The sequence below is a fragment of the Prevotella sp. P6B1 genome (assembly GCF_000702825.1).
GTDB lineage: Bacteria > Bacteroidota > Bacteroidia > Bacteroidales > Bacteroidaceae > Prevotella.
The window spans coordinates 1-57671 of record NZ_JNKF01000002.1; the positions used below are offsets into that span (position 1 = coordinate 1).

At 49.7% G+C, this 57671-nt stretch carries 53 protein-coding genes, 1 tRNA gene and 1 rRNA gene (1 of these 55 running past the window's edge); 41 read left to right on the top strand and 14 right to left on the bottom strand.

Annotation, left to right across the window (positions count from 1 at the left end; translation table 11 throughout):
* Window positions 1-37: 37 nt before the first annotated feature.
* Window positions 38-150 (top strand): 5S ribosomal RNA (rrf, locus tag T495_RS0100335).
* 201 nt (window positions 151-351) lie between these two features.
* Here rrf and T495_RS14880 read toward each other — a convergent pair.
* Window positions 352-807, bottom strand: coding sequence for a hypothetical protein (locus tag T495_RS14880; RefSeq protein ID WP_051523171.1), 456 nt, complete (start codon window positions 805-807; stop codon window positions 352-354).
* Between the two features lie 145 nt (window positions 808-952).
* Here T495_RS14880 and hemN point away from each other — a divergent pair, with 145 nt between their 5' ends.
* Window positions 953-2317: an oxygen-independent coproporphyrinogen III oxidase gene (hemN, locus tag T495_RS0100345; protein ID WP_028904380.1), complete on the top strand. Its 1365-nt coding sequence runs from the start codon at window positions 953-955 to the stop codon at window positions 2315-2317.
* A 1-nt stretch (window position 2318) separates the two neighbouring features.
* Window positions 2319-3662, top strand: a complete 1344-nt coding sequence (gene hemG / locus T495_RS0100350) for a protoporphyrinogen oxidase (RefSeq protein WP_033147225.1) — start codon at window positions 2319-2321, stop codon at window positions 3660-3662.
* Between the two features lie 75 nt (window positions 3663-3737).
* On the opposite strand, the gene T495_RS0100355 is transcribed toward hemG, so the two are convergent.
* Window positions 3738-3811: transfer RNA gene (locus tag T495_RS0100355), tRNA-Thr, on the bottom strand.
* Window positions 3812-4063: 252 nt separating this feature from the next.
* Here T495_RS0100355 and T495_RS0100360 point away from each other — a divergent pair.
* The 10 genes from T495_RS0100360 to T495_RS0100405 all read left to right on the top strand — a co-directional run bounded on the left by T495_RS0100360 (window position 4064) and on the right by T495_RS0100405 (window position 13273).
* Window positions 4064-4606: a DUF4199 domain-containing protein gene (locus T495_RS0100360; protein ID WP_033147226.1), complete on the top strand. Its 543-nt coding sequence runs from the start codon at window positions 4064-4066 to the stop codon at window positions 4604-4606.
* Between the two features lie 8 nt (window positions 4607-4614).
* On the top strand, window positions 4615-5571 hold the full coding sequence (locus tag T495_RS0100365; RefSeq protein WP_033147227.1) for a glycosyltransferase family 2 protein: 957 nt from the start codon (window positions 4615-4617) through the stop codon (window positions 5569-5571).
* Entirely contained in the window at window positions 5568-6080 is a 513-nt protein-coding gene (locus tag T495_RS0100370; protein WP_051651783.1) for a DUF6452 family protein, read from the top strand. The genes T495_RS0100365 and T495_RS0100370 overlap by 4 nt, the downstream gene beginning before the upstream one ends.
* Complete coding sequence (locus tag T495_RS0100375; RefSeq protein ID WP_033147228.1) at window positions 6031-6717, top strand: DUF6048 family protein; 687 nt, start codon at window positions 6031-6033, stop codon at window positions 6715-6717. The genes T495_RS0100370 and T495_RS0100375 overlap by 50 nt, the downstream gene beginning before the upstream one ends.
* Before the next feature lie 4 nt (window positions 6718-6721).
* Complete coding sequence (locus tag T495_RS0100380) at window positions 6722-7747, top strand: FAD:protein FMN transferase (RefSeq protein WP_033147229.1); 1026 nt, start codon at window positions 6722-6724, stop codon at window positions 7745-7747.
* A gap of 4 nt (window positions 7748-7751) precedes the next feature.
* The gene (locus T495_RS0100385; protein ID WP_033147230.1) at window positions 7752-8429 is read left to right on the top strand and encodes a Crp/Fnr family transcriptional regulator; all 678 of its coding nucleotides are present in this window, start codon (window positions 7752-7754) and stop codon (window positions 8427-8429) included.
* A gap of 94 nt (window positions 8430-8523) precedes the next feature.
* The gene (locus T495_RS0100390) at window positions 8524-10638 is read left to right on the top strand and encodes a M3 family metallopeptidase (protein ID WP_028904388.1); all 2115 of its coding nucleotides are present in this window, start codon (window positions 8524-8526) and stop codon (window positions 10636-10638) included.
* On the top strand, window positions 10613-11050 hold the full coding sequence (locus T495_RS0100395) for a dCMP deaminase family protein (protein WP_033147231.1): 438 nt from the start codon (window positions 10613-10615) through the stop codon (window positions 11048-11050). The genes T495_RS0100390 and T495_RS0100395 overlap by 26 nt, the downstream gene beginning before the upstream one ends.
* On the top strand, window positions 11050-12750 hold the full coding sequence (locus tag T495_RS0100400) for a S41 family peptidase (protein ID WP_028904390.1): 1701 nt from the start codon (window positions 11050-11052) through the stop codon (window positions 12748-12750). Before T495_RS0100395 ends, T495_RS0100400 begins: the two co-directional genes overlap by 1 nt.
* Entirely contained in the window at window positions 12743-13273 is a 531-nt protein-coding gene (locus T495_RS0100405) for a 5-formyltetrahydrofolate cyclo-ligase (RefSeq protein ID WP_033147232.1), read from the top strand. Before T495_RS0100400 ends, T495_RS0100405 begins: the two co-directional genes overlap by 8 nt.
* Here T495_RS0100405 and T495_RS0100410 read toward each other — a convergent pair.
* Together T495_RS0100410 and T495_RS0100415 are read right to left on the bottom strand one after the other, a co-directional pair.
* The gene (locus T495_RS0100410; RefSeq protein ID WP_028904392.1) at window positions 13270-13560 is read right to left on the bottom strand and encodes a DUF721 domain-containing protein; all 291 of its coding nucleotides are present in this window, start codon (window positions 13558-13560) and stop codon (window positions 13270-13272) included. The genes T495_RS0100405 and T495_RS0100410 overlap by 4 nt on opposite strands.
* Window positions 13553-14653: a DNA replication/repair protein RecF gene (locus tag T495_RS0100415; RefSeq protein WP_028904393.1), complete on the bottom strand. Its 1101-nt coding sequence runs from the start codon at window positions 14651-14653 to the stop codon at window positions 13553-13555. The genes T495_RS0100410 and T495_RS0100415 overlap by 8 nt, the downstream gene beginning before the upstream one ends.
* Window positions 14654-14794: 141 nt before the next feature.
* On the opposite strand from T495_RS0100415, the gene T495_RS0100420 reads away from it, so the two are divergent.
* From T495_RS0100420 to T495_RS0100430, 3 genes are read left to right on the top strand one after another with little or no spacing between them, the layout of a single operon-like run.
* On the top strand, window positions 14795-15478 hold the full coding sequence (locus T495_RS0100420; RefSeq protein WP_028904394.1) for a tetratricopeptide repeat protein: 684 nt from the start codon (window positions 14795-14797) through the stop codon (window positions 15476-15478).
* Between the two features lie 5 nt (window positions 15479-15483).
* Window positions 15484-15954 (top strand): 6,7-dimethyl-8-ribityllumazine synthase, encoded by a 471-nt coding sequence (ribH, locus tag T495_RS0100425; RefSeq protein ID WP_033147233.1) that lies wholly within the window; start codon window positions 15484-15486, stop codon window positions 15952-15954.
* Between the two features lie 38 nt (window positions 15955-15992).
* On the top strand, window positions 15993-17495 hold the full coding sequence (locus tag T495_RS0100430) for a HAMP domain-containing sensor histidine kinase (RefSeq protein WP_033147234.1): 1503 nt from the start codon (window positions 15993-15995) through the stop codon (window positions 17493-17495).
* 17 nt (window positions 17496-17512) lie between these two features.
* On the opposite strand, the gene T495_RS0100435 is transcribed toward T495_RS0100430, so the two are convergent.
* Window positions 17513-18475: a LuxR C-terminal-related transcriptional regulator gene (locus tag T495_RS0100435; RefSeq protein WP_033147235.1), complete on the bottom strand. Its 963-nt coding sequence runs from the start codon at window positions 18473-18475 to the stop codon at window positions 17513-17515.
* A gap of 200 nt (window positions 18476-18675) precedes the next feature.
* On the opposite strand from T495_RS0100435, the gene T495_RS0100440 reads away from it, so the two are divergent.
* The 5 genes from T495_RS0100440 to T495_RS0100460 are packed head-to-tail and all read left to right on the top strand — an operon-like array spanning window position 18676 to window position 24861.
* Window positions 18676-19977 (top strand): hypothetical protein, encoded by a 1302-nt coding sequence (locus tag T495_RS0100440; protein ID WP_028904398.1) that lies wholly within the window; start codon window positions 18676-18678, stop codon window positions 19975-19977.
* A gap of 55 nt (window positions 19978-20032) precedes the next feature.
* Window positions 20033-21352, top strand: a complete 1320-nt coding sequence (locus T495_RS0100445; protein WP_051523173.1) for an imelysin family protein — start codon at window positions 20033-20035, stop codon at window positions 21350-21352.
* A 25-nt stretch (window positions 21353-21377) separates the two neighbouring features.
* Window positions 21378-23132, top strand: a complete 1755-nt coding sequence (locus tag T495_RS0100450) for a di-heme oxidoredictase family protein (RefSeq protein WP_051651788.1) — start codon at window positions 21378-21380, stop codon at window positions 23130-23132.
* A gap of 2 nt (window positions 23133-23134) precedes the next feature.
* A complete protein-coding gene (locus T495_RS0100455) occupies window positions 23135-23719 on the top strand; it encodes a hypothetical protein (protein ID WP_155950147.1) in 585 nt (194 codons plus the stop codon).
* Window positions 23716-24861 (top strand): Rid family hydrolase, encoded by a 1146-nt coding sequence (locus tag T495_RS0100460; protein WP_028904401.1) that lies wholly within the window; start codon window positions 23716-23718, stop codon window positions 24859-24861. Before T495_RS0100455 ends, T495_RS0100460 begins: the two co-directional genes overlap by 4 nt.
* A 47-nt stretch (window positions 24862-24908) precedes the next feature.
* On the opposite strand, the gene T495_RS0100465 is transcribed toward T495_RS0100460, so the two are convergent.
* Window positions 24909-26147, bottom strand: coding sequence for an AGE family epimerase/isomerase (locus T495_RS0100465; RefSeq protein WP_028904402.1), 1239 nt, complete (start codon window positions 26145-26147; stop codon window positions 24909-24911).
* A gap of 157 nt (window positions 26148-26304) precedes the next feature.
* Between T495_RS0100465 and T495_RS0100470 the strand changes: the two genes are divergently transcribed.
* Entirely contained in the window at window positions 26305-26886 is a 582-nt protein-coding gene (locus T495_RS0100470; protein ID WP_033147236.1) for a DNA-directed RNA polymerase subunit alpha C-terminal domain-containing protein, read from the top strand.
* Between the two features lie 253 nt (window positions 26887-27139).
* Here the strand turns inward: T495_RS0100470 and T495_RS15670 are convergent, their stop codons facing one another.
* A complete protein-coding gene (locus T495_RS15670) occupies window positions 27140-27274 on the bottom strand; it encodes a smalltalk protein (protein ID WP_231495024.1) in 135 nt (44 codons plus the stop codon).
* A 384-nt stretch (window positions 27275-27658) separates the two neighbouring features.
* Between T495_RS15670 and T495_RS0100475 the strand changes: the two genes are divergently transcribed.
* From T495_RS0100475 to T495_RS0100495, 5 genes are all read left to right on the top strand, one after another.
* Window positions 27659-28930: a putative DNA modification/repair radical SAM protein gene (locus T495_RS0100475; protein WP_369793215.1), complete on the top strand. Its 1272-nt coding sequence runs from the start codon at window positions 27659-27661 to the stop codon at window positions 28928-28930.
* Window positions 28927-29703: a TIGR03915 family putative DNA repair protein gene (locus T495_RS0100480; protein ID WP_028904500.1), complete on the top strand. Its 777-nt coding sequence runs from the start codon at window positions 28927-28929 to the stop codon at window positions 29701-29703. The genes T495_RS0100475 and T495_RS0100480 overlap by 4 nt, the downstream gene beginning before the upstream one ends.
* 76 nt (window positions 29704-29779) lie before the next feature.
* Window positions 29780-30946 carry an FprA family A-type flavoprotein gene (locus tag T495_RS0100485; protein ID WP_155993350.1) on the top strand — a complete coding sequence of 389 codons (1167 nt, stop codon included), beginning with the start codon at window positions 29780-29782 and terminating at the stop codon, window positions 30944-30946.
* A gap of 167 nt (window positions 30947-31113) precedes the next feature.
* A complete protein-coding gene (locus T495_RS0100490; RefSeq protein ID WP_081831948.1) occupies window positions 31114-31986 on the top strand; it encodes a FimB/Mfa2 family fimbrial subunit in 873 nt (290 codons plus the stop codon).
* 3 nt (window positions 31987-31989) lie between these two features.
* Window positions 31990-32898, top strand: a complete 909-nt coding sequence (locus T495_RS0100495; RefSeq protein ID WP_028904503.1) for a FimB/Mfa2 family fimbrial subunit — start codon at window positions 31990-31992, stop codon at window positions 32896-32898.
* A 4-nt stretch (window positions 32899-32902) separates the two neighbouring features.
* On the opposite strand, the gene T495_RS0100500 is transcribed toward T495_RS0100495, so the two are convergent.
* From T495_RS0100500 to T495_RS0100510, 3 genes are read right to left on the bottom strand one after another with little or no spacing between them, the layout of a single operon-like run.
* Window positions 32903-33967: an NAD-dependent epimerase/dehydratase family protein gene (locus tag T495_RS0100500; protein WP_028904504.1), complete on the bottom strand. Its 1065-nt coding sequence runs from the start codon at window positions 33965-33967 to the stop codon at window positions 32903-32905.
* A 12-nt stretch (window positions 33968-33979) separates the two neighbouring features.
* Window positions 33980-35128, bottom strand: coding sequence for a galactokinase family protein (locus T495_RS0100505; protein ID WP_033147238.1), 1149 nt, complete (start codon window positions 35126-35128; stop codon window positions 33980-33982).
* Window positions 35118-35852, bottom strand: a complete 735-nt coding sequence (locus T495_RS0100510) for a sugar phosphate nucleotidyltransferase (protein WP_028904505.1) — start codon at window positions 35850-35852, stop codon at window positions 35118-35120. Before T495_RS0100510 ends, T495_RS0100505 begins: the two co-directional genes overlap by 11 nt.
* 141 nt (window positions 35853-35993) lie before the next feature.
* On the opposite strand from T495_RS0100510, the gene T495_RS0100515 reads away from it, so the two are divergent.
* A complete protein-coding gene (locus T495_RS0100515; RefSeq protein ID WP_033147256.1) occupies window positions 35994-37997 on the top strand; it encodes a nucleoside-diphosphate sugar epimerase/dehydratase in 2004 nt (667 codons plus the stop codon).
* A gap of 40 nt (window positions 37998-38037) precedes the next feature.
* On the opposite strand, the gene T495_RS0100520 is transcribed toward T495_RS0100515, so the two are convergent.
* Both T495_RS0100520 and lysS read right to left on the bottom strand, forming a co-directional pair.
* A complete protein-coding gene (locus T495_RS0100520) occupies window positions 38038-39033 on the bottom strand; it encodes an NAD(P)H-dependent glycerol-3-phosphate dehydrogenase (RefSeq protein WP_028904507.1) in 996 nt (331 codons plus the stop codon).
* A gap of 83 nt (window positions 39034-39116) precedes the next feature.
* The gene (lysS, locus tag T495_RS0100525) at window positions 39117-40844 is read right to left on the bottom strand and encodes a lysine--tRNA ligase (protein ID WP_033147239.1); all 1728 of its coding nucleotides are present in this window, start codon (window positions 40842-40844) and stop codon (window positions 39117-39119) included.
* A 156-nt stretch (window positions 40845-41000) separates the two neighbouring features.
* Here lysS and T495_RS0100530 point away from each other — a divergent pair, with 156 nt between their 5' ends.
* Genes T495_RS0100530 through T495_RS0100570 form a run of 9 tightly spaced genes read left to right on the top strand, consistent with a single transcriptional unit; the run spans window position 41001 to window position 50014 of the window.
* Window positions 41001-41981 carry an ROK family protein gene (locus tag T495_RS0100530; RefSeq protein ID WP_028904509.1) on the top strand — a complete coding sequence of 327 codons (981 nt, stop codon included), beginning with the start codon at window positions 41001-41003 and terminating at the stop codon, window positions 41979-41981.
* A 1-nt stretch (window position 41982) separates the two neighbouring features.
* Window positions 41983-42972 carry an ROK family protein gene (locus T495_RS0100535; protein ID WP_051523183.1) on the top strand — a complete coding sequence of 330 codons (990 nt, stop codon included), beginning with the start codon at window positions 41983-41985 and terminating at the stop codon, window positions 42970-42972.
* A 24-nt stretch (window positions 42973-42996) separates the two neighbouring features.
* On the top strand, window positions 42997-43980 hold the full coding sequence (locus tag T495_RS0100540) for an ROK family protein (RefSeq protein WP_033147258.1): 984 nt from the start codon (window positions 42997-42999) through the stop codon (window positions 43978-43980).
* 34 nt (window positions 43981-44014) lie between these two features.
* Window positions 44015-44428: a PaaI family thioesterase gene (locus T495_RS0100545; protein WP_028904512.1), complete on the top strand. Its 414-nt coding sequence runs from the start codon at window positions 44015-44017 to the stop codon at window positions 44426-44428.
* The gene (locus tag T495_RS0100550; RefSeq protein WP_033147240.1) at window positions 44428-45450 is read left to right on the top strand and encodes an isochorismate synthase; all 1023 of its coding nucleotides are present in this window, start codon (window positions 44428-44430) and stop codon (window positions 45448-45450) included. Before T495_RS0100545 ends, T495_RS0100550 begins: the two co-directional genes overlap by 1 nt.
* A gap of 28 nt (window positions 45451-45478) precedes the next feature.
* Window positions 45479-47170, top strand: coding sequence for a 2-succinyl-5-enolpyruvyl-6-hydroxy-3-cyclohexene-1-carboxylic-acid synthase (gene menD, locus T495_RS0100555; protein WP_033147241.1), 1692 nt, complete (start codon window positions 45479-45481; stop codon window positions 47168-47170).
* The gene (gene menB, locus T495_RS0100560) at window positions 47139-47990 is read left to right on the top strand and encodes a 1,4-dihydroxy-2-naphthoyl-CoA synthase (RefSeq protein WP_028904515.1); all 852 of its coding nucleotides are present in this window, start codon (window positions 47139-47141) and stop codon (window positions 47988-47990) included. The genes menD and menB overlap by 32 nt, the downstream gene beginning before the upstream one ends.
* A gap of 45 nt (window positions 47991-48035) precedes the next feature.
* On the top strand, window positions 48036-49070 hold the full coding sequence (menC, locus tag T495_RS0100565; protein WP_033147242.1) for an o-succinylbenzoate synthase: 1035 nt from the start codon (window positions 48036-48038) through the stop codon (window positions 49068-49070).
* On the top strand, window positions 49058-50014 hold the full coding sequence (locus T495_RS0100570) for an AMP-binding protein (RefSeq protein WP_033147243.1): 957 nt from the start codon (window positions 49058-49060) through the stop codon (window positions 50012-50014). Before menC ends, T495_RS0100570 begins: the two co-directional genes overlap by 13 nt.
* Window positions 50015-50150: 136 nt before the next feature.
* On the opposite strand, the gene aroB is transcribed toward T495_RS0100570, so the two are convergent.
* Window positions 50151-51200 carry a 3-dehydroquinate synthase gene (gene aroB / locus T495_RS0100575; RefSeq protein ID WP_028904518.1) on the bottom strand — a complete coding sequence of 350 codons (1050 nt, stop codon included), beginning with the start codon at window positions 51198-51200 and terminating at the stop codon, window positions 50151-50153.
* A gap of 155 nt (window positions 51201-51355) precedes the next feature.
* On the opposite strand from aroB, the gene T495_RS0100580 reads away from it, so the two are divergent.
* The 3 genes from T495_RS0100580 (at window position 51356) to guaA (ending at window position 56780) form a co-directional block, all read left to right on the top strand.
* Window positions 51356-54298 carry a TonB-dependent receptor gene (locus T495_RS0100580; protein ID WP_033147259.1) on the top strand — a complete coding sequence of 981 codons (2943 nt, stop codon included), beginning with the start codon at window positions 51356-51358 and terminating at the stop codon, window positions 54296-54298.
* A 103-nt stretch (window positions 54299-54401) separates the two neighbouring features.
* Window positions 54402-55133 (top strand): nucleotidyltransferase family protein, encoded by a 732-nt coding sequence (locus T495_RS0100585; protein ID WP_028904520.1) that lies wholly within the window; start codon window positions 54402-54404, stop codon window positions 55131-55133.
* 6 nt (window positions 55134-55139) lie between these two features.
* Window positions 55140-56780 carry a glutamine-hydrolyzing GMP synthase gene (guaA, locus tag T495_RS0100590; protein WP_369699762.1) on the top strand — a complete coding sequence of 547 codons (1641 nt, stop codon included), beginning with the start codon at window positions 55140-55142 and terminating at the stop codon, window positions 56778-56780.
* A gap of 50 nt (window positions 56781-56830) precedes the next feature.
* On the opposite strand, the gene mscL is transcribed toward guaA, so the two are convergent.
* Complete coding sequence (gene mscL, locus T495_RS0100595) at window positions 56831-57217, bottom strand: large conductance mechanosensitive channel protein MscL (RefSeq protein ID WP_028904615.1); 387 nt, start codon at window positions 57215-57217, stop codon at window positions 56831-56833.
* A 289-nt stretch (window positions 57218-57506) separates the two neighbouring features.
* Here mscL and gap point away from each other — a divergent pair, with 289 nt between their 5' ends.
* On the top strand, window positions 57507-57671 hold the 5' end (the start) of the coding sequence (gene gap, locus T495_RS0100600; RefSeq protein WP_027451058.1) for a type I glyceraldehyde-3-phosphate dehydrogenase. Its footprint extends 861 nt past the window's final position; the window shows 165 of its 1026 coding nt (coding positions 1-165); it begins with the start codon at window positions 57507-57509; the stop codon falls past the right edge of the window.

The following is a 57671-nucleotide window of genomic DNA, read 5'->3' on the forward strand; positions in this document are numbered from 1 at the left end:
CGGAGGTTTCTTGTGTCGACAATGTCAATAACCTATATCAGGTGGTTATTGCAGTGGGGTCCCACCTCTTCCCATTCCGAACAGAGAAGTTAAGCCCACCTGCGCCGATGGTACTGCAATGCAATGCGGGAGAGTAGGAAGCCGCCGTCTTTTTTCAAAGAGAAGCCTCGGGAATACAATATTCTCGGGGCTTTTTCGTTTTATCTATGTATGCAGTGGACTGATAGAATCCGACAAACGCTAATTTGATTATTATAACTGTTCATTGCGCTTGTTTATGTAGATGGCTATACCGATAACGATAAGAATTATGACTATTATGATGTGTAATGTGTCCATAATGTAGTGACGTTAATTCGTCCCAATAGGTTCTTCTTGATTGCGTAATTTGGCCATTTCTAGGTTGATGAATTGATGGGTACGGAAAAATTCATTTAGTTCCAATTTTATATAGTCCTCAATGACAGGAATCTCTGGAATGAAGAGAATGGTTGATTTACAATGTATATTAACTGTTTTTGCATTCTCGTCTATGGTATATACTGTTATCACACTATTATTGAGATTAGCAGCGTTAATCACTTTCTTTAAACGTGCGAACTCGTCGATATCGTAGAGTTCAATTTGTGCCCAATGGGTATCCCATATCTGAATGAATCGCAAATCGTTTTTGGCGTTTGCGATAAAATGTTCGCCTTGATATGCAAAGAGAATGCGATCGTCTTCCTCGTTCTGTGCAAGTTCGTATTGACAGCCAATCTTGTTAAGAGTCTCTAAAAGTAGATCGCGCGTACCTTTTTGTTCCATATTATTATTTTTTTCTGTTATTGTTTGCAAAGATACTTTTTTTTCTCAATAATCCGAGTTTTCTATTATTATTTGTTTATCTGTGTGAGAAAATCCATATAAATGTGGATTGCATGTATTCAAAGAATGCATTACCTTTGCACCCATGCAAAACAAACTGATTAATAAGTATAATAGCCCAGTGCCTCGTTACACCAGTTACCCGCCTGCAAACTACTTTACTAAGTTTGCGGAAGAAGAGTTTCTGTCGATGGTAGTTAAGTCGAATCTGGCACATCAGAATCAGATATCATTTTATCTGCATATCCCGTTTTGTCGTCATTTGTGTCACTATTGTGGCTGTAATTCTTATCCTCAGGCTAAACCAGAAGTAGTGAAGGCGTATGTAGACGCTCTTCATCATGAGATAGATATGGTAGCTTGCCATATTGACCATAATCGACAGATTTCACAGATTCACTATGGTGGTGGTAGTCCTACAACCCTTCCTATTCAGTTAATTCGTGAGTTGAACGAGCATCTGCTATCTATTGCACCAACCATAGAGAAACCTGAAATTGCCATTGAGTGTCATCCTGGCTATATGTCAGAAGGAGATTGGGTACAGTTGACGGAATGTGGTTTCACTCGCTATAGTTTAGGTGTTCAAGATTTGCATCCTGAGGTGCTTAATGTTGTAAACCGCCGTCCGTCATTACTGCCCGTTTCCCAGATACTTGATATTCTGCGCGCATCTGGTGCTACTGTAAATCTTGATTTTCTCTATGGTTTACCTTTGCAAACTGTTGAATCGTTCAGATCAACCATTGAGCAGGCTGCAGAGTGGCTACCAGATCGTCTTGTCACCTTCTCTTATGCACATCTGCCTCATTTGTTTCCCCGTCAGCAAGTATTGGATAAGGTTGGATTGCCTCTTTCTAGTGAAAAGGGACGTATGTACGAGGTGGCTTCCGAAGTATTGTTAGAGGCAGGCTATCAGCCAATTGGTCTTGATCATTTTGTGTTACCTGGGGATGAACTTGCTGTGGCCTTGAATCAGGGTCAGTTACATCGTAACTTTCAAGGGTACTGTACACGTCGCACTACTGCGCAGGTTTATGCCTTTGGTGTAACGGCCATAAGTCAGCTTGATGATGCCTATGCCCAGAATGGACGTAATATCAGTGAATATATTGAAAGTATTAAGGCTGGGCGGCTTTATGTTCAGAGAGGTTATCACCTTTCGGCTCAGGAAAAAATGGTGCGCGAAGTTATTGAGACTTTAATGTGTAACTATACGCTCAGTTGGAGCGATGTGGCTTTACGTCTGGGTGTTGGTGTGGGCGAATTGCGCGAGGCATGTGGTTACAAAGAACAGCAGCTCTTGGAAATGCAGACCGATGGATTGCTACGTTTCGATGCTGACCGTATCGAGGTAAACACTTATGGTAGGCCTTTTGTACGTTGCGTAGCTGCTGCCCTCGATCCCTTGATGGCACATACGGATAAGAAATACTCTAAACCAATTTAATATGCAAGAAACAGATATTGTCATTATAGGTGCTGGATTGACTGGACTTAGTACAGCCTTTAATTTGAAAAAAGCAGGTCGCGATGTGCTGGTACTCGAAAAACAGCAACGTATAGGTGGACAGATATGTACTTACATCGATGAAGGATTTACTTTCGAGAGCGGTCCCAATACAGGTGTGGTGTCATTTCCTGAAGTGACAGAATTATTCCAGGCATTGGCTAATGAGTGCCAGATGGAAACGGCACGTGAGTCTTCAAAGCGTCGATTGATTTGGAAAGGCAAACATTTTCATGCTTTGCCTTCAGGTCTGATTAGTGCGGTAACCACTCCGCTTTTCTCGTTGAAAGATAAGTTTCGTATTCTCGGTGAACCTTGGCGCAAGCAAGGGACTGATCCTGACGAGTCTATCGGTTCGTTGGCTCAGCGTCGTTTGGGACGTTCGTTCTTCGAATATGCTGTCGATCCCTTTATCTCAGGTGTCTATGCTGGTGATCCGATGAAGCTATGTACACGCTATGCCTTGCCTAAACTGTATAATCTTGAGGCCAATTATGGCAGTTTCGTACGTGGAGCAATGGCTAAGGTTAAGGAGCCAAAGACCGATCGCGATCGCATGGCTACTAAGAAGGTTTTTTCGGCTGTTGGTGGCCTGCAACATTTGGTGCAGGCGTTAGCGAAGAATGTGGAAATTGTAACTGGTGCTCAGGATATTCGTGTAAGGCCTGACGGCGAGGGAATGTGGAAGGTTAGCTATGCTGATACAGTTATCAGTTGTCATCATGTGGTGACTACTGTTGGCGCTTATGCTTTGCCTGATTTGTTGCCTTTTATTCCCCAAGAGCAACTTGAGCCTATCACTCGATTGTTCTATGCTCCCATCATTCAGGTTTGTGTGGGGGTTCGTGATGCTGGTGCCTTACGTCTGCCAGCTTTTGGTGGCTTGGTGCCCAGTAAGGAGGGAAAGCAGGTTCTTGGTATCCTGTTCCCGTCAGAGTGTTTCGAGGGGCGTGCACCAGAGGGGGGCGCACTCTATTCCTATTTTATGGGTGGTGCTCGGCATGCTGATTATCTACAGAAAAGCGACGATGAGATCCGTCAAATGGTGATTGATGCCTTCCACGAGATGTTGAAATATCCTTCAGACATAGAGCCGGATATGATTCGTATTTTCCGTCACGAGCATGCCATTCCCCAGTATTATGCTGATAGTGGTGAGCGTCTTCGAGCGGTTGCTGATCTTCAGCAGTGTTATCCAGGTTTGGTGCTGGCTGGAAATCTTCGTGATGGCATCGGTATGGGTAATCGCATTCATCAAGCAGCAGAGATAGCAGCAACGATATAAATAGGAAGGGCGGACATCTGTCTTTTGGAAAAAATAAGAGAGAGGACTGGTAAAAGCCAATCCTCTCTCTTTCTGAGCCTCTTGTCGGATTCGAACCAACGACCCCGAGATTACAAATCACGTGCTCTGGCCAACTGAGCTAAAGAGGCGGGTGGGTAAGCGATCTGTATCGCGCCGCTACGACCTAATACCCTTGCTGCGTTCCCACCCTGGGGGATTCAAAGGGAGCTGGCCGTACAGGACTTACCCATTTTAGCGGGTGCAAAGGTACATAAATTAATTAAGAATTAAGAATTAGGAATTAAGAAAAATGGGATTTTTAACTATTTTTTCAGAGAAAGGACCTGTTATATGCAGGAAAATGCGTAATTTTGCACCCTGAAAGTGGTAAATGTTAAAAGATGACTGCACCAGAATACATACAATTGAAGGCTTACGCCCGTCAGGATGGTTTCTTCCTGGCAATTCTTTGGATTGTTAGCTTTGCCAGCTATATCATTGGATTATCTAATCAGTTGTTGGCTATGGCTTCTTTGCTGATGGTAGTTTCGACTCCCTTTTTTGTTGCCAATCGTTTACGTAAGTTTCGTGATGAGGGTCGGGAAGGTGTTATCTCCTTTGGACGCAGCTATGCGTATACCATTTTTGTGTTTTTCTATGGTGCTGTTTTGTTGGCTGTGGCTCAGTACCTCTATTTTGCTTATTTGGATGATGGCTATCTGGTTAACTCTTTTTCTAAGATGATGACCAGTGAAGAAGGTCGCACCATGCTTGAACAATATGGTATGACCAAAGTGATAGACGAAAGTCTGACAGAAATGGCAACCACTCGTCCTATCGATTATGCACTGAATGTTTTGACAATCAATATTTTGTTGGGTTTCATTTTTGGTGTACCCATTGGTTTGATCATGCAGAAAAAAAGATTGAAGATTGACGAATAGAAATACTTATGGATATATCAGTAGTTATACCTCTTTATAATGAGGATGAGTCTATTCCAGAACTTTATGCCTGGATAGAGCGTGTGATGAAAGCTAATAAATTCAGCTATGAGGTGATTTTTATCAATGATGGTTCTACTGACCGTTCGTGGGAGATCATTTCGGAGTTGAACAAGCAGCAACCTGATGTGGTGAAGGGCATCAAGTTTCGTAGAAACTACGGAAAGAGTCCTGCACTGTTTTGTGGTTTTGAACAGGCTCAGGGCGATGTAGTGATTACCATGGATGCTGACCTTCAGGACTCGCCTGATGAAATCCCCGAGTTGTATCGAATGGTTAAGGAAGATGGTTACGACCTTGTTAGTGGCTACAAGCAGAAACGATATGATCCTATTTCGAAAACTATCCCCACCAAGTTGTTTAATGCAACAGCTCGCAAAATTAGTGGAATCAAGAATCTGCATGATTTTAACTGTGGTCTGAAGGCTTATCGTAAGGCTGTTGTGAAAAATATTGAGGTTTATGGCGAGATGCATCGTTATATCCCTTATCTGGCAAAGAATGCTGGATTCAACAAGATTGGTGAGAAAGTGGTGCAGCATCAGGCCCGTAAGTACGGCTCGTCAAAGTTCATGGGGTTAAACCGTTTTGTGAATGGCTATCTTGATTTGCTGACACTCTGGTTTCTGAGTACTTTTGGCAAGAAGCCGATGCATGTTTTCGGATTTTTGGGTACTGTGATGTTTTTTATCGGATTCGTAGCTGCTGTTTGGATAGGTGCAGATAAACTATTGTGCTTGGCTAATGGTGTCCCCCAGCGACTGGTAACTGATTCTCCCTTCTTCTACATTGCACTCACTATGATGCTAATGGGTACCCAGTTGTTCTTGACTGGATTCCTGGGCGATCTGATTAGCCGTTCGTCGAGTGGACGTAATGACTATCAAATAGAAGAGAAGATATGATGAAACGTCTTGTATATCTGTTCCTGATGGTGCTGATGACAGCTTGTTCATCCATCGATTGTCCCGTAAACAATACGGTTGCTACTTTGTATCAGATACGTAATAGCGACGGAACAGAGTTGAAACTTACAGACACAATGACCATTTCGACAGTTCGTGCTGACGAGAATAAAGTTGTACTTTATAATGGTCGCGACTCTATCATCCTTAATAAAGGTATTGGTATCAGCAAATTTACCTTGCCTATTAGCTACTCGCATCCTGAGGATGTGTTGCTGTTTCAGTTTGATAATAACGATACCGATTTGCATGTTACCGATACGGTATGGATTAAGAAGAATGATTATCCTCATTTCGAGTCTGTAGACTGCAATACCGCTTTTTTTCACACCTTGACAGATGTGAAATATACGTGTCATCATATCGACTCATTAGTGATTAATAACCCCTCAGTGACCTATGATTATCAGACGGCTCATTTCTACCTCTATCCTAAGAGCGGCAATTAGTTTTGTGGTGCTTTCGGCATCGGTGCCAGCTCAGGCTCAGAAGTTTTTCTCATTCCAGAAAGACTCTATTCCTATGTTTCGTGGATTTGCCGTTTCGTTTGATCTGGTGGGTGCTGGCATGATGGCATTCTCGGATTGCGGACAGTATGAGGGGGCTTTGCGTATCAATCTTCACGATGAGTGGTTCCCGATTATCGAGGCTGGTTTAGGCAGATCCAATCACGATGACGATGTAACTCATATCCACTATAGCACTTCAGCTCCCTATTTCAAAATAGGTGTAGATAAGAACTTGTTGAAGGATAAGCATGGAGTTAACCGATTATATGGTGGTTTGCGCTATGCTTTTACGTCATACAAAGTGGATATTTCGCGTGCAGATTTCCCTGATCCTGTATGGCTTTGGAATACTGGCTATGGGGTGAAGGATGCCCAGTGTAACCAGCATTGGCTGGAAGCTGTGATAGGAGTGGATGCAAAGATCTTTGGCCCTCTACATTTGGGGTGGAGTTTGCGATATAAGCGTCGTATAGCCCATAAGGAGGGCGATTTTGGCAATACGTGGTATGTGCCGGGATATGGTAATTTTGGTGATACCCGATTGGGAGGGACTTTCAATGTCATAATAGATATTTAGACTGATGCAGAAACAGGTAAACAAGAAACTGATGTGGCAGTTGCCTTTCTTGGTACTGCTTATTGTGGGTACGGTGCTGATTATCCGTCAGCAGCGCAATCTCCCTTATCAGAAAAGTGCTGACAAGGTGTTTGGTACTTTCTACCATGCTGTTTACCAGTGCGATTCTGACCTTACGTATAGTATTAATGCTGAACTGGCAAAGGTCGATCAGTCGTTATCGCCTTTCAATAAGCAGTCAATCATTACTGCTGTCAATCAGAATCAGGACGTGAAGCTTAACGATATGTTTCTGGATGTTTATCAGTTGGCGATGAAGATATCGAAGGAGACTGATGGCGCATTCGATATTACAGTTGCTCCTTTGGTTAATGCCTGGGGCTTTGGTTTCAAAAATGGTATTGAGCCTACTAAGGAGCAGGTGGATAGTTTGATGCAGATTATCGGCTATCAGAAAGTGTCGCTTGAAAAAGGACGGATTCATAAGACTGACCCTCGTATTATGCTCGATTGCTCAGCTATAGCAAAGGGATATGGCACCGATGTGGTGGCCAGGTTGTTGCGTAGTAAGGGAATCAATAATTTTATGATTGAGATTGGTGGCGAAATTGTGACCAGTGGTGTGAACCCTGAGCAGAAGCCTTGGCGTGTGGGTATCTCGAAACCTGTAGAAGACCCTCAGGGTGTTGGTCAAGGCGTTCAAAGTATTATTGCTATTACAGATAAAGCGATGGCTACCAGTGGAAACTATCGTAACTTCTATTATAAGGATGGTAAGAGATATGCTCATACCATCGAACCCAAGACGGGATACCCCGTTCAGCATAGCATCCTCTCTGCAACGGTTTTTGCCAATAGTTGTGCCATGGCCGATGCCTATGCCACCTCGTTTATGGTGATGGGTGTGGAAAAAGCGCAGATGATTCTTAATGAGCACCCGGAACTAATGGCTTATCTGATCTATAGTGATCAGAATGGCAAGAATGCCGTTTGGTATTCTCCTTCGCTTAAAAATAAAATCCAGCAATAGTGTTATGGCTGTACTCCAGTTGTTCGACAAGTTGTTGCAATTCCCCTTGTTTCAAGGGATGAGTCGCGACGATCTGGAGATAGTGGCTGGACATACCCGTTTCGGATTTGTGAAACTGGGGGCTGGCAAGACTGTCGTCAAGTCGGGCGATGCGTGTCATCAGCTTCATTTCTTGATTAATGGCAGTTTGAAAGTTCGGACCTATGCCGACGACTATGGCTATTCGGTTGAGGAACAGATGGTTGCACCTCATATTCTTCAGCTTGAAGCTGTGTTTGGCTACTATCAACGTTATACCCACGATTTCATTGCTCAAACGGATGTGAATTTCATTACTATCGATAAGGAGGAGCTCGTGCGGTTGACGGAGGATTTTCTAGTGTTCCGTCTGAATATGATGAACCATTTTGCTACGCAAACCCAAAAACAGATGCGATTGCTTTGGAATCGTCCAGCTCCGTCGCTCGAAAACCGTATTATTCGTTTCTTGACTCAGCACGTCACTTATCCAGCAGGTCATAAGGTGTTTAGTATTCTGATGACTCGATTGGCAGAGGAGGTGAACGATAGTCGCCTCAATGTGTCGCGTGTATTGAACGAGATGCAGCATCAGGGACTGATATCTCTGAGCAGGGGTAAGATCGAGATTCCACAGCTTGAAAGACTGCTCTATACCAAGTAGAGTCGGCTATTCTGGCTGTTTTAACTTTTTTAATGCATACTTTTAACAAAGTATCGGATTTTTGTCGTAACTTTGCAATCCAAAAGATGTTAGTATGAAGACGAACGAAAATATTGAGAGAACGAATCCGTTTTTCGAACCTTATAACACACCTCACAACACAGCTCCTTTCAATCGTATCCGCATGGAGGATTACGAAGAGGCTATGTTGGAGGGTATCCGCCGTGACGATGAGCAGATAGAGAAGATCATCAATAACCCTGCCAAACCTACTTTCGATAATACTATCATCAGTGTAGATGATGAGAAGGATAAGGATGGCTATTACGATTTGCTGGGGCGTGTGTCTACCGTGTTTTTTAATCTGCTCTCGGCTGAGACCAACGATGATATGGATGCGTTGGCTCAAAAGATGAGTCCTATTCTCACCAAGCATTCTAATGATATCCGACTGAATGAGCGCTTGTTCGAGCGTGTGAAATATGTGCATCAGCATCACCGCAAGCTGACGCCTGAGGAAAAGATGCTGCTTGACAACTGCTATGATGGTTTTGTACGTAGTGGAGCCCTGCTCGATGTTGCAGGTAAGGAGCGCTTGCGCCAACTTACCGAAGAGGCTTCTATGCTTAGTCTGCAGTTCTCACAGAATCTGTTGAAGGAGAACAAGGCTTTTACACTGCATATCACAGATGAGGCACAGCTTGACGGTCTGCCTGATACAGCCCGAGAGGCGGCTGCATTGGCGGCTAAGGAGCAGGATAAGAAAGGTTGGGTATTCACACTCGATTTCCCTTCGTATTCTCCTTTCATGACCTATTCAACTCAGCGCGAACTGCGCAAGCAGTTGTATATGGCTAAGAATACGGAGTGTATCCACGATAATACGGAGAATAACCTTGAGATTTGTAAGCGACTGGTCAATCTGCGTCGTGAGTTGGCTCAGTTATTAGGTCATAAGACCTATGCCGACTATGTGCTGAAGCACCGTATGGCCGGCAATGTGCGTAATGTGTATAAGTTGCTCAACGATCTGATAGCTGCCTATAAACCCACCGCTATCAAAGAGATTGAGGCCATCGAAAAAATGGCCCGAAAGCTGGAGGGTAAGGACTTTAAACTCGAGCCTTGGGATTTTTCATATTATTCGCATAAGTTGCAGCTCGAAAAGTATAACCTTGATGCAGAGATGCTGCGCCCTTATTTCGAATTGTCGAAGGTGATTGATGGCGTGTTCGGGCTGGCTAATCGTTTGTATGGCATCACCTTCAAGGAGAATAAGGAGATTCCTGTATATCATCCTGACGTGAAAGCCTATGAGGTGTTCGATGCCGATGGCTCGTTCCTTGCAGTCTTTTATGCCGACTTCCATCCCCGCAAGGGTAAGCAGGGTGGTGCCTGGATGACCGAATATCAAGGTCAGTGGAAAGAGCGCGTTGACTCGAAGAAACCCTTCGGTCCCGATAATATGAAGAATGTGCGTCCCCATGTCAGCGTGGTGATGAACCTTACTAAACCTACAGAGGACAAACCTGCACTGCTGACATTGGGTGAGGTGGAAACCTTCTTGCATGAGTTCGGCCATTCATTGCACGGCATGTTTGCCAACACACGCTTCGAGAGCCTGAGTGGCACCAATGTGTGGTGGGATTTCGTAGAACTGCCCTCTCAGTTTATGGAGAACTTTTCCATCGAGAAGGAGTTCCTCCGCACTTTTGCTTTCCATTATCAGACAGGCGAACCATTGCCCGATGAACTTATCGACCGTATCGTGAAGAGTCGTAACTTCAATGTGGCTTATGCTTGTATGCGTCAGGTTAGCTTTGGTCTGCTTGATATGGCCTACTATACTCAGAAGGATGAGTTTACTGCCGATATCATTCCTTTCGAAAAGAAGGCATGGGAGAAGGCTATGATACTGCCGCAATTGCCTGATACCTGTATGACAGTGCAGTTCTCGCACATCATGGCTGGTGGTTATGCTGCAGGCTATTATAGTTACAAATGGGCCGAGGTGCTCGATGCCGATGCCTTCAGCGTGTTCAAGAAGCATGGCATCTTCGATAAGAAGACTGCTGACAGCTTCCGTGAAAATATTCTTTCGAAAGGTGGCACGGAGAATCCGATGACATTATATAAACGGTTCAAGGGTGGCGAACCCACCATTGACGCATTACTGAAAAGAAATGGAATCAAACGACAAGCAAAGTAAACTGGACGTACGCTATCTGCGGATGGCGCGTATCTGGGCAGAGAATTCCTACTGCAAGCGTCGCCAGGTCGGCGCGTTGGTGGTTAAGGATAAGATGATCATCAGCGATGGTTATAATGGCACACCAAGTGGCTTCGAGAATGTTTGCGAGGACGACAGCAATGTGACCAAGCCTTATGTGCTCCATGCTGAGGCAAACGCCATCACCAAACTGGCCCGTAGCAACAACAATAGCGATGGTGCTACCATCTATATCACCGCTTCTCCTTGTATCGAGTGTGCTAAGTTGATTATCCAGGCAGGCATCAAACGTGTGGTCTATGGCGAGAAGTATCGTTTGACCGATGGTATCGAACTGTTGGAACGTGCTGGTATCGAGGTGATTTATATAGGATTAGATAACATTGAGTAATGAGTAAGAATAGAACCAATCGTTTCATGCCTTTGCTGATGGCCGTTTGCGTGGTTGTCGGCATAGTGATAGGCTCTTTTTATGCCAACCACTTTTCGGGCAATCGTTTGAATATCATCAATTCGAGTGGCAATAAGTTGAACAATCTGCTTCATCTTATCAACGATCAGTATGTTGATACCGTCAATATCAATGATCTGGTTGAAAAAGCCATGCCTCAGATTCTGGCGGAGTTGGACCCTCACTCAGTGTATATTTCTGCCCGCGATGGCGAAATAGCCAACGACGACTTACGTGGTTCGTTCTTCGGTATCGGTATCGAGTTCACCATTCGTCAGGATACTATCCGTGTACAGAATGTGATTGGCAATGGTCCTGCAGAGCGTGCCGGCGTGTTGGCTGGTGATAAGATTGTGGAGGTGGATGACTCTGCGTTTGTAGGAAAGAAAGTTACTAACGAGGAGGCGATGCACCGCTTGAAGGGACCTAAGGATACCAAGGTCAAGTTGGGTATTATCCGTTATGGCGAGAACAAGATTCATCATATCACCATCACTCGTGGTGAGATTCCTACCAAGAGCGTTACCGCTTGCTATATGCTCGACACGGAGTGCGGTTACATCAAGATCCGTAACTTTGGCGAGAATACTTACCCAGAGCTGTTGATTGCGCTTGCCAAACTGTCGCAGCAGAACTTTAGCAATCTGGTGATCGACTTGCGTGGCAATACAGGTGGCTATCTGGAGTCGGCCGTGCAGATTGCCAATGAATTCCTGTCTCGTGGTCAGTTGATTGTCTATACACAGGGTCGTGCCTTCCATCGTCAGGACTATCGTGCTGATGGTCGAGGCTCTTACCAGCGTATTCCTTTGGTAGTTCTGGTCGACGAGAGCTCTGCATCAGCCTCTGAGATCTTGGCTGGTGCCATCCAGGATAACGATCGTGGAACCATTATTGGTCGTCGCTCGTTTGGTAAGGGATTGGTACAGAAACCTATTGAGTTCAGCGATCACTCCATGATCCGTCTCACCATTGCCCGCTACTACACACCTTCTGGACGTTGTATCCAGAAGCCTTATAACAACGGCAATCATTATGACGACGATTGGTTGACACGTTATCAGCATGGTGAGTTCTTCTCGAAGGACAGTATTAAGAATACCGGACCGGAATACCATACCAACAATGGTCGTATTGTCTATGGCGGTGGTGGTATCACTCCCGATATCTTTATTCCGGAGGATACACTTGGTGTCACTTCATACTATAAAGAGGCTGCCATGTCGGGCTTGATTCTGCAGTTCGCCTTCACCTATACCGATGAGAACCGCGCCAAGCTCAGCGCTTTGAAGAGTGTGAAAGAGATGGAAACCTATTTGAAGCGTCAGAATGTGTTGGAGAAGTTTGTGGTATATGCTGATAAGAACGGTCTGAAGCGTCGCAATCTGATGATTCAGAAATCTCAGAAGCTGCTGGAGCGTTTCGTTGTGAGCCGTATCATTTACAATATCCACAACGAGCAGTCGTGGACAGAGTATCTGAATCAGGATGATCCTGTAATTCTGGAAACGCTTCGTCTGTTCCACGAAGAGGGCGCTTTCCCTAAGAAGCCAGTGGCGCCGGTCAAAGGAAAACAAGTGGCAAAGATAGCTGATGATCGCTCTTTGAGACTCCGTAGCACATTTATAGCTTATGCTTAAGAGCGAGCTCAGAACATTAGTGCGTCAATACAAACGACAGTTCACTCAGCAACAACTGTGTGAGCTGTCGTTGCCCATTATAGACCGCATCAAGCCGTTGCTCCGTGAGGCCCATACCATTGTGGCCTATTATTCGTTGGCTGACGAGGTTGATACCCATCGCTTCATTGATGAACTTCTGGCTGCAGGTAAAACTGTTTATCTGCCTCGGGTGGTGAGTGCCGAGGAGATGGTGCTTTGTCGTTATACGGGTGCCGATAGTTTGTGTCAGGGTGCTTACGGTATTATGGAACCGATTGGCGAGCCGATGCCTGCCGACGAGTCTGTTGATGTGATATTGGTGCCTGGAATGGCGTTCGATGCCCAAGGTCATCGGTTGGGTAGGGGAAAGGGGTACTACGACAGGTTCTTGGGTTCGTTATCTCAGCCTCGCCCTCAACTCATTGGTGTTTGTTTCGATTTCCAGAAAGTGGAAATTGTACCCACAGAGCCATGCGACGTGTCTGTCGACGTGGTGATTTAATTAAACTTGATGTCAACAATGATCTGAGTGCCTACATGGGCATTCAGTTTTTTCACCAGTTCGCTGCGCATCATCGACAGGTCGGCTCTCAGAGCAGGATTTGTGATGTGTACGAATAGTGTCTGGTTCCTGATAACCAAGCCGTCGGTATAGCTGGTTATCATCTGGCCCACCACTTCGCTCCATGAGTCAATCAGCCGCTTCTGTAGCAGAGGCGTCTCCAGTCCCTGATTTCTCAGATTCTTCAGAATCAGGTCTTTGATATTGTGTACGTCGCGTTTAAACATCTTTCTTGATTTCTTCTATTTCACCGTTGTCAACATGGAAAATCTTATAGTCGAGGCTCGATCGGCTGAGAATCAGATCCAGATGGTCGCGGTTGGTATCGGTAATGAAAATCTGTCCGAATTCATCACCTGCCACCAGTTTCACGATTTGTTCCACACGCTGCGCATCCAACTTGTCGAAGATGTCATCGAGTAGCAGCAGTGGTGTGGTTTTCGAGTTGGTGCGCTTCAGGAAGTCGAACTGTGCCAGCTTCAGGGCGATGACAAAGGTCTTGTTCTGTCCTTGGCTGCCTTCGCGCTTCATCAGATGCCCATCAAGGGTTATTTCCAGGTCGTCGCGGTGCACGCCATGTAGCGAGTAGCCGATGGCGCGGTCCTTGAATCGGTCACGCTGTATCACCTCCAATAGCGGACCTCGCTGACAATGCGAGATGTAGTTCAGACCTACCTGCTCTCTGTTTTCAGCAATCGTGTCGTGGATACGTTGGAAAACCGGTGTCAGTTCTTCAACAAATGCCTTTCGACTTTGGTATATGCGCTCGCCCTCTGTGGCCATCTGTTCTTCAAACAGACTGATCACATCAATGTTGGGCTCTTCTTCCTGTTTCAGCATGGCATTTCGCTGTTGCAGGGCTTTGTTATAGCGGTTCATTGCCTCCATGTAGCCATGGTCGTACTGCGCTATCACCATGTCCATCAGTCGGCGTCGCTCCTCGCTTCCTCCCTCAATGAGCAGGGTGTCTGAGGGTGCTACCACCACAATCGGTATCAGTCCGATATGTTCCGACAGTCGGCGGTATTCTTTTTTATTGCGTTTGAAATGTTTTTTTACGCCGCGCTTCATGCCACAATAGATGTGGAGGTCGTTCTCGTATGAGCCCTCCAGCACAAAGAATTCAGCTCCATGTCTGATTACCTGTGAGTCGATGGGGTTATTAGCCGAATGGCAGAATGACAGATAGTAAATGGCATCGAGCACATTGGTTTTTCCCACGCCGTTCTGCCCGATCAGGCAGTTGATTTTGGGTGAGAATTCCAAGGTGGCCTCTGCGATGTTTTTGTAGTTGATGACCGATAACTTTTCTAGAATCATAGTGCAAAGGTAGCGTTTTTTGAGCATTGATGGCACGGATTAACACAGATTAATAAATATTTTCCCTGAAAATATGTAAAATATGTGGCTTTTTTAGTAACTTTGCACCCGATTTTTGGAAATTTAAATATAAATATTATAATGGCAAATACAACAAATCAACAGCAGGCCGCCCAGACAGCTGAGCAGAGCCTGAATCAGAGTGAGGCTTTCTTCGTAAAGTACAAGAAGGCCATTGGTGCTGCAGTAGTAGCAATTGTATTAATCATCACAGGTACAGTCCTCTACGTGACCTATGTAAGCGGTCCTAACGAGGTGAAGGCAAGCACCGCCATTGCTAAGGGCCAGGAGCTCTTCATGGCAGGCGAGTATCAGAAGGCTTTGACTGGCGATAGCGCTAATTTCAAGGGCTTCGTGAAGTTGGCTGATGAGTACAGTTCTACAGATGCTGGTAACCTGGCTAACCTCTATGCCGGCCTTTGCAGCGCAAAGCTCAATAAGTGGGAAGATGCTGCTAAGTACCTCGAGGAGTTCGATGGTGCCGACGATCAGATGATTTCTCCTGCTGCCGAGGGTGCTTTAGGTAATGTATATGCTCACCTGAACCAGCTCGACAAGGCTGTTTCTCACCTGAAGAAGGCTGCTGAGAAGGCCGACAATAACTCTCTGTCTCCTACCTTTCTGATTCAGGCTGGTGAGATTCTCGAGAGCCAAGGTAAGAACGATGAGGCTCTGAAGCTGTATCAGGAGGTGAAGGAGAAGTACTTCAACTCAATGGCTTACCAGACCATCGATGGTTATATTGAGCGTGTTTCAGCTAAATAAAAAACATGGCTACTAAAAACTTATCGGAATACGATATTACCACAGTGCCCGATGCTTCGAATATGATTTTCGGAGTGGTAGTGGCAGAGTGGAATCCCGAAATAACTGGCGCCCTGCTTGACGGATGTGTTAGCACACTCGAAAAGCATGGCGCTTTGTCTGAAAACATCCATGTGAAGACCGTTCCTGGCAGTTTCGAACTGATCTATGGTGCTCACCAGATGACACTTAACGATGGTTACGATGCTGTAATCGTGCTGGGTAGTGTGATCCGTGGCGAGACACCGCATTTCGACTACATCTGTCAGGGCGTAACTGAAGGTATTGCTCGTATGAATGCCACGAGCAATATTCCTGTGATCTACGGCTTGCTTACCACCAACGATAAGCAGCAGGCGCTCGACCGTGCAGGCGGCCGTCTGGGCAACAAGGGTGATGAGTGCGCTGTAGTAGCCATCAAGATGGCAAAATTCTAACACAGCTACGGCTAATTTCTAATTATAACTATGGTATTATGAAAAAAGTATTTATTCTACTCTTTTGCTTGAGCTTAGGCTTTAGCAATGTAAGCGCACAAGAGACCAAGAAAAGTGAGTTGCATCAGCTTGCTGAGAGCGAGTTGGCAAAGGGAAGCGTGGCAGGTGCCCGTTTCAATTTCATCCGTGCTTTCGAAGAGTATGCCAAGGCAGGCCAGTTAAAGGCCGGTATGGAGTGTGCTACTCGTGGTGCGGCCATGTACTATAGGGATAACTTTTGGAAAGAGGCTTTCGATTTGCTGCGTCGTGCCGATCAGGAGATTGATATCCGCACAAAGGATTCCAAGCAGCGTGCTGCGCTCCACTATATCATCACCAAGGAGCGCCTGGTCATGTATATCAAGCTGCGTAAGAGCGACAGTGCCAAGGACCAGATTGGTATCATGGAGAATCAGGTGACCTATGCTGCTGATGAGGCTTTGAAGAACGACCTGCTATATAATAAAGCGGTGTACCACTATTCGTTCGGACAGAATGCCCAGGGCAATGCCGTATTCCAGGAGATGGCCAGCAAGCTGACCGCTTCGAAGCAGTACGACAAGGTTGACGGCGTATATCAGACGCTCATTGCCAATGCCCGTCGTAGTGGCAATGCCAATATGGTGGCTCAGTCGTACAGCAACTATCTGGCATGGAAGGATTCGGTTAACAATCTGAAACTTGCCGACGAGACAGGTGCTCTGAAGAAGCAGATTGCCGACAACGAGGCAAAGATTGACGATCAGGCCAGCTCGCTCACAGCGCGCCAGGCTATCATCGTGGGTCTCTGCATCCTCGCTGCTGCGCTTGCTGCCGCTTTGGTGCTGGGTGGCATCGTGCTGATGCGCTTCATCCTGCTCACCCGCAACCAGAAGAAGACCATCCGTCTGGCTAATGATAACAATGCGCTGAAGGCTAAGTTCATCAGCAATATCTCGGCTCAGCTCAATCCTACGCTCCACAAGCTCGATGCAAAGATCCCTGAGGTGAAGGCCTTGCTCGATTTCTCCGAGCACATTGCCACCCTCTCAAATCTGGAGAACTCGATGGATGAGGCGGTAGCTGCCGAGGATGTTCAGATTACCCCGTTCTGCGAGTCGCTGGCTCAGGAGGTTAAGCCTAAGTTGAAGAAGGGCGTGGCCTTGAAGGTCAATGTGCCCAATCTGAGCGTCAGCATGAACAAGGAGTATGTATCGCATATCCTGCTCCATCTGCTGAATAATGCAGTGATCTATGTTCCTGAGGATGGTACCATCAGTCTGGAGTACAAAAAGCGTGGTGCTCACGTGCACCAGTTCCTGGTATCCAATACGGGTGAGCCTATCCCCGAGGATAAGCGCGACGATGTGTTCAAACCATTCACCGAGGTGAAGGACTTTACTGAGGGCGACGGTCTCGGCCTGCCAATCTGTAAGCAGATGGCACTGAAGATGAAGGGCGACCTCGATATCGATCCCGAGTTCACCAAGGGTACACGTTTCGTGCTGTTGTTACATTCTTAAGCAAACAACTACACCTTTTATAACTTTACAGTTGATATGTCCACCAGCCCATTGACTATTGCATAGATGGTCAATCCGGCTGGTGAATGTATTTGAAGCTTGCGGGCTATGTTGCGGCGGTGTGTAATCACCGTATTGATCGAGATACACAGATGATCGGCTATCTCCTTGTTCGACATACCCTGTACCAGCGAAATAATCACGTCTTTCTCGCGGTCGCTCAGTGCGTCAGGATTCTGTGCCTGGGCGTTACCGAATACCATGCCTGAAATGTTGCGGCTCACATCCTGCTGCTTGGTGATCTGCTCCAGTCGGCGGATGGCAGGCACAAAGATATGGTCCTCCACCTCAGCGTGCTGGCGCAGCCATACCTCGTTCTCGTAGATGTCGTGGAGGGTGGCTGTCAGCTGGTTGTTGTGCAGTCCGTCTTGCGGCAGATATTTGATGATGAGCAGTTTCAGCTCGCGCAGTTTCTTGTCGGCGGCACCGTGGTGCTTCGAGAAGGTCTCTACATTGTAATCATTGGCAGGCTCACCGTCAATCAGCTGTTGTACGTAGGGGAACAGGGTTTTCTGTTCGTACTGCATGTGTCGGCGTATCTCGTGGGCATACTCATCGTAGAATTTGAGGATGAGTCGGCCCAGCGAGTCGTTCTCGTCGAGGCTCTCAGCCAGCTCTCTACGGATATAAGGTAGCTGAAACTCCAGGAAATAGGCGTGGCTGGCCTCCAGATAGTGGAGCAGGGTGGGCACACTGAGTTGCTCGTCGGCCTCAAACTCGCCGTAGCCGTTGATGGTGTAGTTCACCACAGCCAGGAAGGTGTAGGTGTCTACATCATTATCCTCGCAGGTCTCGCGCACGGTCTTGTCGCCAAAACCTAAGTTGATGCCAAAGCTGCCCAGACTCTGTAACAGGTCGTAGTTGTCGCGGATCAGCGATATCATTTTGTCGTCCGCCTCGTACATTTTCTGATTCTTCATTTTCTTCTATCTACCTATTAATGATTACGGGTGCAAAATTACGACATATTTTTGATTTCTGCAATAATCACAATTGGGTATTTTCTACACTCTTTGTGGTGATTTAGCGCTTTTTTAACGCTATTTCATTATTTTTAGGTATTGTGTAATTGTGCGAATCGCTCTACCTTTGCAGCCAAAATTGGAAAATTGAGTTAGTAATGAATAAGTTTGTTAAGTTTTCAATGTGCTGCATGGCGGTGGTTTGTGCCACCGATGCCATGGCACAGGTTAATGCTGCCGACAGCGTGATGCAGCACGCCAAGGGCAACAAGTTGAGCGTGGGTGGCTACGGCGAGGTAGCTTACTCACGTAATTTCTTTAGCGACCATGTGAGCCGTTACAGTCAGCCCGAGGCTCATAAGAACGATCCCAGCCACGGGCGTTTCGATATCCCCCATGCCGTGATTTATCTGGGCTACGACTTCGGTAAGGGCTGGTCGTTCGGTACCGAGGTTGAGTTCGAGCATGGCGGTGCCGGCCTGGCCTACGAGAAGGAAGACGAGGAAGGCGGCGAATGGGAACAGGAGACCGAGAAGGGCGGCGAGGTAGAGCTGGAGCAGTTCTGGATTCAGAAAACCTTTTCGCGCGCAGCCAACCTGCGTTTCGGCCATATCGTGGTGCCCGTGGGTCTGAACAATGCCCACCACGAGCCTCTGAACTTCTTCACCGTGTATCGTCCTGAGGGCGAGAACACCATCATGCCCAGCACGTGGCACCAGACGGGTGTGTCGTTCTTCGGCCGCTATAAGTCGTTCCGCTACGAGGCTCAGCTGCTGGCTGGCCTGAATGCCGACAATTTCACGAATGTGAACTGGATCAAGAAGGGGGCAGCCAACCCGCTGGAGTTCGAGGTGGCTAATAAGTATGGTGTGGCCCTGCGTATCGACAACTATGCGGTGCGTGGTCTGCGTCTGGGCCTGAGTGGCTATTATGGCGAGAGCATCGGCAACAGCTATCCCCGCAATGCCAATGGCGTGGATGCCGAGTATAAGGGGCAGGTGCTGATTGGTGCCTTCGACTTCACCTACGACGACCACAACTGGATTGTGCGCGGCCAGGCCGACTATGGCTATCTGGGCGATGCCGAGCAGCTGAAGTATGTGTATAACCGCACAAATAAGAAGTCGCCCTACCATCATTCTGCTTTCGTGAGCAAGAATGCCTATGCCGTGGGTATCGAGGCCGGCTACGATGTGTTCTCGCAGATCAGCTGTATGCGTGCCGACGAGCAGAAGCTCTACGTGTTCGGCCGCTACGAGCAGTACAACCCCTATGCCAGCAACACCAAGAGTACTGCCTACGACTATACCGAGGTGAAGCGTATGGCCTTTGGTGTGAACTACTATCCTGTGCCCGAGATTGCCATCAAGGCCGAGTATTCGCACCGTCTGCTGAAGAGCCTGTACAACGACGAGCCTTCTGTCAGCATCGGTGTTACCTACGAGGGCTTCTTCATGTAAACTAATCAATAATTATAAATAGGTATTTAAGAAACTGATTAATGTAAAAAGAAAAATGAAAAAGATCTATTATTCAATGGCTGTCCTGATGATGGGACTCTCGTTCGCTGCTTGTAGCAACGACGATGACAAGAAGGGCAATGAAGACGAGTTCAGTGTGACTGAGACAACCCCAGTGGTTGACGAGGATTCCTATGGCCTGAACACCACAGCTGCTAACTTCAGTGTGAAATCGTTTGGTGAGGGTGCCGTCGATGGTTGTGCCGACGTGGTCAGTGAGCTCGAATCAGCCAATGCCCTGATTGGCTCGGCTAAGCTCACCGAGGCTCAGGAAACTTACCTCCGCGAGGTGCTGAAGAATCTGGTCAACAATGTGATTGTGCCTACCTACACCCAGCTGGCCGACAACACCGAGGCGCTCGAGAGCACCCTGAACGGCCTGACCACCAGCACCATCACTCAGGCTCAGATCGATGAGGCTTGCCGCGACTTCAAGGCAGCCCGTATGTACTGGGAGCAGAGCGAGGCCTTCCTGATGGGTGCCGCCTCTGATTTCGATGTCGATCCTACTATCGACTCATGGCCATTGAACCGTTCGCTGCTGCTCAGCTACTTCAACAACGGTATGAACGACGAGATGCTCGACGATGCTACCATCCTTGGTTTCCACGCCCTCGAGTTCATCCTGTTCCGCGATGGTCAGCCTCGTAAGGTGGCCGAGCTGAAGGGCAACGATACCTACAAGAATTTCGAGAATATCACAGGTGCTCAGGAGCTGGCTTATGCCCAGACCATCTGCACCCTGCTCAAGCAGCGCACCTTCCAGCTGCAGTGTGCCTGGGACGGTGGTAAGAATGCTGCCCGCTTGTCAGTAGTGAAGGGTGCTAACCTGAAGTATCAGACTGAGAAAGGCCTCTCTTATGGCGACAACCTGATCAATGCCGGTGTATCTGGTAGCAACAGCTCGTTCCCAACCCTGAAGGACGCTATCGCCCAGGTGCTCTCCGACGATGAGGGTAGCTGTCTGGCCATTGCCAACGAGGTGGGTACCGCCAAGATTGCCAACCCCTTCTCGGCAGGTGATGTATCGTATGTTGAGTCGCCTTATAGCTATAACTCTATCACCGACTTCCGCGATAACATCCGTTCTATCCGCAACGTATGGCTGGGTTCTACCGATAAGAAGGCCAATAAGTACAGCTTCCACACCTTCTTTGCCAGCGTGAAGAAGGATGCCGTCAACCAGAAGGTGGAGAATGCCTACGTAAGCGCCATTGCTGGTATCAGCAACATGCCTTCACCCTTCGTGAAGTACTGCTGCACCATCTGGAACATCGCTTTCGAGGACGATGAGGACTGGGAAGTAGATGAATAATAAGAACAATGTAAGGATAATAACTATGACAAGTACTTGGAAGATTACTAATTGGGCCATGGCTGCCCTGATGGCTGTACCAGTGCTTACAGCTTGCTCTGACGATCATGCTAAGACGTTGGGCGAACTGGAAGAGGAGGAACAGGCCTTCGGTAAGGCTGTGGGTAACTTTACGGCCGACGAGTGGTTTCCTGGCGGACAGCTGGGAACCACCGACAAGGCCAGCTATTCAGCCCCCACACCTGTTGTCGAGAAGATGGCAGGCATGCTTGAGGACTTCAATACCGGCGAGGGTTTCTTCGAGAAGCTCTACACCTTCGAGCAGGAGCCCCGCAAGGGCTTGGGCCCCGCCTGGGTGCGCAACTCGTGTATCGCCTGTCACCCCAGCTATGGTCACGGCAGGCGTCAGGAAGCCTATCGTGCCAACCAGATTGGTAACGGCTATCTGCTGGTGATCTATCACCCCGAGACCAATGCCTATATCTCAGAGGTAACAGGCATGCCGCAGACACAGGCCATGGCTCCCTTCAAGGCGCCTATCGACGAGAATCAGATTGAGATTGAGTGGAAGAACGTGACGGCGATGGAGAGCGGCCTTTCGATGACCTTCCCCGATGGTGAGAGCTACTCGCTCATCTACCCCGAGGTGCGCATCCCGCAGTCGGCCTTCAACACCAATCCTAAGCCCACCGACTATGCTGTGCGCTTAGAGTCGACCATCGGTGTGTATGGTACCGCCCTGCTCGATGCCATCGACGATGCTGATATCGAGGCCCAGTGGGCCAAGGAGGCCGCGCACGCCACGCTGAACCCCGCCATGTGGGATCAGGAGAACAACACGTTCAAGGCCAGCGCCTACTATTCGGCACCTTACAACGACCTTGGCTCGCACCACGGTTCGCACGGTCCGCTCAAGCGCTTCACCTACGCCATGACCCGTGGCTCGCTGCAGGACGGTGCAGGCTCGAATGCTATCTGGAACATCACTAACGTGACCCGTTCCGACCGCCACTGGCTCTATTCTACCGCTGCCTGGGCTAAGGCTCAGAGCGAGGACCCCGAGGTGATCAGCTACATCAAGCAGCACGGCTCGTCGCCCACCAGCATGCTCTATCCCTACTATGCCGATGGTACCGACGAGGGCATCGCCACCCGTGTGAACGAGATTCTGAGCTGCACCTCTGTCGGCAGCAAGGACACCTTCGAGAAGTACCTGGTGAAGGGTGCGCCCTATCATGGCAACGAGGAGATGAGCGACAAGCAGTACTACCAGTTTATGGTATGGCACCGCGGACTGGCTGTGCCTGCTGCCCGCAACCTGAACGATGCCGATGTGCAGCGTGGTAAGCAGCTCTTCAGCGAGATAGGTTGTGCCAACTGCCACCGTCCGTCGTGGAAGACGGGATCGGACAATATGTGGATCGATGCCAGCATTAAGTCGTATGCCCAGTCGGTAGGCAAGAGCGCCAGCAGCATGCTGCCTAAGTATGCCAACCAGACCATCTGGCCATACACCGACCTGGTACAGCACCGTCTGTTCATGGCCAACGATATCCGCACTGGCTGGTGCCGCACCACGCCACTCTGGGGCCGCGGTCTGAGCCGCCGTCTCACAGGTGCCGACGACCGTCTGCACGACTGTCGTGCCCGCACGGTCATCGAGGCCATCATGTGGCACGGCTACTCTAAGCAGAGCGATGCCTACAGGCCTACAGAGAAGTTCTACAATCTGCCCAAGGCCGATCGCGACGCCGTGGTGAAATTCATCGAATCTATCTGAGGATGAGAAAAAACTTGTTTATATTCCAATGTTTCATGGTGCTGACCCTGCTGCTCGTGGCAGGGTCAGCCTCTGTCTCGGCATCCAGGCTGCTCATGCCTCAGAAGCAGGCGGCCCATTTCTGTCAGCTGCTGCTCAACGACGGCACGCGGGTGTCGTCGCTCACCAGTCATGCGCGCCAGTTGATGCAGGCTGAGGACACGCTCACGGTCGAGCAGCTCTTCGCCAGCTTTATCCTGCAGGACGATAACTGGCAGGGCATGCGCTTCTTTCCCCATCAGGTGGAGGGCAGGGTAGAGTGGTACAGCGCCATCGACCAGCTGCCCGCTGCGATGGGTGCCGAGCATCAGCGCTACATCCACGAGGTGTTCCCCCGCCTGAAGGCCGAGGTCGAGGCAGGGCGCTGGGCCACGGTCGATGCCTATATTGAAAAGATGCTGCAGTACCAGTGCCGTTTCGGAGGCACGCAGGCCAAGAGTCCCGTGCAGGCAGCCCACCTGGCTTATATCGCTGTATTTTTTCTGTTGGTTGTGCTCGTTTCTCGATTATTATTCGTAACTTTGCACCCCAAACGAATAGCATCATGAAAGATCTGAAACTGACTCAAATCGAATTCAATCAAGCCCGTGCCGAAGTGTTCAGCTTCGATAGCGGCAACGAGGTGCGCGAGTACCACGCCATGATCCACGTGGCGGGCAGCCGCCTGACGTTTGCTCAGCAGCTCGAAGCCGTGATGAACGCCTATGCCGGCTTGCTCTCCCAGTTGCCTGGCACCCAGGCCGTCTTCAAACGCTACTTCCTGAGCGATGCCGCCAATCAGGCCGACGATGTGGTAGTGGCCGACGTGACCGATTGCGCCAAGAGCATCATCCAGCAGCCGCCCCTCGATGGCACCAAGATAGCCCTGTGGGTGTGGCTCATGTCCGACGTGCAGACCGGTATGACCAACAGCGGCCTCTACGAGGTGCGCCACGGTGCCTTCCGCCATCTGTTCAACGCCTCGGCACATAACCTCGCTGCCAACTCCGAGTACCAGATGCGCCTGCTCTTCAACGAGTATATCATGCAGCTGGCCGAAGAGGGCTGTACGCTGGCCGACAACTGCCTGCGCACCTGGCTCTTTGTCAACGATATCGACCTGAACTACGGTGGGGTGGTGCGTGCCCGCAACCAGGTGTTCTTCACCCAGGGCCTCACGCAGAACACCCACTTCATAGCCTCTACCGGCATTGGTGGCCGCCAGCAGGATACCAACGTGCTCTCGCAGATGGATAACTACGCCATTGCCGGCATCCGTCAGGAGCAGATCCACTACCTCTATGCGCCCACCCATCTCAATCGCACCAGCGACTATGGTGTGTCGTTCGAGCGTGGCACCTATATCGACTATGCCGACCGCCGTCATGTGCTGATCTCGGGCACCGCCTCGATCAACAACAAGGGCGAGGTGATGTATGCCAAGGATATCGAGCAGCAGACGCGCCGCATGTGGGATAATGTGGAGGCGCTGCTCAGCGAGGCGGAGTGTACGTTCGATGATGTAGCCCACATGATAGTGTATCTGCGTGACGTGGCCGACTACGACGTGGTGCGCAGTCTGTTTGCCGAGCGTTTCCCAGGCAAGCCCTGCGTCATTGTGTTGGCGCCCGTGTGCCGTCCCGGCTGGCTGGTCGAGATGGAGTGTATGGCTATCAAGGCCGTGAGTCATCCCGAACTCCCACAGTTCTGATATAACAAAAGGGGCTTGCAAACAAATGCAAGCCTCTTTTTTTGTACCTATGGTTGCAGGCGCTCTGCCAGTTCGAAAGCCAGTCGGCTGTTGTGATAGGGGCAGTTCCACTCGCTCACCTTCGGTATGTCGGCTGGTCGCCCGTCGTCAGTCAGCGACTTGAACCAGCCGCCCTTCTGGTCATCCACGAAGTGGGCCTTCACGTATTTCCAGTTGTTGAGTGCGGCCTCTAAGAACGTCTCGTCGCCAGTTATCTGCCAGGCGTTCACGCAGCCGATGATGGTCTCGCATTGCGGCCACCACGACAGTTGCTTGTTCATGCCCTTGGGTGTCTTCTCATAGAGCATGGCACCCTCGGCGTTGAGGCCCTCGCGCAGGGCTGTACGCGCCATGTCCACAGCCTGCTGCTCCACCTGCTTCTTCAGTGCTGCATCGCCTATGGCAGCGGCAGCCTCGCACATCAGCCACGACGTCTCGATGTCGTGTCCGTACGAGTCGGTCTCGCCTATGGGCTGCCAGTCGTCGTTGCAGTACAGGATGAGGTGGTGCGTCTGGGGCGCATAGAGCTTGGTCTGCAGGATGTCGATCAGCTCTATGAGGTTACGCTTCAGTCCCTCGTCGGGCCACACCTGATAGAGCGTGGTGTAGGCCTCCAGCAGGTGGATGTGGGTGTTCATCGTCTTCGAGGCGCCCGCCTGTCCGTCAACGCCTATGAGCGGAGCTTTCGTAAAGTCGCGCTTATACGATTCTATGTAGCCCTGCTTGCCCTTGTCGTGTACCTTCTCTTCCAGTGTGGCATAGAGCTGCTTGGCAGCCTCTAAGCTGTTGGTGCTGCCCGTGGCGCGGTAGTGCTCGGCCAGTCCGTAGATGCCGAAGGCGCAGGCGTAGGTCTGTTTGGTGGTATCCCAGGGCTTTCCGTTGCAGTCCACCATCCAGTACACGCCGCCGTATTGCAGGTCTATGAAGTGGCTGATGTAATACGCAGCGGCGCGGTCGGCCATCTGTTTGTAGGCAAGCAGCGAATCCTGTCGGTAAGCCTTGGCAAAGGTCCAGACGATGCGTGCATTCAGCACCGCCCCTTTGGGCGCCCGTTCCACGGGCTGTCCGCTGTTCAGCACTACGCCATAGAATCCGCCGCGCGGGTCGATGGTCTTCTCCATCCAGAAGGGCAGGATGTTCTCTTTGAGGTTCTGCGTAGTCTCTGTGCGCAGCACCTCTTTCGTGTCAGCCCAGCCAGCCACGGCCATCGCCATCGCTGCCAGCATCATTACCATGTTCTTTCTCATGTCTCAGTAAGATTTACGCTGCAAATATACATACAAATCCGATAAGTTCCAAATTTTATCCGTAGAGATTCATTTTGTTCCCTAAAAGTTTTGTGTCTCCGTAAAAAATGTTATCTTTGCAGACTGAAAGGATATTGATAGAATACAAAAATTAAATATGTACAAGGATAATAAAGAAATCGTCGAAGAAGCCAAAGGAATCTTTATTACGCCCCGAAGGGCGAGGAAGGCCTTTATTGAGAACCAGCTCACACTTATCAGGATGTGTAAACCATATCTTGAAGAACGTCCTGCCTTCATCTTAACAGAGCTGATATCAGGTGAAAACCTATCTTATGTAGCCGAAACAGTAGGCCTTCCTCGTGAGCGTGTTATGACGATAGCGGCAACAACAGCATTAAAGTTGTCGAAAATTGATGAAATCTATAAAGTACATACTAAAAACGAACTTTTGTGTGAAGAGAACAAGCGTCTTCTGGATAAGATTGCCGAATTGGAAGATCGTTTGGCTGTATATGAAAAGAATCCGAAAAAGCCTATAGATCCACTCGTCTTATCTAAGCCGCTAACTGATTGTGGTTTAACAGTCAGGACAGTGAATGCCTTGAAAAGTTATGGTTGCAATACAGTTAGAGACTTAATTAACCAGGATAAAGACACACTCATGTTAATTCCTCGTTTTGGTCGGAAATGCATGGATGATTTGGAATCGTTGTTTAAGCGACTTGACATAGAGTGAGACGAGAATACAGAGATGACGGACGTACTATCGCATCATTCTCCCCATCTTCTTAGGAGGAGGGGTGGAGTTTTTGAGATATAATTGTATCCTTGCAGAGTCATAGACGTCGTTCATACACTACTCACTAACAACCGAGTGTTGTGATTTGCTAAAAAATTAGTATCTTTGTAGTGTCATAGACATCATATAACAAAAGGGGCTTGCAAACAAATGCAAGCCTCTTTTGTTTGTTTTCCCTCTGTACGATGTGCTAATAACCCATACACGAGGTGGCTCCCAGTGCAGTCAGGATGGCAGTTGCGATTGATGCTATTTTTTGGGGGGAAGATGGGGAAGATATATATAGGAATATGCGAAAGAAATACCTAAATCTCTCAATCGTCAATGTAAGTGATTTAGGTATTTAATTTTAATATTATATAGAAAACATCTTCCCCATCTTCCCCCTATGGTATGACACTAACGGTGCTGTAGTATAACACTAACAGCCCTTTAGTATCATACTAACGCCCCTATAGTATAACACTATCAGCTCTTATACTATAGGATGGTCGAATCATCATCAACGGCGACGTCTGGCTACACTTTGCGGTGCTCACGAGATGCCTCGCACCATGCTGCGCTATGCCATCGAAAAGATGCCGGAACAGGAACGCCAATACTGGATGAAACGATGACTTGAATCGTAAAGAATGTTAAATAATTGAGGGTGTCCCGACTTTTGGGACAGTCTGCTTGTATCTTTGCAGCCATGTTGACAGAAAAAACAATGGAGAAATTGCGGATACTCGCAGAGTCGGCGAAATACGATGTGTCGTGTTCGTCGAGCGGTACCGTACGTAAAGGTAAGCAGGGTATGGTGGGCTCTACGGTAGGCGGGGTAGGCATCTGCCACTCGTTTGCCGATGACGGGCGCTGTATCTCGTTGCTGAAGGTGATGCTGACGAACTACTGCATGTACGACTGTGCCTACTGTATCAATCGGCGGAGCAATGACATCAAGCGGGCGACGCTGAGCGTGAGCGAACTCGAGGAAATCACGATGGAGTTCTATCGCAGAAACTACATTGAGGGGCTCTTCCTGTCGAGTGGGGTGGTGCGCAATCCTGACTATACGATGGAGCGGTTGACGGCTATTGCCCGCGATCTCAGAACCGTTCATCGCTTCAACGGCTATATCCACCTAAAGGGCATCCCCGGCTGTTCGCAGGAACTGCTCAATGAGGCAGGGCGCTATGCCGACCGTATGAGCGTGAACATCGAGATTCCCAAGGAGGCGTCGCTGAAACTCCTTGCGCCTGAGAAAGACCACCAAAGCGTGTTCCAGCCGATGAAGATGATTCAGCAGGGGGTGCTGGAGAATAAAGAAGACCGCAAGAAATACCGCTATGCACCAAGGTTTGTGCCAGCCGGACAATCGACACAGATGATTGTAGGCGCGACGAAAGAGACGGACAAGGATATCCTGCTGATGTCGTCGATGCTCTATGGACAGCCTACGATGAGGCGCGTGTACTATTCGGGTTATGTGAGTGTGAACACCTACGACCCACGACTGCCCATACTCAAGCAGCCGCCATTGGTGCGCGAGAACCGGCTCTATCAGGCTGATTGGTTGTTGCGATTCTATCATTTTAAAGTTGACGAGATAGTGGATGACCAGCACGCCAATCTCGACCTGGAGGTAGATCCGAAACTGGCTTGGGCACTACGGCATCCAGCATATTTCCCTGTGGACATCAATGTGGCTGATTACGAGCAGCTATTGAGAGTGCCTGGACTCGGTACCAAGTCGGCATGGCTCATCGTGAACTCGCGACGATTCAACCGCCTCACATCATTCGACCTGAAGAAGATGGGCGTAGTGATGAAGAAGGCGAAGTACTTTATTACGTGCAACGAACTGACCTCGCAGTTCTCGCAGCCTATCATCGGCATTAACGAAATGCGACCAGAGCGACTAAGACCGCTGCTGATCTCGAAAGCGCAGCAGAAACGGGCAGCAGAAGAACGACAACTAAAACTGGATTTTGGAGAATGACGGTATATGTATTTGACAGAACGTTGGACGGGCTGCTGACGGCAGTGTTCGATGCTTTCTATCTGAAGGAACAACCAGAGCAACTCCTGGCGGAGGGCGATGTCCTGCCACTGTTTTGCGAACGAATCTACCACGTGACGACAGACGAAGAGAAAGCACGACGGGTATGGGCTGGACTGGAGAAAAAGCTCAGTTGTGAGGCCCTGCGACTGATTTCTGTCAGTTGGCTGTCGGAACAGCGAGAACTGAACACACCGTTGTTCCTATATATATGTAAGGTGTTTAAGTTGGGCGATATATCACGAAATTTTGCTGATGCTGATGTGCTGGCTGTGACAGATATTGCCCGCAGAGTGTTGCATGAACAGCTGAGGATGAAGCAGTTCATCCGCTTCCAGAAGGCAAAGGACGGTACTTATCTGGGCGTTGTTTCGCCTGACCATAATGTGTTGCCTATCATCACCGACCATTTTCAGGATCGGTTTAACGACCAGCCTTGGCTGATCTATGATGCGAAGCGGCATTACGGGTATTATTACGATGGTCATGTAGCGCCCCTCCGCGTCACCTTCGAGGATGAGGCCGCTGTGCCCTTCGACCTGAGGAATGGCAAGATGGATGCCGACGTGTTGAGCGACAACGACCAGTTGTTCCAAGACCTTTGGCGCACTTACTTTAAGGCCATCTGCATCAAGGAACGTATGAATCCCCGTAAGCAGTTGCAGGATATGCCGCGCCGCTATTGGAGATACATGACAGAAAAGAATGGGTAATATTTGCAAAAAAAACTGTTTTCCTTTGGTGTTTTGCTTGCTTATTCGTATTTTTGCAGTCGAACAAATTTGAACTATGATTATGATAAGCGATACCATCAAGTACATCGGTGTGGATGATCTGGACATCGATCTGTTTGAGAGTCAGTATGTGGTGCCCGAGGGCATGAGTTATAACTCGTATCTCATCGATGATGAGAAGATAGCAGTGCTGGATACTGCCGACCGCCGTAAAGGAGAGGAGTGGAAAGCGAACCTGACTGCGGCTCTGAATGGACGCCAGCCTGACTATCTGGTGGTTCACCATATGGAGCCCGACCACTCGGCACTGATTGCCTGGATGCTGGAGACTTATCCTGGCGTGCAACTGGTGTGCAGTGTCCAGGCCGTGAAGATGCTGTCGAACTTCTTTGAGGGCGTTGATTTTACAGGTCGCGTGATGACCGTAAAGGAGGGCGATACCCTTGCTTTGGGTAAGCACACACTGCAGTTTATCGGTGCAGCCATGATTCACTGGCCAGAGGTGATTATGAGTTACGACACTACCGACAAGGTGCTGTTCTCGGCAGATGGCTTTGGAAAGTTTGGTGCGCTGGTACACGAGACTGACGATTGGGCTTGTGAGGCACGTCGCTATTACTTTAATATCTGTGGTAAATACGGCTCGCAGGTGCAGATGGTGGTGAAGAAAATGGCTGCCCTGGATGTGCAGGCTATCTGTCCGCTGCATGGACCTATGTTGAAGGGGGAGGCCCTGACAGAGGCTGTGCGTCTGTATGATATCTGGAGCAAATACGAGCCTGAGAGCGAGGGTATACTGATAGCCTACGCCAGCATTCATGGTGGCACAGCTAAGGCTGCTGAGAGACTGGGAGAGATCCTGCGTGCAAAGGGCGCTCCTAAGGTTGTGGTGAGCGACCTGAGTCGCTCGGATATGGCTGAGGTTATCGAGGATGCTTTCCGCTATCCTACGGTAGTGGTGGCTGCATCGAGCTACGATGCAGGTGTGTTCCCCGTGATGCACGACTTCCTGTATCACCTGCAAATCAAGAACTACCAGAAGCGTAAGTTCGGTATTATCGAGAACGGTAGCTGGGCGCCCACTGCCGGCAAGACCATGCGCACGATGATTGAAGCCCTGAAGGACTGCGAAATCGTAGAGCCGATGGTTACTATCCGCTCGCGCATGAAGACTACCGATGAGCCCCTGCTGGAGCAATTGGCTGAGGCGCTGGTGCAATAATATCAGATTTAAATTATTGTTAAATAAACGGAAGGTGTCCTGATTTCAGGGCACCTTTGTTTTTTTAATTATAAAATTGGTGCAAAAAAAGTTAAATAATTTGGTTTATTGAGAAATGCTGTCTATATTTGCCAAAAGTTCTAAAAAAACAACAATTATCAACAACTATGAATGTAAGGCATTCTTCTGTTTCTGTTCTCGCCTTATTAGCCATTATGTCGTGCGAGAAGCCCGTTTTTCCTCAATCGGAGAAGTCGGGTGGTGATGCTAATGGAAATGTCGTTGTTCGTGTATTTCGGATAGAGCAGCAGTCGTTTGATACGTCAAAAACACGAACAGATGGAACGGTCAACTTTAACCGCCTGAATTTCGCTATTTATGATGAGGCTGGTAAGCGCGTGAAGCAGGTGAATCAAACCATCAGCGATGACAGTTTTGGTGCCACTGCGTTTGCGCTGGAGCCTGGTGTATATGATGTGGTAGTGGTTGCCCATAGTAGTAAGGGGAATCCGACCATGACCGACCCAACCAAAATCAGGTTTGATAATAGCGATGGGTTTACCGACACCTTTCTGTATCATACCACTGTGGAGGTGGGCGACGCGCCACTGACGGTACAGGCTGATCTGAAGCGTATCGTATCGCTCTGTAGAGTAGAATTGACCGATGCTATTCCGACAGGTGTCGATCAGATGCGGTTCCAGTATAAAGGAGGCTCGGGTGCCTTTAATGCTGCGACGGGGTTGGGGAGTGTGAATAGCACGCAGACCGAGTTCTTCCCAGTTGAGCCTGGTAAAGAATCATCGGTATATGATCTGTACACTTTTCTGCATAGTGACGAAGGTACGATTCATCTGCAGGCAACAGCCTACGATGAACAACAGAATATCGTTTGTGAACGTGAATTCGATGTGCCGATGAAGCGTCGACTGATAACTAAACTCAGCGGACCTTTTTTCTCAGAATCAACCAGTTCATCTCTTACTATCGTTATTGGCATCCAAGACGATTGGGAGGGTGAACATTTAATAAATTTTTAATCAATGAAATTCAAATTATTAGTTTGTACAGCTGTGGTACTCATGGCTGTAGGTTGCAGCAAAGATGCTGAGCAAACGGGTGGAAACGCCCCAGTAGAAAACCCTGAAAACGAGATGGTACCCATCCGTGTACACATGAGTGGCTTCACTGTGACACAGGAAGCTATCGCTGGTACGCGTGGCACTCAGGCGGTGGAAGACTATGCCGGCGTGAAGGTAATCGATCTTGTGTTTTTCAATGCCGATGGCTCTGAAGCCTATCGGCAAGAACAGGATCGCAGTGTGCCGGCTGGCTACACGACCTTTGGTGAGTTCGCGTGTCAGTTGCCTGTGGGCCACTATACGATGGTGGCTGTTGCCCGTGGACGAAGTGAGGGGGATAACTTTACCCTTTCCAGTCCGGAAGCAGCTGGCTATACCAGTGAACGTGCGCGCGAGACGTTGACAGCCGTGCAGAGTGTCACGGTGACCAGTGGTACACCGACGGATCTCGATGTGACGCTGAAGCGTGTTGTGGCTAAGTTGAGAATCGTATCGAATGACAACCGCTCTGCGAGTTGCACGAAGATACGTACGACTTATGCTGCTGGTGGCAAAAGCTTTAACCCCACTACGGGACAGGCGTTGACCAATACTGGGGTAATAGTGACTAACTCGCCTTCGTCGTTGACCAGTGTGGCGCCTGTTGACGTCATCAGCTATATCTTCTTGGATAGCGATGAACAGACGATGGACATCACTATCGAGGCACTGGATGCAAATAACGATGTGTTGTCGACTAAGGTGGCCAAAGACGTGTCGCTGAAACGAAACCGTTGTACTATTCTGTCGGGTGACATCTTTAGTACCACGGCTTCGGCGGTTGCTTTCAAAGTTGAATCCTGGCTCGATGATTACAACGCTGCGTTCTAATCTGTTATGCAGGGTTGTAATAGGTCTTGTACCACTCGGCAAAGTGGCGGAGACCTTCGCGGAGCGTGATCTTTGGTGTGAAACCGTAGTCGCGCTCTAAGGCGGTGGCATCGGCATAGGTGGTGGGGACATCACCTGGCTGCATGGGCACGAGCTGCTTGTGGGCCTCGAAATCAAAGTCCTGAGGGAGGACGCCGGCACGTACGAGCTCTTCCTGAAGGATGGTGACGAAGTCGAGCAGGTTCTCAGGTTGGCCACCACCGATATTATACACGGCGTAGGGCGGGATGGGCAGACCATCTTCGCCCTTCTTACGTTCAGGGGCGCCCTGCATCACACGTACGATACCCTCAACGATATCATCGACATAGGTGAAATCGCGACGGCAGTTGCCATAGTTGAAAATCTGGATGGTCTCGCCCTTCAAGAGTTTGTTGGTGAAACCGAAATAGGCCATATCGGGGCGACCGGCAGGACCATAGACGGTGAAGAAACGCAGGCCTGTGCTGGGGATATCGTAGAGCTTGGAATAGCAGTGGGCAAAGAGCTCGTTGCTCTTCTTGGTGGCAGCGTAGAGGGATACGGGGTTATCCACGCGGTCGTCGGTAGAGAAGGGCACCTTCTTGTTGCCGCCATAAACGCTGGAGCTTGAGGCGTAAACCAAGTGCTGGACAGGGTGATGGCGGCAGGCCTCGAGGATGTTATAGAAGCCAATCATGTTGCTCATGATATAGGCATCGGGGTTGGTGATCGAATAGCGCACACCAGCCTGAGCCGCGAGGTTCACGACTACATCGAACTTGTAGTCGTCGAACAACTTGTCGATCAAGGCCTTATCAGCCAGATCGCCCTTCACGAAGTGATAGTTGCAACCTTCGGGCTTCAAGGCCTCGAGCTCCTTGAGGCGTGATTCCTTCAACGACACATCATAGTAGTCGTTCATATTGTCGATATTTACAATCGTCGATTCTTTCGTATCCTTGAACAGACGTTTAACGAGGTTTGATCCAATAAAGCCGGCTCCTCCTGTTACCAGAATCTTTTTACCGTTTAAATTGATTTTATTCATATCTTTATTTTTTTATTCTATAAACCGGGCGCCGTCGTCGGGTTTTACCCAGAAGACTTGGAAGGTCTTTTCGTATTCGGGGAATAGGGCGAGGTAACGCTTGGTGAGTTCGTGCTCAATATCGGCCTTATGGGCGGGATCGACCAAGGCGATGCAGGCGCCTTTGAAGCCGGCACCACTGAATCGACCACCATAGACTCCAGGCAGGGAGCGCATAATCTCGTAGATGGCGATGAGCTCGGGCGAGCCACACTCGTAGTTGTGGATGGAGCTCTCGCAGGAATCGAAGCTCAGCTTTCCGAAGAGTTTCAGGTTACCTGTCTCCCAGGCTGTGACACCCTGGCGCACGCGGCGATACTCAGAGTAAAAATGCTCTGCTCTGCGAGCAAAACGCGCTGGCATGGCGATGCGTGTTTTTTCGAAGGTGGTCTTAGGGATATCGCGCAAGAACGTCTTATCAAACGTCTTGAGGGGTTGATCGGTATAAGCCAGCATGTTCCAAGCAGCCGTCTTACACTCGTAAACACGCAGGTTGTAATCGGAATTAACAAGGCTTCGCGTCAGGCCGCTAAAGAAAATGCCAATCTCAAATTCGGGCATCTCAGGATTGCGCTTGATGATGCGCCAATCGTTGCTATCGCAATCCAGGAACAGCAAGCCATTCTTCTTGCCCAGGGCGATACAGGCCTGATCGAGCAGACCGTTGTTCAGTCCGATATACTCGCGCTCAGCTTCGGAAGCGATTTTGACAACTTCGAAGGGTTGCAGGGTGATATCGTTAGCCTTAGCAAGCGCCATTACGTAGGCAATGAGTACAGCAGCACTCGAACTCAAACCGCCAACGGGCAGCGAACCCTGGATGACGCCTGTAATGCCTCGCTTGAGTTCGAAGCGCTTCTTGAGGGCGTATTTGGCGCCGCGGGCATAGTCGCCCCAGTGGCGCTCTTTCACTTGTGTAGGCGCATCAACATCGAAATCGACCACTCCCTCGAAAGTCTTAGACTCTAGATGAACGTGACCATCGTTGGCTATGTTGAACCAAAGGTCGACACCTTTATCGATGGCAAAACCTGTGACCAGGCCGTGCTGATGGTCGACATGTGCGCCCAAGGGACATACGCGATAGGGCGAGAAAATGTGATACTGATAGTTATTTCCCATATTTTTCTACTGCTTCGTAGTAAGTGTCCAATGAACCAATATCAAAGCGTCCGGCAGACATGGGCCAGGCGTGCATCGTGGTGTGTTCTACCATATAGTGGGCCAGATTGCCTGGGGCATCCTTGCCGCAACCATTCTCAACAGAGTGGCGCACCAGATCGAGATCCTTTTTCAGATAGATATAGAAAGGTGGCACTGCCCAGTGGCTCTTGGGCTGCTGGGGCTTCTCCTCCATGCCCAACACCTTGTTATCGGCATCGAGCTCAACCACACCTGTGCGCTGCAGCTTTTCGATAGAGGGCTGCTCGTGGCACATGATGCATGAAGTGCCTTTCTGCTTGGCGAAATCGACAAATTCCTGGAAACTGAAGAATAGCAGATTATCGGCGGCAACAACCAAAAGGTCATCGTCGATGTGCAGCTTATCCATCGCAAACAGCAAGTCGCACACAGCACCTAAGCGCGTATCATTGGTCTTTGTGCCATCATCCACGATCGTAATCGGTTTTTGATACTTTACCTCCTTGGCCCAATCCTCGAAGATGTGGGCGAACTTATGGTTAGTAATGATAATGTGTTCATCGATGTCGGGTATCTGGTCGATGTCATCGAGCATACGTCCCAGAATGGTGTTCTGACCAATCTTGAGTAGTGGTTTAGGGAAGTTCTTGGTGAGCTCACCCAAACGGGTGGCATAGCCAGCAGCAATAACGATATTCTTCATAATTTTATCTATTTTGGGCGCAAAGATAGTGCTTTTATTTAAATAATCGCAAAAAAAACAAAAAATTATTTGGTTTTTCGCTGGATTTGAGCTACCTTTGCACCCGGTTTAATTCTGGACTATAAATAATTGGCTATAAATATGAGAAATCCGTTTGACAAACTCCTGAACTGGTATTTTACCAAAAACTCACTACCATATTGGTGTATCCTTTTGATAGACTGCGTGGCCTTGATGTTTTGCGGTTTCCTGACTTTCTGGATATTCCATAATGCAGTACAGACGTTTGAGAATACCCTGCAGATTATTAATACGATGATGATATTCATGGTGTTGAGTGTTATCGGATTTCGTGTGTTCCATACCTATTCAGGCTTTATGCGCTATTCGAGTTTCGTTGACTTGATGCGAGTGGTTTATTGTAATGCCATGAATTTAGGATTGGCCTTGCTGGCTGATTGGGGGCTGGATAATCTACCCGGAAACTGGTTCGCTCATTTTAACACGACCAGCATTTGTCTGATATTCATTATCAACACCCTGTTGATGTGGGCGTTGCGCATATTTGTAAAGACACTGTATGATGTGGCTTTCTCGAACACCCGTTCAAAGCGCATTCTTATTTACGGTGCCTTGTCGGGAGGCGTTGGTCTGGCGAAATATATCAATTCGCAGCGTCCTCGAAGATATATTGTGAAAGGTTTTATCTCGCATAATCAGAAGGCCTGTCACCAAGAGATCATGGGTGAGAAAGTATATCCAGCTGATGCTGATCTGGCTGAGATTATCAAGAAAAATGATATCGAGGCTGTGTTGGTTTGTCCTTATCGTGTGAAGGATTTCCGTAATAACCAGCAGCTCCAGGATGTGATTATCGGTGCTGGCGCCAAAATTCTTATGACGCAGGGAGTTGTTGAGATAGATGCTGAACATAACACCGAAGAACCCCTTGATTTCTCGCATATGCAGTTGCATGAGGTGAGCGTAGAAGAGCTGCTGCCTCGCTCTGAGATTCATGTGGATATGAAATCGGTGGGCGAGTTCCTGGTTGGTCAGCGTGTGCTGGTGACTGGTGCTGCAGGTTCTATCGGATCAGAAATCTGTCGCCAGGTGGCTAAGCTGAATCCTGCAGCCATGTTGCTGATAGACCAGGCTGAGACCCCAGAACACGATATCCGCCTGATGATGCAGAAGGAGTTTCCCCAGATTTCTGCTGAGACTGTGGTGACATCGATATGCAAGGAGAAGCGTATGGAGGAGCTGTTTAAGCGTTTCCGTCCTGACTATGTGTTCCATGCGGCAGCCTATAAGCATGTGCCTATGATGGAGGATAACCCCAGCGAGGCTGTACAGAATAATATCTTCGGCACTAAGGTGATTGCCGATCTGTCAGTAAAATACGGTGTGAAGAAATTCGTGATGGTATCTACCGATAAGGCCGTGAACCCCACGAATGTGATGGGCTGCTCGAAGCGAATCTGCGAGATCTATGTGCAGAGCTTGGACTTGGCTATCAAGACACGCAGAATAGGTTCTTACCTGGAAAAGCTGGGTAATGAGAATAGTTTTATTACCTCAAGCCAGATGGGCGGTCCTACAGCGCGCACGCAGTTTGTGACTACACGCTTTGGTAATGTGCTGGGATCGAACGGAAGTGTTATTCCCCTGTTTCGTGAACAGATTAAGAATGGCGGTCCTGTGACGGTGACTGATGAGCGCATTGTGCGTTTCTTCATGTTGATTCCTGAGGCTTGTAAGCTGGTGCTTGAGGCAGGTACTAAGGGTAATGGCGGTGAGATCTTCGTGTTCGACATGGGACAGCCTGTGAAGATAGCTGACTTGGCGAAACGTATGATCAAGCTCAGTGGTGCCAAGAACGTGGAGGTGAAGTTTACTGGCTTGCGTCCAGGTGAGAAACTCTATGAAGAGGTGCTGAACGAACTGGAGGGCACCAAGCCAACCTTCCATGAGAAGATCCGTATTGCTGAGGTGCGTGAATATGCCTACGATCAGGTTTGTAAGGATATCAACGAACTGATAGAGATATCGCAGCGGTATGATGATATGGCGACAGTTGCTAAGATGAAGCAGATTGTTCCAGAATACAAATCGAATAATTCAATATACGAAAAGTTGGATGTATAAAAGAAAAGCAGGGCTTCAGCTCTGCTTTTCTTTTTTGTTTCTATCTGAAAGAATCAGTCAGTAACTTGATTTCAATTTGGGGAGCGATGCGTTCGTAGAGGATGTTATACACGGCATCGAGGATAGGCATGTTGACATGACAGTGGCGATTGATCTCCTTCATACACTTGGTGCCGAAGTAACCCTCTGCAATCATCTCCATCTCTATCTGGGCACTTTTTACGCTGTAGCCCTTACCAATCATGGTACCAAAGGTGCGGTTACGACTGAAGTTACTATAACCCGTAACCAGCAGGTCGCCTAAGTAAACGCTGTCGTAAGCATTGCGGTCCAAAGGATAGACGGCTGTGAGGAAACGATTCATCTCCTGCACGGCATTGGCCATGAGTACCGACTGGAAGTTATCGCCATATTTCAGACCGCTGCAGATGCCGGCGGCGATGGCATAGACATTCTTCAGAACGGAAGAGTACTCGATACCTACCACATCGGTAGAGGTCTTGGTCTTGATATACTCGCTCGACAATACATCGCAGAAGGCCTGGGCTTTATCACGGTCGGCACAACCTACGGTGAGATAGCTGAGGCGCTCGAGTGCTACCTCCTCGGCATGAGAAGGACCACCGATGCAAGCGAGATTCTCGTAAGGTACATCGTACACCTGATGAAAATACTCGCTACATACGAGGTTTTCATCAGGTACGATGCCTTTAATTGCAGTCAGTATGAATTTGTCGCGTATACGCGTCTTCAACTTCTTGAGATGACTCTTGAGGTAAGGCGAAGGGGTGACAAACACCAGCGTGTCGTACTGCTGAGCAATACGATTCAAATCGCTATCGAAGTGGATTTCATCGATGTTGAAGTGGACACTGGTGAGGTAGGCGGGGTTATGGCCCATACGACGGAAGTCTTCGATACGGTCATCGCGACGCATATACCAACCGATATGATGAGTGTGACTCACCACAATCTTGGCTATAGCTGTAGCCCAGCTGCCACCTCCGATAATTGCTATCTTACCACAGTCGTACATATCTCTTTTCTTTTGCAACGGATAACAGGACTTAAGGATTTTTTGCATTGAGTCCTGTTAGACCTGTAGTCCGCTGCTAAATACTATTCATTAGCTTTAGTAATCCAAGCAGACACTTCATCAACTGAAGGTTTCTGGAGTTCAAGCTTGTACTTTTTGAAGATGTCGCCAATCTTCTGCTGCAGGCCCTGAGGCTTCTCGTCCTTGATGTTGGTAATCAGGTTGAAACCAGCCTTGCGGAGTACAGGAACGATATCCTCGGGAACACCAATCTCGGCCCACTCGGCTACAGATGACTGAGGAATCTTCTTCTCGGGCTTCATCTGTGGGAACAGCATTACCTCGCCAATGGCGAACTTACCGGTGAGCAGCATCACCAGACGGTCGATACCGATACCGATACCGAAGGTAGGTGGCATGCCGTACTGTAGCGCGCGCAGGAAGTCGTGATCGATGATCATCGCCTCGTCGTCGCCCTTATCAGCCAACTTCATCTGCTCGATGAAACGCTCCTCCTGATCGATTGGATCGTTGAGCTCAGAGTAAGCATTTGCCAGCTCCTTACCATTCACCATCAGCTCGAAACGCTCGGTGAGACCGGGCTTGCTGCGGTGCATCTTGGTGAGAGGTGACATCTCAACAGGATAGTCGGTGATGAAGGTAGGCTGGATGAAGGTGCCCTCGCAGAACTCGCCGAAGAGCTCGTCGATGAGCTTACCCTTACCCATGGTCTCGTCAACATCCATGCCCTTAGAGAGGCAGAACTGACGAATCTCGTCCTCGGTCTTGCCATCGCAATCGAAACCAGTCTTCTCCTTGATGGCATCGAGGATAGGCAGGCGACGGAATGGGGCCTTGAATGAGATGATGTTACCATCGATCTCCACCTCAGGCTTGCCGTTAACGGCTGTACAGATCTCCTCGAGCATCTTCTCTGTGAAGGTCATACCCCACAGCAGGTCCTTATAGCTCACGTAGAGCTCCATGCAGGTGAACTCAGGGTTGTGGGTCTTGTCCATACCCTCGTTACGGAAGTTCTTACCCATCTCGTACACGCCCTCGAAACCACCTACAATCAGGCGCTTCAGGTAAAGTTCGGTGGCGATACGCATGTACATGTCCTGATTCAGGGCATTGAAGTGGGTGATGAATGGGCGGGCTGATGCACCACCTGCGATGCTCTGCAGGATTGGGGTGTCAACCTCGGTATAACCAGCGTTGTCGAGAATGCTACGCATGGTGCGGATGATGGTTGCACGCTTCAGGAAGGTGTCCTTCACGCCCTCGTTAACTACCAGGTCGACATAGCGCTGGCGATAACGCAACTCGGGATCATCAAATTTATCGTAGGCCACACCATCCTTATACTTCACGATGGGCAGTGGCTTGAGGCTCTTAGAAAGCAGCGTCAACTCGGCGGCATGTACAGAAATCTCACCAGTCTGGGTGCGGAAAACCTTACCCTTAATACCGATGAAATCTCCAATATCGAGCAAACGCTTGAATACATTATTATAAAGGTCCTTGTTCTCGCCTGGGCAGATATCATCACGGGTGATGTACACCTGGATACGACCCTTTGAGTCCTGAAGCTCGGCAAACGATGCCTTACCCATGACACGACGGCTCATCATACGACCTGCGATGACTACTTCACGCTCTTCGTCATCCTTGAAATTTTCCTTAATTTCTGTGCTGAAAGCATTGGTTGGGAACTCTGCGGCAGGGTAGGGATTGATACCCATAGCGCGCAGTTCCTGAAGGCTCTGACGCCTTCCGATTTCTTGTTCGCTTAACTCTAAAATGTTCATCTTAAATACTCGAATATTTCAATTTTATGGCTGCAAAGTTACGAAAATATCTCGAAAAATGCAAGATTAGGGTAAATATTTGCAAAAAAAGTGAGAAAGATTTGTTCAGTCTCCAAAAAAAGTATATATTTGTGGCTGATAACTGAGAACGCTTAGATGAAACAAGAAACAATCAAGAAACGAGTTATTGGTATAGACATCAGTCTTGAAGCTACCACTTACGCCATTGTTGACGTGAAGGGGGAGGTGGTTGTGATGGACAGTTTCCCGACATTAGATTATCCCGATTTAAACCATTTTGTATCGGCCTTGAGTGAGCACATTCAGGATATGGTGGAGCACAATGGTGGCTTTGAAAGCATACGTTCGGTGGGCATCAGTGCACACAGCGCTAACTTCATGACCGGCTGTATTGAGAATGCACCTAACCTGCCTTGGAAAGGCGTTATTCCCTTAGCTACTTTGCTTAGAGAACGTACTGGCTACGCTGTGGCTGTGGCTAATAATGCAGATGTAAGAGCTCTGGGTGAGCATACCTACGGACTGGCCAGAGGCATGCGCGACTTTGTGGTACTTACCATGGGTAGTGGCATTGGTAGCTGTATGTTCTCGAATGGCATGATTCATCAGGGTAATGGTGGATTTGCCGGTGAGATCGGTCATACGTGTATCGTCAATGGCGGTAGGCGGTGCGGCTGTGGCAACAAGGGGTGCCTGGAGGCTTATGTGGCCCAAAAGGGCATTCTGGCTACTGCTGAGGAGCTGATGGCACAAACGGCGGCACCCTCGTTGATGAGGAATGTGGAGGATCTGACGCCACAGCGGATTACAGCGTGCTGCGAACAGGGCGACGCGCTGGCCATAGAGGTGTATCGCCGAACGGGCGAGTTGCTGGGCATGGGCTTGGCTAACTATGCCTCGATGGTGGACCCTGAGGCTTTCATCTTTACAGGTCGTATCTCGAAAGCGGGTCACTGGTTGCTGGATCCGGCTAAGGAGGTGTTCGACCGCTATGTGTTCCATAACACCTGTGGCAAGACCCAGTTTCTGGTGTCGGATGAGGACAAGGTGGAAAACGACGTGCTGGGCGCCAGTATCCTGGCATGGGAAGTAAGGGAATATTCATTATTTAAATGATATGACAGAGACTATTGATCAAATCAAAACCCGTGTAGTGGGTATAGACATCCGCGTGGACCGTACCACTTTTGCTGTGGTAGATATCAGAGGTGAGATCGTGGCTCAGGATTATTTCCTGACTTCCGACTATACTGATATTAATGAATACGTGGCAGCCCTTTGTGAGCGTGTGGTAGCGCTGGTTGAGGAGAACGGTGGTTACGAAACCATCCGCTCGGTAGGTGTGAGTGCGCCTAGTGCCAGTGCAGTGACAGGTTGCATTGAGAATGCGGCCAATCTGCCTTGGAAGGGTGTGATACCTCTGGGAGCTATGTTGCGCGACCAATTAGGACTGGCTGTGGCAGTGGCCAATGATGCTCATATTACAGCGCTCAGCGAGAAATCGTACGGCAGTGCGCATGGCATGAAAGACTTCGTGGTGATTTCGATCAGTCATGGCGGACTGGGTAGCTGTTTCTTCTCAAACGGTCAGCCGCACTTAGGCTACAATGGTTTTGCTGGTGAACTGGGACATACTTGTGTAGAGTTGAACGGTCGCCAGTGCGGTTGTGGTAACAAGGGCTGTCTGGAGGCTTATTGCTCGGAAAAGGGCTTGATAAAGACTGCCGAAGAGATGATTGCTGCCAGTAAGGAGCCCACACTGCTGAGCGACATGCAGGAGCTGAGCATCAAGAGCATTGCTGACTGTTGTTATAAAGGTGATAAAGTGGCCATCGAGGTATTCCGTAAGACTGGAGAGATATTGGGATTGGGTATGGCCAACTATGCATCAGTGTTGAACCCTGAGGCTATTATCCTGACAGGCGATATGACGCAGGCAGGTAAGTGGCTGTTGAAACCCATGCGTGCCTCGTTCGAGGAGCACGTATTCCACAATATCAAGAATAAGACCCGTATCCTGGTGTCGATTCTGAAGGAAGGTGAGCGTGATGTGCTTGGCGCCAGCGCTCTGGCGTGGGATGTGAAGGAGTATTCGCTGTTTAAGTAGATATGATTAGACCAATCAATGAATATGAAGGATTATCAGATTAAGACTAAAGTTGTGGGTGTCGACATCAGTAATGAGCGAACCACCTATGCCATTGTGGATATCCGAGGCAATATTATTGCAGAGGAGGACTTCCTGACAAGTGACTATCCCGATGTGAACAACTTCGTGACAGTGCTGAGCGATAAGATTGTGAATCTGGTAGAGGCCAACGGTGGCTATGAGACCATCCGCTCTATTGGTGTTAGTTCGCCAAGTGCCAGTTCGGTTTCCGGCTGCATTGAGAATGCTGCCAACCTGCCCTGGAAGGGCATCGTCCCCCTGAGCGCCATGCTGCGCGACAGGATAGGACTGGCTGTGGGCTTGTCGAACGATGCGCATATCTCGGCCCTGGGTGAGTACACTTTCGGCTGTGCGCACGGCATGAAGAACTTTATCATCCTGAGTATGGGGGTTGGATTGGGCAGCTGTTTCTTTTCAGCAGGCGACGACCATACAGGTCATAACGGCTATGCTGGTGAGTTCGGACATACCTGTATAGTTAATAAGAATGGCCGTGCTTGTGGTTGTGGTCATGAAGGTTGTCTGGAGGCCTACGTTGGTGCTGTGGGTATTGTGAAAACAGCCACAGAGTTGATGGCGGAGAGCGATGCCTCATCGCTGATGCGCAACCTTGAGAAACTGACACCACGTACCATCAAGGAATGCTGCGACGAGGGCGATGCGATGGCTATCGAAGTATATCGCAGAACAGGTGAGATGTTAGGATTGGGATTGGCTAATTATGCCTCGCTTGTTGATCCTGAGGCCATCATCCTGACAGGTGGTATCTCGCATGCCGGCAAATGGTTGCTGGAGCCTACTTACGATGCATTCGAAGAGCATGTGTTCGGCAATCTGCGTGGCAAGGTGAAGATCCTGGTGTCGAAACTTGAAGATCGTGAGCGTGATGTGCTTGGTGCCAGTGCCTTGGCGTGGAGCGTACCAGAGTACTCGCTGTTTAAGTAATTGATAATTGAAAATTGACAATTAAGAATTTAGAGTGAATATAGAGAAAATAAAGGAGATAATTAACGCGAAGCCGAATTTAAGTACAGCCCTCGGGATGGAGTTTATTTCCACTCCCGAGGTTGATACTTGTATGGCGAGAATGAAAGTTGATGAGCGGAATCGCCAGCCATTCGGGTTTCTGAGTGGGGGCGCTTCGCTGGCTCTGGCCGAGAATCTGGCTGGGGTGGCATCGTCGGCTCTCTGCCCTGGATGTGCCTGTGTGGGCATCGAGGTGAGTGGGAGCCATGTGAAAGCTGTGGTAGAGGGCGATACAGTGACTGCCTTCGCCACCATGTTGCACAAAGGAAAGACACTGCACGTGTGGAATGTGGCTATCAAGGACACGGCAGGCGAACTGATTTCGAATGTGCGAGTAACTAACTACGTGATAAAACATAAGAAATAATGCAGGCATACGCAATATACAGATTACCCCATGAAGACCACGCTACACTCATCAGACAAACTGAAGGCGACCCCTTGGAGTTGCAGGCGCTGACTGAGTTGAATGGCAGGCAAGGGTTTGTTGTGGCACCTTTCGAAGTGAAGGGTGATCAGCCTGTAGTTCTTATTCAGGGAGAGACGGAGACGGTATCTTTGGACAGTCAGCACGCCAACGGCATCAATGAGCGACAGAGCCACCCCATTACGGATTATTATCGTGTGGACTTTGCCAACTATCATGCGCAGCTGACGAGTGATCAGTTCAGGAAGATTGTGCTGGCACGCTGTGCGGATGAGGATATGCCTGAGGGTGTGACGCCAATGGACCTGTTTTATCGAGCTTGTGAGTTGTACCCACGACTGTTTATCGCCCTGGTGGAGACCCCACAGAGTGGCTGCTGGCTCACGGCAACGCCCGAGATCCTGTTGGATGGTAAGGGACAGGACTGGCGCACCATCGCCTTGGCTGGTACCATGAAACTGGAGGGCGATGAGCTTAATGGCGAGGGCGAGACCCTGACCTGGAGCACCAAGAATATCCAGGAACAGCGCATCGTGGCTACGTATATCACCGAATGTCTGGAGCAGTTTACTGGCGACTTCCGTGAGGAAGGTCCACGCACCGTGCGAGCTGCTAATCTGGTTCACCTGCGGAGTGATTTCACTTTCAAGTTGGCCGATCGGCAGCGTGTAGGCGAGTTGTTGCAGGCCTTGCATCCCACACCAGCCGTGTGTGGACTGCCTAAGCGTGAGGCTTTCCAGTTTATCGTGAAGAACGAACACACCCCACGTCGCTACTACAGCGGCTTTATGGGGCCTCTGAGTGCTGACGAGACACACTTGTATGTGTCGCTGAGATGTATGCATATAGAGGGCGGCACGTGTCATCTCTATGCTGGTGGCGGCTTGCTGAAAGGCAGCACCGAAGAGCAGGAGTGGCAGGAGACCGAAGCGAAGCTGGAAACCATGCGCCGATTATTATAGAACGAAGAAAAATAAAAAACGATATAGTATGTATAGCAGTAAGGAAAATGTAAACATTCTGACCAGTCTTCTGGTTGCTCATGGCGTGAGATACGCCGTCGTATGCCCAGGTAGTCGTAACTCGGCTATTGTGCACAACCTGAACGAGTGTCCTGAGATTGAGTGCTATCCTGTGACTGATGAACGCAGTGCAGGATTCTATGCCTTGGGTATGGCACAAGTGATTCACCGTCCTGTGGCTGTCTGTGTCACCAGTGGTACAGCCTTGCTGAACTTGGCACCAGCAGTGGCTGAGGCTTATTATCAGCACATGCCATTGGTTGTCATCTCTGCCGATCGTCCTGCCCAATGGATTGATCAGTTGGATGGACAGACGCTCCCTCAGGCTGATGCGCTGGGTAGATTCGTGAAGAAGGCAGTGAACCTGCCTGAGGTGGATAACGACGAGATGCACTGGTATTGTAACCGCTTGGTGAACGAGGCTCTGAACGAGACGCGTCATCATGGTTGCGGACCTGTACACATCAACGTGCCAATCTCTGAGCCCCTGTTCGAATATACCGTTGAGGAGCTGCCGCAGGAGCGTATGATCCACCTGCTGACACCACGCTGCAACCAGTCGCTGATCTCTTTGGAGTGTGCTAGTCAGTTTGCGGCTGCCAAGAAGCCGATGGTGGTCATCGGACAGCTGTCGACAGAAGATCTGATTCCGCAGGAGCTGTTCATGCTCTCGCAGTGTGCTGTAGTGGTTCACGAGTCGCTGAGTGTGGGCAAGGGTGGTACCAACTTCGATGAGGTGATTCATGTGCTGGGCGATAATCCTGCCTACCAGCCCGACTTTGTGCTCTACTTAGGTGATACGCTGGTGAGCAAGCGCTTCAAGAAATGGCTGCGCGGCCTGAACGATGTGCATATCTGGGCTGTGACTGAGGATGGCAGCATCCACGATACCTCGATGCAGTTGTATGGTGTCATCGAGGGTAGTCCTGCTGAGGTGATCGAGGACTTGGTGAACGCTATCAAGTTCAAGGCCATCAGCTCTACTGCCACCTTCAAGGCGCGCTGGGATCAGGCCACCCGTCTGGCAGCCTATCGCGCTATGAAGTTCCAGCCTGAGTACTCGCAGATGGCAGCTGTGAAGTATCTGGAGGATAAACTGGGTAAGGCCATCTACCGCTATATCCACTATGGCAACAGCAGTCCTATCCGTCTGGCCAACCTCTTTGCCAAGCACTATGTGTTCTGTAACCGTGGCGTGAATGGTATCGATGGCTCGCTGTCGACAGCTGCTGGCTGCTCGATTGTGACAGGCGATGAGAAGGTGCTGTGCGTGCTTGGCGACCTGAGTTTCTTCTACGACCAGAACGCCCTGTGGAACCAGAACCTGAATGGTAACCTGCGCATTGTTGTGCTGAATAATGGCAAGGGTGGCATCTTTAATCTGCTGAAGGGCTTGGAGAATAGTCCTGTGCGTGATAAGTTTGTGGCTGCAGAGCATCAGACCACTGCCCAGGGCATCTGTAAACAGAACAATGTCCGCTATATGAAGGCCACCAATATGGAGGAGATGCAGCAAGGCATCGACTCGTTACTGAATAAGAAATCTACCCGTCCTGTGCTGTTGGAGATCTTTACCGATGCGGCAGAGGATGAGCGTGTAATAAAAACATATTATCAAATTTTGAAAAATGAGAAACTGGCAAACGATCAGAAACTTTGAGGAGATTTTATTTGAGGAATATAACGGTATTGCGAAGATCACCATCAATCGTGCGCGCTATCGTAACGCTTTTACGCCCAAGACCACTTGGGAGCTGAGTCAGGCGTTCGCTATGTGCCGCGAGATGCAGGACATCAGTGTGGTACTGCTCACAGGTGCTATGAGCGAGGTGCCCGAGGGTAAGACCCTAGCTGATGTGAAGCATGCGTTCTGCAGTGGTGGCGACATGCACGTAAAGGGTCGTGGTGGCTATGTGGATGAAGAGGGCATACCCCGTCTGAGTGTGCTCGATGTGCAGATGCAGATTCGTCGCCTGCCTAAGCCTGTCATTGCGATGGTGAACGGCTATGCCATTGGTGGCGGACACGTGCTGCACCTGGTGTGCGACCTGACCATCGCCTCTGAGAATGCCATCTTTGGTCAGACTGGTCCTAAAGTGGGCTCGTTTGATGCTGGTTTCGGCTCTTCGTACCTGGCTCGTATCGTGGGTCAGAAGAAGGCGCGTGAGATATGGTTCCTGTGTCGTCAGTACTCTGCCAAGGAGGCCGAGGAGATGGGCATGGTGAACAAGGTGGTGCCTATCGAGCGTTTGGAAGACGAGTGTGTGGAGTGGGCTGAGATCATGATGGAGCGTTCGCCATTGGCACTGCGTATGATCAAGGCAGGTCTGAATGCCGAGTTGGATGGTCAGGCTGGTATCCAGGAGTTGGCTGGCGATGCTACCATGCTGTATTATTTCCTTGACGAGGCGCAGGAGGGTGGCAAGGCCTTCCTCGAAAAGCGCAAACCCGACTTCAAGAAATATCCGAAGCTTCCGTAGGAAGAATGTAATAATCAAAAAAGTGTAAGAATTAAATAATTGGAAATGGAGTTCAAAGTGGAGAAGCGTGTGCTTCATTTTAAACAACCCGCGGGGACTTCCCGTGGGGTTTATTTAACGCGCAAGATCTGGCTGGTTCATCTGCATGATGGCGATCAGCAGGGGGTGGGCGAGTGTGCACCATTGCCTGATCTGAGTTGCGATGCGATGGTGGATGAGCGCTACGAGGTGCTGCTGTCGCTCGCTTGCGAACACGTCTGTCAGACTGGCGAGATCGACTATGAGGCCTTGCGCGACTATCCATCGATGCTGTTTGGCATAGAAACGGCTTTCCTCTCGCTGCAAGCCGCGAAGCAGGGACTGGCGGGTGAGACACTCTTCGATACCGCTTTCTCGCGTGGCGAGGTGGGCATCCCCATTAATGGACTGGTGTGGATGGGCAACTACGAGGAGATGCTCCAGCGACTGGAGGAGAAGTTGAAGTTGGGCTTCCGTTGCGTGAAACTGAAGATTGGCGCCATCGACTTCAATAAGGAGTTCGACTTGGTGAAGCGCATCCGTGAGCGTTTCTCGCATCACGAAGTGGAGCTGCGAGTGGATGCCAATGGCGGTTTCTCGTTCGACGAGGCGCTGTATAAGCTCGAACTGCTCTCGCAGTATAACATCCATTCCATTGAGCAGCCTATTCGACAGGGTCAGTGGGCGAATATGGCTGAACTCTGCAGAGAGTCGCCACTGCCTATCGCCCTCGATGAGGAGCTGATAGGTGTGAACGATCCTGAGATGAAACGTCATATGCTGAATATGATCAAACCACGCTATATCATCCTGAAGCCCTCGCTACATGGTGGTATGATGGGATGCTGGGAGTGGATTGACATTGCTCGCGATTTGGGTGTCGGCTCGTGGATCACCTCAGCCCTTGAGAGTAACATCGGCCTGAATGCCATCGCCCAGTTTGCTTCGAGTGTGTATAGCGACCACATCACCATGCCGCAAGGCTTAGGCACTGGTCAGTTGTTCACTGATAATATCGATATGCCACTCGAGATACGTGGCGATCAGCTATGGCGTTCATAGACGAGTGGAATAATGATTCGGCGTACGTGGAGGTGAAGACCTCGGGGAGTACGGGGGAGCCGAAACGGATGCTGGTGGAGAAGCGCAGGATGCTGAATTCTGCGCGGATCACTTGTGACTTCTTAGGATTGAAACCTGGCGATACAGCCCTGCTCTGTATGAGTACCGACTATATAGCAGGCAAGATGATGGTGGTGCGCTCCATCGAGCGTGACCTCCAATTAATCGAAGTGCCTCCCAGTGGCCATCCTTTGAACTTGGAACTTGGAACTTTGAACTTTGCGGCGATGGTGCCCATGCAGGTGTATAATTCGCTGCAGGTGCCTGAGGAGAAGGAGCGATTGATGGCTATCCGCCACTTGATTATAGGTGGTGGCGCCATCGACGAGGCGATGGAGGCCGAACTGCGTACCTTTCCCCATGCCGTGTGGAGCACCTATGGCATGACGGAGACGCTCTCGCACATAGCCTTGCGCCGCATCAGCGGACCAGAGGCCTCAGAGTGGTACATCCCTTTCCCCACCGTAGAGTTGAGTACTACCGATGAGGGCTGTCTGGTGATCGACGCCCCTGAGGTCTGTGCCCAGACACTCATCACGAATGATATCGTGGAACTGCAGCCCGATGGCCGTTTCCGTATCCGTGGGCGCAAGGACAATGTGATCTGTTCTGGTGGCATCAAGATCCAGATGGAGGAGGTGGAGCGTACGCTGAAACCTTACGTGCGCGTACCTTATATAATCAGTAAACGTAAGGACGAGAAGTTTGGCGAGGTGGTGGTCTTGTTGACAGAAGGCTCGACTGACGAGTTGCGCGCTGTCTGCGAACAGCATCTGCCCAAATACCATCAGCCTAAGGTGTATCTGCATATCGACCAGATACCCCTGACTGAGACAGGCAAGCCTGCCCGCAAAAAGATTGAGGACTTAATAGCCGGAAAATAAGAGAACATATAAAAGCTGACAGGTGAAATAGGACTACTCTCGCGAGCAGTCCTATTTCGGAATTAGTTAGTAATATGATTAGGTCTATTAAGTTAAATTGGTTTTGACAATATTTAATTATTATGGATAACATCAGCTAACCTTCTCGATAGAAATCGAAAGCCTCATAGATTTCCTCCTTCGTGGCTGTCTGGTTGATGAGGATATTGCCTACACCGCCTAACAGCGTGAAGTTGATGATGCCTGCGATATTCTTCTTGTCGTGCGTCATGAGCTCCAACAGGGTGGGGTAGTCATCGCACGTGATGTTCATCTTGCCGTAGTGGTCCAGGATGAAACGCACCGTCTGGCGCATCTTGTCCGTTGGGAATCCTGTCTTGACAACGCTCAGGTAGAGCTCCACGATCAGGCCCCAAGCCACCGCATAGCCATGGAGTACGGGTGTATGCTGCAGGGCGAACGACTCGAAGGCGTGACCAGCGGTATGGCCTAAGTTCAGCGCCTTGCGGATGCCTTTCTCTGTGGGGTCCTCGATGACGATGCGCTGCTTGACGGCAACCGAATCGGCCACCATGCGCTTCAGCTGTGCCAGATTGGGCTGCTCAATGTCGAAAGCCAGCAGCTCGCCCAGCATCTGCTCGTTGGAGATGAGGCCGTGCTTCAGCATCTCGGCATAGCCCGACAGCATGTTCTCTGTGTCGAGGGTTTTCAGGAACTCTGTGTCCAGAATCACGCTGCTGGCATTGTTGAACACGCCAATCTCGTTTTTCAGACCAAGGAAGTTGATACCCGTTTTGCCACCCACCGAGGCGTCGACCATCGACAGCAGGGTGGTGGGTATATTGATATAGTTAATGCCGCGCTTGAAGGTTGAGGCTGCAAAACCACCTAAGTCGGTCACCATGCCGCCGCCTATATTTATTAATAAGGTGTGACGTGTGGCGCCGCCCTCGCTCAGTGCCTGCCATACATGGCTCAGCGAGTCGAGGTTCTTATGGGTGTCGGTAGCTTCAATCACAATGCGCTTAGCACCTTTCAGACAGTCGAATGTCTCGACCACAGGCAGGCAGCAGTCAGCCGTTGTCTGGTCGGCCAGGACGAAGGTCACGTCGTGGTCGCACTCAGAGATGGCTTCTGCGAGCGCTCTGTCCAACTGGTCAGATATGATAACTTTTTGTGGGCTCATTTTTTGGTCGCCAAGTTGAAAATTTTAATTTTCATGTGTGCAAAGATAACATTATTTTTTGAAATCTTATCAAAATTCACAAAAAAAGTAGTGTTGGTATTAAACTTTTTTTTTGAACATGCATCAAAGTTTAAAAAAATATTCAAAAAGTGACGATGAGAAGATTATTAGTTTTCATGATGACCGTAACGATGACGGTTCTCTCAGTACATGCGCAACGCATGGTTTCAGGTAAAGTGGTTGAACAGGAAACACAGGACGCAGTTATACAGGCCACTGCCTCTATTCTCTCAGGCGAGAAGGTGGTGGCCAATGCGGTAACCAATACCGATGGTGCTTTCCGTATGACTGCCCCTAACGATGGTACCTATACCTTAAAGATCACGTACGTGGGCTTTAAGACCTACACCAAGAAGTTTACACTGAAGGATGGCAAGGGCTACAATGCCGGCACCATCACCCTGGCTCCTGATGCCATCATGCTGAAGGGCGCTACCGTTACTGCCCGTGCATCGAAGGTTACTCTGAAGGCTGATACCTTTGTATATAATGCTGCTGCCTTCCGTACCCCAGAGGGCTCTGTCGTTGAGGAGTTGGTGAAGCGCCTGCCTGGTGCCGAGGTGAGCGACGATGGTACCATCAAGATGAATGGTAAGGAGGTGAAGAAGATTCTGGTGGATGGTAAGGAGTTCATGGTGGGCGACACCAAGACTGCCCTGAAGAACCTGCCCACCAATATCATCGACCGCATCAAGGCCTACGATCAGAAGAGCGACCTGGCGCGTGTGAGCGGCATCGAGGATGGCGAGGAAGAGACTGTGCTCGACTTCGGCATCAAGCAGGGCATGAACAAGGGCGTGATGGTGAATGCCGATATCGCTGCAGGTACTGAGCATCGCTATGCAGGCCGTGTGTTCGGTGGTGTCATGCAGAACGACATGAAGGTGTTTATGATGACCAATGCAAACAATACCAATGATATGGGATTCCCAGGTGGTGGCGGTGGAGGCCGATGGGGTGGAGGACGCCAAGGCCTTACTGCCAACAAGATGACTGGTGTGAACATGAACTACGAGAAGAAGGACAAGCTGATTCTCGACGGAAGCGTACGCTGGAACCACAGCGATGGCGATGCGTTCTCAAAGCGCACCAGCGAGACCATGTTCAGCGCCACCAACTCGCAGTTCGGCAACAACCGCTCGCAGAACTACTCACGCTCTAACAACTGGGATGCCCGCATGCGTATTGAGTGGACCCCCGACTCGATGACCAACATCATGTTCCGTCCCTCGTTCCGCTACAACTCGAGCGATGGCGACAACAGCAGCCGTGAGGCTTCGTTCAACGACAATCCGTACAACGATTCTAAGATTACCAGTCCGCTCGACCAGTTGGATGCCCTGAAGGATATCCTGAAGAATGATCGTACCCAAAACAGTGTTTCATATAGCGACTCGAAGAATCTGAACGGTATGTTGCAGTTGAACCGTCGACTGAACAACTCTGGTCGTAACATCACCCTGCGCATGGATGCCGGCTGGAGCGACGGTATGAGCAAGTCGGCCTCGAACAGCCTGCTGAACTACTACGAGTTGGGTATCAAGACCGATGCCGAAGTCATCAACCGCTATTCGATTACGCCTACCAAGAACTGGAACTACAGCGCCCGACTGACTTACAGCGAGCCTATCCTGCCTCGCACCTATCTGCAGTTCAGCTACCAGTATCAGTACCGCTATCAGAAGAGCGATCGTGGTACCTATGACTTCAGCGAGATTGATCCTGTGGCAATCTGGAATGGTGGCTATCGCTCATGGGACAGCTATCTGGCGCAGTATGGTAGTCCTAAGTCACTTGAAAAGTTCCGCGATGATGATCAGAGCCGCTATTCAGAGTATCAGAACTACATCCACACAGCCGAGGTGATGCTGCGCATTGTGCGTAATGCCTATACCTTCAATGTGGGTGTGCAGATGGTGCCACAGAAGTCGCACTTCACTCAGGACTACTTAGGTAAGCATACCGATACCACACGCGTGGTGACCAACTTTGCACCTACGATGGACTTCCGCTGGAAGCGCTCGCAGGTAAGCCAGCTGCGCTTCACCTATCGTGCTAACACCAGCCAGCCCTCGATGAGCGACCTGCTGGATTTCGAGGACAACAGCGACCCTCTGAACAAGACCAAGGGTAACCCAGGTCTGAAGCCTTCGTTCACCCAGAACTTCAACTTGTTCTACAACGACTATATCCAGAATCACCAGCGCGCTGTGATGACTTTCGTCAACTTCTCGACCACTGCCAACTCGATTACCAACAAGGTAACGCTGAATAGCGATGGTAGCCGTACGTCAAGACCTGAGAATATCAATGGCAACTGGAATGCCAACGTAGGCTTCATGTTTAATACCGCTATCGACTCAGCCGGCTATTTCAATGTGAACACCTTCACCAATCTGGGTTATCGCCATAACGTAGGATTCGTGAACGATGGTACCAGCGATGCCAAGGCAGTCACCAAGTCGCAGACGCTGATGGAGCGTTTGGCAGCCAGCTATCGTAACGACTGGTTCGAGATTGAGCTCAACGGCTCGGTGAACTACAACCGCAACCGCAGCGAGCTGCAGGCCAGCAATAACCTCGACACCTGGCAGTTCTCGTATGGTGGTATGATTGGCGTGACTGCTCCTTGGGGCACCTCGCTCACAACCAACCTGAATATGCAGAGCCGTCGTGGTTACTACGATACCTCGATGAATACCAACGAGCTGATCTGGAATGCCCAGGTATCGCAGAGCTTCCTCAAGGGCAAGCCCCTCACGCTCTCGCTGCAGCTCTATGATATCCTGCGCCAGCAGTCGACCATTTCGAGCACCGTATCGGCCATGCAGCGTAGCGATACCGAGTACAACGCTGTTACCAGCTATGCCATGCTCCACGTCATCTACCGTCTGAACCTGTTTGGCGGCAAGGCTGGTCGTCAGGGTGGATTCGGCGGCCCTGGTGGTCCTGGTCGTGGTGGATTCGGCGGTGGTCGTCGTGGCGGCTTTGGCGGCGGTCCACGTGGCGGAGGCTTTGGCGGTCCACGCATGTTCTAACTACTATAGAAAGAATTGCTCCAAAAAATATTTTGGGGCAATTTCTTTTTTATGTGCGAAAAAAGTGCTACCTTTGCAACCCAAATAAAGCATAGCGCGCCGCATGAAGCAAGCAATGATATTTGCAGCAGGGCTTGGCACCAGACTCAAGCCACTTACCGACACCATGCCCAAGGCACTGGTGAGGGTGGGTAGCGAGCCGCTCCTTTGGCACGTAGTGCAGAAACTGAAACTGGCTGGTTATGAGCGCATTGTGGTCAATGTACACCACTTCGCCCAGCAGATTGTTGACTATCTGCAAGCAAACCATAACTTTGGTCTCGATATCCGTATCAGCGATGAGAGCAGCATGCTGCTCGAAACGGGTGGTGGCATCAAGAAGGCGCTGCCGCTGTTCGATCCGTCTGAGCCTATCCTCATCCATAATGTGGATATCCTGAGCAATCTCGACTTGAATGCCCTGCCCATGGATGCGCCCCTGCTCGTAGTGAGCGAGCGCCCGACCAAGCGCTATCTGCTCTTCGACGACGAGATGCGCCTGCATGGCTGGACCAATATAGAAACAGGCGAACTCAAAGGCCCCATAGCCCAAGTTCAAAGTTCAAAGCTCCAAGTTCAATGTAGAAAGCTCGCTTTCTCCGGCATTCACGTGTTCCATCCTTCGTTGGCGCCCCTGTTGGCAGAATGGCCTGATCGTTTCCCCATCATGGACTTCTACTTGAAGGCCTGCGGCACCCACCTCATTCGTGGCTACGAGGCCAAGGATCTGCGGTTGATGGACGTAGGCAAGCTCGACACCCTCGATCAAGCCGAAGCTTTCATTGACGGCTTATAATGGTCAATGTTCAATGGTCAATGTTCAATTATTAATATAAGTATGACACAGAAGATTATTATTCTCGATTTCGGTTCGCAGACCACGCAGCTTATCGGCCGCCGTGTGCGCGAGCTGGACACCTTCTGCGAGATTATGCCCTACAACAAATTCCCGAAGGACGACCCCTCGGTGATTGGTGTTATTCTGAGTGGCTCACCCTACTCGGTACACGATCCTGAGGCTTTCAAGGTCGACCTGTTGCAGTTTGTAGGTCGTGTGCCAGTGCTGGGTATCTGCTATGGTGCTCAGTTCATCAGTCACACCCTGGGTGGTAAGGTCGAAAAGGCCGACTCTCGCGAGTATGGACGTGCCAACCTTGAGACTGTCGACACCACGAACCCTCTGTTCAAAGGTTTCGAGCAGCACTCTCAGGTATGGATGAGCCATGGCGACACCATCACCTCAATCCCCGAAGGTTTCGAGGTTATTGGTTCTACTAAGGACGTTAAGAATGCTGCATTCTGGCGCGATGGTGTATGGGCTGTACAGTTCCATCCCGAGGTGTTCCACACCCTGCAGGGCAAGCAGCTGCTGCAGAACTTCGTAGTCGATATCTGTGGCTCGAAGCAGGAGTGGAGTGCCGCCTCGTTTGTTGATTCTACTGTAGCCGAGCTCAAGGAGCAGTTAGGCAACGATCGTGTCATCCTCGGCCTCTCAGGCGGTGTCGATTCTTCAGTAGCCGCTGTATTGCTCAACAAGGCCATTGGCAACCGCCTCACCTGTATCTTCGTTGATCACGGCATGCTGCGTAAGGACGAGTTCACCCAGGTGATGGAGGACTACAAGGTGCTGGGTCTGAACGTGATTGGTGTCGATGCCAGCGAGAAGTTCTTTGGCGATCTGGCAGGTGTTACCGATCCTGAGCAGAAGCGTAAGATCATTGGTCGCGACTTTGTCGAGGTGTTCAATGCCGAGGCCAAGAAGATTACCGATGCCAAGTGGCTGGCACAGGGCACTATCTACCCTGACCGTATCGAGAGTCTGAATATCACAGGTAAGGTTATCAAGAGCCACCACAACGTAGGCGGACTGCCCAAGGAGATGCACCTGCAGCTCTGTGAGCCGCTGAAGTGGCTGTTCAAGGACGAGGTGCGCCGTGTAGGTCGCCAGATGGGTATGCCCGAGCATCTCATCACCCGTCATCCTTTCCCTGGTCCTGGTCTGGCTGTTCGTATCCTGGGCGATATCACGCGCGAAAAAGTGCGTATCCTGCAGGATGCCGACGATATCTATATCCGCGGTCTGCGTGAGTTCAAGGTGAAGCTGAGTGGCGAGGAGGCCCGCAAGGTGCTCGCTGCAGGTATCCCTGCCGACATGAAGGACGGCGAGATCGAGGTTTCGCTCTACGATCAGATCTGGCAGGCAGGTGCCATCCTGCTCTCTACTGTTCGCAGCGTGGGCGTGATGGGCGATGAGCGTACCTACGAGCATCCCGTAGCCCTGCGTGCTGTCACCAGTACCGATGCGATGACTGCCGACTGGGCACATCTGCCTTACGAGTTCATGGCTAAGGTATCCAACGAGATTATCAACAAGGTTCGTGGTGTGAACCGCGTTTGCTACGATATCTCTTCAAAACCACCCGCAACCATCGAGTGGGAGTAAGCATAAAAGAAAAACCTCGCCTGTTTGGGCGAGGCTTTTTTTATGTGTATTTATTTGTTCTTCAAGAGGTCGCGTATCTCGGCCAGCAGCTCTTCCTGCGTGGGTCCCTTAGGTGCTTCGGGCTCAGGAGCAGGCTCTTCCTTCTTGCGGTTCAGCTTGTTGATACCCTTCAGCATCAGGAAGATACAGAAGGCCACGATCAGGAAGTCGATCACGTTCTGTATAAACTGTCCGTAGGTGATGTTAGCCTCGCCGATGGTGGCTTTGAGGCCAGTGAAGTCGATACCACCCGTTACGATGCCGATAAGTGGCATGAGCACATCGTTAACCAGCGAGGTGACGATTTTACCAAACGCGCCGCCGATGATCACACCGACTGCCATGTCCATCACATTGCCCTTCACGGCAAACTCTTTGAATTCTTTAATAAATCCCATAAGCTTTTACGTTTTAAAGTTTAATATGTTAATGTTCCAAGTTCAAAGTTCCAAGTTCAAAGTTCAATGTTAGAATTGTAATCTGTATTTTGCAATCATTGGTTTTCGACCGTTGATTTTAATACTTTTCACTTTTGGCTTTTTACTTTTTACTTTATTTTTTAGTGATTGATGGTGCAAATATAGGAATAATTTTGTAACTTTGCATCCGAAATCAGAAAAAATTTCATTTTTTAGATAAAAAAGTTAGTAATAATATAGGTATAACCCATTTAAATAATTTAGTAAAATGACAAAAGTAGCAATTAACGGTTTTGGCCGTATTGGTCGTCTCGCATTCCGTCAGATGTTCGAGGCTGAAGGTTATGAAGTAGTAGCAATCAACGACTTGACAAGTCCTAAGATGCTGGCTCACCTGCTGAAGTACGATACCGCTCAGGGTGGTTTCTGCGGC

What these genes read in the sequence shown, in the direction of transcription:
- T495_RS14880 (WP_051523171.1), bottom strand. Translation starts at nt 807, where the DNA reads ATGGAACAAAAAGGTACGCGCGATCTACTTTTAGAGACTCTTAACAAG.
- hemN (WP_028904380.1), top strand. Translation starts at nt 953, where the DNA reads ATGCAAAACAAACTGATTAATAAGTATAATAGCCCAGTGCCTCGTTAC.
- hemG (WP_033147225.1), top strand. Translation starts at nt 2,319, where the DNA reads ATGCAAGAAACAGATATTGTCATTATAGGTGCTGGATTGACTGGACTT.
- T495_RS0100360 (WP_033147226.1), top strand. Translation starts at nt 4,064, where the DNA reads ATGACTGCACCAGAATACATACAATTGAAGGCTTACGCCCGTCAGGAT.
- T495_RS0100365 (WP_033147227.1), top strand. Translation starts at nt 4,615, where the DNA reads ATGGATATATCAGTAGTTATACCTCTTTATAATGAGGATGAGTCTATT.
- T495_RS0100370 (WP_051651783.1), top strand. Translation starts at nt 5,568, where the DNA reads ATGATGAAACGTCTTGTATATCTGTTCCTGATGGTGCTGATGACAGCT.
- T495_RS0100375 (WP_033147228.1), top strand. Translation starts at nt 6,031, where the DNA reads ATGATTATCAGACGGCTCATTTCTACCTCTATCCTAAGAGCGGCAATT.
- T495_RS0100380 (WP_033147229.1), top strand. Translation starts at nt 6,722, where the DNA reads ATGCAGAAACAGGTAAACAAGAAACTGATGTGGCAGTTGCCTTTCTTG.
- T495_RS0100385 (WP_033147230.1), top strand. Translation starts at nt 7,752, where the DNA reads ATGGCTGTACTCCAGTTGTTCGACAAGTTGTTGCAATTCCCCTTGTTT.
- T495_RS0100390 (WP_028904388.1), top strand. Translation starts at nt 8,524, where the DNA reads ATGAAGACGAACGAAAATATTGAGAGAACGAATCCGTTTTTCGAACCT.
- T495_RS0100395 (WP_033147231.1), top strand. Translation starts at nt 10,613, where the DNA reads ATGGAATCAAACGACAAGCAAAGTAAACTGGACGTACGCTATCTGCGG.
- T495_RS0100400 (WP_028904390.1), top strand. Translation starts at nt 11,050, where the DNA reads ATGAGTAAGAATAGAACCAATCGTTTCATGCCTTTGCTGATGGCCGTT.
- T495_RS0100405 (WP_033147232.1), top strand. Translation starts at nt 12,743, where the DNA reads ATGCTTAAGAGCGAGCTCAGAACATTAGTGCGTCAATACAAACGACAG.
- T495_RS0100410 (WP_028904392.1), bottom strand. Translation starts at nt 13,560, where the DNA reads ATGTTTAAACGCGACGTACACAATATCAAAGACCTGATTCTGAAGAAT.
- T495_RS0100415 (WP_028904393.1), bottom strand. Translation starts at nt 14,653, where the DNA reads ATGATTCTAGAAAAGTTATCGGTCATCAACTACAAAAACATCGCAGAG.
- T495_RS0100420 (WP_028904394.1), top strand. Translation starts at nt 14,795, where the DNA reads ATGGCAAATACAACAAATCAACAGCAGGCCGCCCAGACAGCTGAGCAG.
- ribH (WP_033147233.1), top strand. Translation starts at nt 15,484, where the DNA reads ATGGCTACTAAAAACTTATCGGAATACGATATTACCACAGTGCCCGAT.
- T495_RS0100430 (WP_033147234.1), top strand. Translation starts at nt 15,993, where the DNA reads ATGAAAAAAGTATTTATTCTACTCTTTTGCTTGAGCTTAGGCTTTAGC.
- T495_RS0100435 (WP_033147235.1), bottom strand. Translation starts at nt 18,475, where the DNA reads ATGAAGAATCAGAAAATGTACGAGGCGGACGACAAAATGATATCGCTG.
- T495_RS0100440 (WP_028904398.1), top strand. Translation starts at nt 18,676, where the DNA reads ATGAATAAGTTTGTTAAGTTTTCAATGTGCTGCATGGCGGTGGTTTGT.
- T495_RS0100445 (WP_051523173.1), top strand. Translation starts at nt 20,033, where the DNA reads ATGAAAAAGATCTATTATTCAATGGCTGTCCTGATGATGGGACTCTCG.
- T495_RS0100450 (WP_051651788.1), top strand. Translation starts at nt 21,378, where the DNA reads ATGACAAGTACTTGGAAGATTACTAATTGGGCCATGGCTGCCCTGATG.
- T495_RS0100455 (WP_155950147.1), top strand. Translation starts at nt 23,135, where the DNA reads ATGAGAAAAAACTTGTTTATATTCCAATGTTTCATGGTGCTGACCCTG.
- T495_RS0100460 (WP_028904401.1), top strand. Translation starts at nt 23,716, where the DNA reads ATGAAAGATCTGAAACTGACTCAAATCGAATTCAATCAAGCCCGTGCC.
- T495_RS0100465 (WP_028904402.1), bottom strand. Translation starts at nt 26,147, where the DNA reads ATGAGAAAGAACATGGTAATGATGCTGGCAGCGATGGCGATGGCCGTG.
- T495_RS0100470 (WP_033147236.1), top strand. Translation starts at nt 26,305, where the DNA reads ATGTACAAGGATAATAAAGAAATCGTCGAAGAAGCCAAAGGAATCTTT.
- T495_RS0100475 (WP_369793215.1), top strand. Translation starts at nt 27,659, where the DNA reads ATGGAGAAATTGCGGATACTCGCAGAGTCGGCGAAATACGATGTGTCG.
- T495_RS0100480 (WP_028904500.1), top strand. Translation starts at nt 28,927, where the DNA reads ATGACGGTATATGTATTTGACAGAACGTTGGACGGGCTGCTGACGGCA.
- T495_RS0100485 (WP_155993350.1), top strand. Translation starts at nt 29,780, where the DNA reads ATGATTATGATAAGCGATACCATCAAGTACATCGGTGTGGATGATCTG.
- T495_RS0100490 (WP_081831948.1), top strand. Translation starts at nt 31,114, where the DNA reads ATGAATGTAAGGCATTCTTCTGTTTCTGTTCTCGCCTTATTAGCCATT.
- T495_RS0100495 (WP_028904503.1), top strand. Translation starts at nt 31,990, where the DNA reads ATGAAATTCAAATTATTAGTTTGTACAGCTGTGGTACTCATGGCTGTA.
- T495_RS0100500 (WP_028904504.1), bottom strand. Translation starts at nt 33,967, where the DNA reads ATGAATAAAATCAATTTAAACGGTAAAAAGATTCTGGTAACAGGAGGA.
- T495_RS0100505 (WP_033147238.1), bottom strand. Translation starts at nt 35,128, where the DNA reads ATGGGAAATAACTATCAGTATCACATTTTCTCGCCCTATCGCGTATGT.
- T495_RS0100510 (WP_028904505.1), bottom strand. Translation starts at nt 35,852, where the DNA reads ATGAAGAATATCGTTATTGCTGCTGGCTATGCCACCCGTTTGGGTGAG.
- T495_RS0100515 (WP_033147256.1), top strand. Translation starts at nt 35,994, where the DNA reads ATGAGAAATCCGTTTGACAAACTCCTGAACTGGTATTTTACCAAAAAC.
- T495_RS0100520 (WP_028904507.1), bottom strand. Translation starts at nt 39,033, where the DNA reads ATGTACGACTGTGGTAAGATAGCAATTATCGGAGGTGGCAGCTGGGCT.
- lysS (WP_033147239.1), bottom strand. Translation starts at nt 40,844, where the DNA reads ATGAACATTTTAGAGTTAAGCGAACAAGAAATCGGAAGGCGTCAGAGC.
- T495_RS0100530 (WP_028904509.1), top strand. Translation starts at nt 41,001, where the DNA reads ATGAAACAAGAAACAATCAAGAAACGAGTTATTGGTATAGACATCAGT.
- T495_RS0100535 (WP_051523183.1), top strand. Translation starts at nt 41,983, where the DNA reads ATGACAGAGACTATTGATCAAATCAAAACCCGTGTAGTGGGTATAGAC.
- T495_RS0100540 (WP_033147258.1), top strand. Translation starts at nt 42,997, where the DNA reads ATGAAGGATTATCAGATTAAGACTAAAGTTGTGGGTGTCGACATCAGT.
- T495_RS0100550 (WP_033147240.1), top strand. Translation starts at nt 44,428, where the DNA reads ATGCAGGCATACGCAATATACAGATTACCCCATGAAGACCACGCTACA.
- menD (WP_033147241.1), top strand. Translation starts at nt 45,479, where the DNA reads ATGTATAGCAGTAAGGAAAATGTAAACATTCTGACCAGTCTTCTGGTT.
- menB (WP_028904515.1), top strand. Translation starts at nt 47,139, where the DNA reads ATGAGAAACTGGCAAACGATCAGAAACTTTGAGGAGATTTTATTTGAG.
- menC (WP_033147242.1), top strand. Translation starts at nt 48,036, where the DNA reads ATGGAGTTCAAAGTGGAGAAGCGTGTGCTTCATTTTAAACAACCCGCG.
- T495_RS0100570 (WP_033147243.1), top strand. Translation starts at nt 49,058, where the DNA reads ATGGCGTTCATAGACGAGTGGAATAATGATTCGGCGTACGTGGAGGTG.
- aroB (WP_028904518.1), bottom strand. Translation starts at nt 51,200, where the DNA reads ATGAGCCCACAAAAAGTTATCATATCTGACCAGTTGGACAGAGCGCTC.
- T495_RS0100580 (WP_033147259.1), top strand. Translation starts at nt 51,356, where the DNA reads ATGAGAAGATTATTAGTTTTCATGATGACCGTAACGATGACGGTTCTC.
- T495_RS0100585 (WP_028904520.1), top strand. Translation starts at nt 54,402, where the DNA reads ATGAAGCAAGCAATGATATTTGCAGCAGGGCTTGGCACCAGACTCAAG.
- guaA (WP_369699762.1), top strand. Translation starts at nt 55,140, where the DNA reads ATGTTCAATGGTCAATGTTCAATTATTAATATAAGTATGACACAGAAG.
- mscL (WP_028904615.1), bottom strand. Translation starts at nt 57,217, where the DNA reads ATGGGATTTATTAAAGAATTCAAAGAGTTTGCCGTGAAGGGCAATGTG.